General features: G+C 67.6%; 51 protein-coding genes (2 of these 51 only partly in view). 11 read left to right on the top strand and 40 right to left on the bottom strand.

Annotated elements, in window-relative coordinates:
- A protein-coding gene (gene glpK, locus F8O03_RS08065; protein ID WP_151423408.1) for a glycerol kinase GlpK crosses the window boundary here: on the top strand, window positions 1-507 show its final stretch. Its footprint begins 1,008 nt before the window's first position; 507 of the gene's 1,515 nt are visible here — the last part of the coding sequence; its start codon lies beyond the left edge, outside the window; the stop codon is at window positions 505-507.
- An 88-nt stretch (window positions 508-595) separates the two neighbouring features.
- Here the strand turns inward: glpK and trpD are convergent, their stop codons facing one another.
- On the bottom strand, window positions 596-1,654 hold the full coding sequence (trpD, locus tag F8O03_RS08060; RefSeq protein WP_104252853.1) for an anthranilate phosphoribosyltransferase: 1,059 nt from the start codon (window positions 1,652-1,654) through the stop codon (window positions 596-598).
- A 106-nt stretch (window positions 1,655-1,760) separates the two neighbouring features.
- Here trpD and ctaE point away from each other — a divergent pair, with 106 nt between their 5' ends.
- The 4 genes from ctaE to qcrB all read left to right on the top strand — a co-directional run bounded on the left by ctaE (window position 1,761) and on the right by qcrB (window position 5,989).
- Window positions 1,761-2,393, top strand: a complete 633-nt coding sequence (gene ctaE / locus F8O03_RS08055; RefSeq protein WP_211890514.1) for an aa3-type cytochrome oxidase subunit III — start codon at window positions 1,761-1,763, stop codon at window positions 2,391-2,393.
- 22 nt (window positions 2,394-2,415) lie between these two features.
- The gene (gene qcrC, locus F8O03_RS08050) at window positions 2,416-3,249 is read left to right on the top strand and encodes a cytochrome bc1 complex diheme cytochrome c subunit (protein WP_104252851.1); all 834 of its coding nucleotides are present in this window, start codon (window positions 2,416-2,418) and stop codon (window positions 3,247-3,249) included.
- 72 nt (window positions 3,250-3,321) lie between these two features.
- Window positions 3,322-4,401 (top strand): cytochrome bc1 complex Rieske iron-sulfur subunit, encoded by a 1,080-nt coding sequence (gene qcrA, locus F8O03_RS08045; protein WP_104252850.1) that lies wholly within the window; start codon window positions 3,322-3,324, stop codon window positions 4,399-4,401.
- Complete coding sequence (qcrB, locus tag F8O03_RS08040; RefSeq protein ID WP_151423407.1) at window positions 4,385-5,989, top strand: cytochrome bc1 complex cytochrome b subunit; 1,605 nt, start codon at window positions 4,385-4,387, stop codon at window positions 5,987-5,989. Before qcrA ends, qcrB begins: the two co-directional genes overlap by 17 nt.
- 791 nt (window positions 5,990-6,780) lie before the next feature.
- Here qcrB and F8O03_RS08035 read toward each other — a convergent pair.
- From F8O03_RS08035 to F8O03_RS08010, 6 genes are all read right to left on the bottom strand, one after another.
- Complete coding sequence (locus F8O03_RS08035) at window positions 6,781-7,116, bottom strand: hypothetical protein (protein ID WP_151423406.1); 336 nt, start codon at window positions 7,114-7,116, stop codon at window positions 6,781-6,783.
- A gap of 121 nt (window positions 7,117-7,237) precedes the next feature.
- The gene (locus F8O03_RS08030) at window positions 7,238-7,660 is read right to left on the bottom strand and encodes a cytochrome c oxidase subunit 4 (RefSeq protein WP_104252848.1); all 423 of its coding nucleotides are present in this window, start codon (window positions 7,658-7,660) and stop codon (window positions 7,238-7,240) included.
- Complete coding sequence (ctaD, locus tag F8O03_RS08025; RefSeq protein WP_104252847.1) at window positions 7,657-9,378, bottom strand: aa3-type cytochrome oxidase subunit I; 1,722 nt, start codon at window positions 9,376-9,378, stop codon at window positions 7,657-7,659. Before ctaD ends, F8O03_RS08030 begins: the two co-directional genes overlap by 4 nt.
- Window positions 9,379-9,389: 11 nt before the next feature.
- On the bottom strand, window positions 9,390-10,343 hold the full coding sequence (ctaC, locus tag F8O03_RS08020) for an aa3-type cytochrome oxidase subunit II (protein ID WP_104252846.1): 954 nt from the start codon (window positions 10,341-10,343) through the stop codon (window positions 9,390-9,392).
- A gap of 128 nt (window positions 10,344-10,471) precedes the next feature.
- Window positions 10,472-10,837 (bottom strand): HesB/IscA family protein, encoded by a 366-nt coding sequence (locus F8O03_RS08015; RefSeq protein WP_068476349.1) that lies wholly within the window; start codon window positions 10,835-10,837, stop codon window positions 10,472-10,474.
- 100 nt (window positions 10,838-10,937) lie between these two features.
- Complete coding sequence (locus tag F8O03_RS08010) at window positions 10,938-12,356, bottom strand: dipeptidase (RefSeq protein WP_151423405.1); 1,419 nt, start codon at window positions 12,354-12,356, stop codon at window positions 10,938-10,940.
- Window positions 12,357-12,397: 41 nt separating this feature from the next.
- On the opposite strand from F8O03_RS08010, the gene F8O03_RS08005 reads away from it, so the two are divergent.
- On the top strand, window positions 12,398-12,982 hold the full coding sequence (locus tag F8O03_RS08005) for a DUF3043 domain-containing protein (RefSeq protein WP_104252844.1): 585 nt from the start codon (window positions 12,398-12,400) through the stop codon (window positions 12,980-12,982).
- Between the two features lie 171 nt (window positions 12,983-13,153).
- Here the strand turns inward: F8O03_RS08005 and F8O03_RS08000 are convergent, their stop codons facing one another.
- From F8O03_RS08000 to F8O03_RS07885, 24 genes are all read right to left on the bottom strand, one after another.
- Complete coding sequence (locus F8O03_RS08000; RefSeq protein WP_151423404.1) at window positions 13,154-14,185, bottom strand: quinone-dependent dihydroorotate dehydrogenase; 1,032 nt, start codon at window positions 14,183-14,185, stop codon at window positions 13,154-13,156.
- Window positions 14,182-14,691: a transcriptional regulator NrdR gene (gene nrdR, locus F8O03_RS07995; RefSeq protein ID WP_104252842.1), complete on the bottom strand. Its 510-nt coding sequence runs from the start codon at window positions 14,689-14,691 to the stop codon at window positions 14,182-14,184. The genes F8O03_RS08000 and nrdR overlap by 4 nt, the downstream gene beginning before the upstream one ends.
- Window positions 14,691-15,995 carry a histidinol dehydrogenase gene (gene hisD / locus F8O03_RS07990; RefSeq protein WP_151423403.1) on the bottom strand — a complete coding sequence of 435 codons (1,305 nt, stop codon included), beginning with the start codon at window positions 15,993-15,995 and terminating at the stop codon, window positions 14,691-14,693. The genes nrdR and hisD overlap by 1 nt, the downstream gene beginning before the upstream one ends.
- 69 nt (window positions 15,996-16,064) lie before the next feature.
- Window positions 16,065-19,574 carry a DNA polymerase III subunit alpha gene (gene dnaE / locus F8O03_RS07985; RefSeq protein ID WP_151423402.1) on the bottom strand — a complete coding sequence of 1,170 codons (3,510 nt, stop codon included), beginning with the start codon at window positions 19,572-19,574 and terminating at the stop codon, window positions 16,065-16,067.
- 76 nt (window positions 19,575-19,650) lie between these two features.
- Complete coding sequence (locus F8O03_RS07980) at window positions 19,651-20,577, bottom strand: RluA family pseudouridine synthase (RefSeq protein WP_151423401.1); 927 nt, start codon at window positions 20,575-20,577, stop codon at window positions 19,651-19,653.
- A complete protein-coding gene (lspA, locus tag F8O03_RS07975; RefSeq protein ID WP_244296056.1) occupies window positions 20,577-21,128 on the bottom strand; it encodes a signal peptidase II in 552 nt (183 codons plus the stop codon). Before lspA ends, F8O03_RS07980 begins: the two co-directional genes overlap by 1 nt.
- A 10-nt stretch (window positions 21,129-21,138) precedes the next feature.
- A complete protein-coding gene (locus F8O03_RS07970) occupies window positions 21,139-21,885 on the bottom strand; it encodes a DivIVA domain-containing protein (RefSeq protein WP_104252838.1) in 747 nt (248 codons plus the stop codon).
- A 224-nt stretch (window positions 21,886-22,109) separates the two neighbouring features.
- The gene (locus tag F8O03_RS07965) at window positions 22,110-22,394 is read right to left on the bottom strand and encodes a YggT family protein (RefSeq protein WP_104252837.1); all 285 of its coding nucleotides are present in this window, start codon (window positions 22,392-22,394) and stop codon (window positions 22,110-22,112) included.
- Between the two features lie 120 nt (window positions 22,395-22,514).
- Window positions 22,515-23,018: a cell division protein SepF gene (locus tag F8O03_RS07960; RefSeq protein WP_104252836.1), complete on the bottom strand. Its 504-nt coding sequence runs from the start codon at window positions 23,016-23,018 to the stop codon at window positions 22,515-22,517.
- A gap of 33 nt (window positions 23,019-23,051) precedes the next feature.
- Window positions 23,052-23,768 carry a YggS family pyridoxal phosphate-dependent enzyme gene (locus tag F8O03_RS07955; RefSeq protein WP_151423400.1) on the bottom strand — a complete coding sequence of 239 codons (717 nt, stop codon included), beginning with the start codon at window positions 23,766-23,768 and terminating at the stop codon, window positions 23,052-23,054.
- A 7-nt stretch (window positions 23,769-23,775) separates the two neighbouring features.
- Window positions 23,776-25,002 (bottom strand): cell division protein FtsZ, encoded by a 1,227-nt coding sequence (gene ftsZ, locus F8O03_RS07950; RefSeq protein WP_104252834.1) that lies wholly within the window; start codon window positions 25,000-25,002, stop codon window positions 23,776-23,778.
- Between the two features lie 263 nt (window positions 25,003-25,265).
- Window positions 25,266-25,988, bottom strand: a complete 723-nt coding sequence (locus F8O03_RS07945; RefSeq protein ID WP_151423399.1) for a cell division protein FtsQ/DivIB — start codon at window positions 25,986-25,988, stop codon at window positions 25,266-25,268.
- A complete protein-coding gene (gene murC, locus F8O03_RS07940; RefSeq protein WP_151423398.1) occupies window positions 25,985-27,394 on the bottom strand; it encodes a UDP-N-acetylmuramate--L-alanine ligase in 1,410 nt (469 codons plus the stop codon). Before murC ends, F8O03_RS07945 begins: the two co-directional genes overlap by 4 nt.
- 89 nt (window positions 27,395-27,483) lie before the next feature.
- Complete coding sequence (gene murG / locus F8O03_RS07935; RefSeq protein ID WP_151423397.1) at window positions 27,484-28,569, bottom strand: undecaprenyldiphospho-muramoylpentapeptide beta-N-acetylglucosaminyltransferase; 1,086 nt, start codon at window positions 28,567-28,569, stop codon at window positions 27,484-27,486.
- Window positions 28,566-29,813, bottom strand: a complete 1,248-nt coding sequence (gene ftsW, locus F8O03_RS07930; RefSeq protein ID WP_151423396.1) for a putative lipid II flippase FtsW — start codon at window positions 29,811-29,813, stop codon at window positions 28,566-28,568. Before ftsW ends, murG begins: the two co-directional genes overlap by 4 nt.
- On the bottom strand, window positions 29,755-31,299 hold the full coding sequence (gene murD / locus F8O03_RS07925; protein ID WP_151423395.1) for a UDP-N-acetylmuramoyl-L-alanine--D-glutamate ligase: 1,545 nt from the start codon (window positions 31,297-31,299) through the stop codon (window positions 29,755-29,757). Before murD ends, ftsW begins: the two co-directional genes overlap by 59 nt.
- Complete coding sequence (gene mraY, locus F8O03_RS07920) at window positions 31,296-32,393, bottom strand: phospho-N-acetylmuramoyl-pentapeptide-transferase (protein ID WP_104311842.1); 1,098 nt, start codon at window positions 32,391-32,393, stop codon at window positions 31,296-31,298. Before mraY ends, murD begins: the two co-directional genes overlap by 4 nt.
- Window positions 32,390-33,808 (bottom strand): UDP-N-acetylmuramoyl-tripeptide--D-alanyl-D-alanine ligase, encoded by a 1,419-nt coding sequence (locus F8O03_RS07915; protein ID WP_151423394.1) that lies wholly within the window; start codon window positions 33,806-33,808, stop codon window positions 32,390-32,392. The genes mraY and F8O03_RS07915 overlap by 4 nt, the downstream gene beginning before the upstream one ends.
- Window positions 33,809-33,812: 4 nt before the next feature.
- Window positions 33,813-35,345 (bottom strand): Mur ligase family protein, encoded by a 1,533-nt coding sequence (locus F8O03_RS07910; RefSeq protein ID WP_151423393.1) that lies wholly within the window; start codon window positions 35,343-35,345, stop codon window positions 33,813-33,815.
- Window positions 35,346-35,368: 23 nt separating this feature from the next.
- The gene (locus F8O03_RS07905) at window positions 35,369-37,138 is read right to left on the bottom strand and encodes a peptidoglycan D,D-transpeptidase FtsI family protein (RefSeq protein ID WP_151423392.1); all 1,770 of its coding nucleotides are present in this window, start codon (window positions 37,136-37,138) and stop codon (window positions 35,369-35,371) included.
- 72 nt (window positions 37,139-37,210) lie between these two features.
- On the bottom strand, window positions 37,211-37,771 hold the full coding sequence (gene ftsL, locus F8O03_RS07900; protein ID WP_151423391.1) for a cell division protein FtsL: 561 nt from the start codon (window positions 37,769-37,771) through the stop codon (window positions 37,211-37,213).
- Window positions 37,768-38,769: a 16S rRNA (cytosine(1402)-N(4))-methyltransferase RsmH gene (rsmH, locus tag F8O03_RS07895; protein ID WP_151423390.1), complete on the bottom strand. Its 1,002-nt coding sequence runs from the start codon at window positions 38,767-38,769 to the stop codon at window positions 37,768-37,770. Before rsmH ends, ftsL begins: the two co-directional genes overlap by 4 nt.
- A 193-nt stretch (window positions 38,770-38,962) precedes the next feature.
- On the bottom strand, window positions 38,963-39,394 hold the full coding sequence (gene mraZ / locus F8O03_RS07890; RefSeq protein ID WP_104252823.1) for a division/cell wall cluster transcriptional repressor MraZ: 432 nt from the start codon (window positions 39,392-39,394) through the stop codon (window positions 38,963-38,965).
- Window positions 39,395-39,661: 267 nt separating this feature from the next.
- Window positions 39,662-40,042, bottom strand: a complete 381-nt coding sequence (locus F8O03_RS07885; RefSeq protein WP_151423389.1) for a DUF3040 domain-containing protein — start codon at window positions 40,040-40,042, stop codon at window positions 39,662-39,664.
- Between the two features lie 88 nt (window positions 40,043-40,130).
- Between F8O03_RS07885 and F8O03_RS07880 the strand changes: the two genes are divergently transcribed.
- A complete protein-coding gene (locus F8O03_RS07880; RefSeq protein WP_151423388.1) occupies window positions 40,131-41,213 on the top strand; it encodes a polyprenyl synthetase family protein in 1,083 nt (360 codons plus the stop codon).
- A gap of 97 nt (window positions 41,214-41,310) precedes the next feature.
- On the opposite strand, the gene F8O03_RS07875 is transcribed toward F8O03_RS07880, so the two are convergent.
- A complete protein-coding gene (locus F8O03_RS07875) occupies window positions 41,311-41,655 on the bottom strand; it encodes an Rv2175c family DNA-binding protein (RefSeq protein WP_151423387.1) in 345 nt (114 codons plus the stop codon).
- Window positions 41,656-41,789: 134 nt separating this feature from the next.
- On the opposite strand from F8O03_RS07875, the gene pknB reads away from it, so the two are divergent.
- Entirely contained in the window at window positions 41,790-43,805 is a 2,016-nt protein-coding gene (gene pknB, locus F8O03_RS07870; protein WP_151423634.1) for a Stk1 family PASTA domain-containing Ser/Thr kinase, read from the top strand.
- A gap of 265 nt (window positions 43,806-44,070) precedes the next feature.
- Here pknB and F8O03_RS07865 read toward each other — a convergent pair whose 3' ends face one another.
- Entirely contained in the window at window positions 44,071-45,456 is a 1,386-nt protein-coding gene (locus tag F8O03_RS07865; protein ID WP_151423386.1) for a class II 3-deoxy-7-phosphoheptulonate synthase, read from the bottom strand.
- Between the two features lie 158 nt (window positions 45,457-45,614).
- Window positions 45,615-46,334 carry a lysophospholipid acyltransferase family protein gene (locus F8O03_RS07860; protein WP_104252817.1) on the bottom strand — a complete coding sequence of 240 codons (720 nt, stop codon included), beginning with the start codon at window positions 46,332-46,334 and terminating at the stop codon, window positions 45,615-45,617.
- Between the two features lie 175 nt (window positions 46,335-46,509).
- Here F8O03_RS07860 and F8O03_RS07855 point away from each other — a divergent pair, with 175 nt between their 5' ends.
- Window positions 46,510-48,330, top strand: coding sequence for an AMP-dependent synthetase/ligase (locus tag F8O03_RS07855; protein ID WP_151423385.1), 1,821 nt, complete (start codon window positions 46,510-46,512; stop codon window positions 48,328-48,330).
- 39 nt (window positions 48,331-48,369) lie between these two features.
- Here the strand turns inward: F8O03_RS07855 and def are convergent, their stop codons facing one another.
- From def to F8O03_RS07840, 3 genes are read right to left on the bottom strand one after another with little or no spacing between them, the layout of a single operon-like run.
- Window positions 48,370-48,933: a peptide deformylase gene (gene def / locus F8O03_RS07850; protein ID WP_151423384.1), complete on the bottom strand. Its 564-nt coding sequence runs from the start codon at window positions 48,931-48,933 to the stop codon at window positions 48,370-48,372.
- The gene (locus tag F8O03_RS07845; RefSeq protein WP_151423383.1) at window positions 48,930-50,336 is read right to left on the bottom strand and encodes a mycothione reductase; all 1,407 of its coding nucleotides are present in this window, start codon (window positions 50,334-50,336) and stop codon (window positions 48,930-48,932) included. The genes def and F8O03_RS07845 overlap by 4 nt, the downstream gene beginning before the upstream one ends.
- A complete protein-coding gene (locus F8O03_RS07840) occupies window positions 50,329-53,751 on the bottom strand; it encodes a pyruvate carboxylase (protein ID WP_151423382.1) in 3,423 nt (1,140 codons plus the stop codon). The genes F8O03_RS07845 and F8O03_RS07840 overlap by 8 nt, the downstream gene beginning before the upstream one ends.
- A 77-nt stretch (window positions 53,752-53,828) precedes the next feature.
- Between F8O03_RS07840 and F8O03_RS07835 the strand changes: the two genes are divergently transcribed.
- On the top strand, window positions 53,829-54,713 hold the full coding sequence (locus tag F8O03_RS07835) for a ParA family protein (protein WP_151423381.1): 885 nt from the start codon (window positions 53,829-53,831) through the stop codon (window positions 54,711-54,713).
- On the opposite strand, the gene F8O03_RS07830 is transcribed toward F8O03_RS07835, so the two are convergent.
- The 3 genes from F8O03_RS07830 to F8O03_RS07820 all read right to left on the bottom strand — a co-directional run bounded on the left by F8O03_RS07830 (window position 54,710) and on the right by F8O03_RS07820 (window position 56,716).
- Window positions 54,710-55,252, bottom strand: coding sequence for a MerR family transcriptional regulator (locus tag F8O03_RS07830; protein WP_104252811.1), 543 nt, complete (start codon window positions 55,250-55,252; stop codon window positions 54,710-54,712). The genes F8O03_RS07835 and F8O03_RS07830 overlap by 4 nt on opposite strands.
- 271 nt (window positions 55,253-55,523) lie before the next feature.
- Complete coding sequence (ftsR, locus tag F8O03_RS07825) at window positions 55,524-56,171, bottom strand: transcriptional regulator FtsR (RefSeq protein ID WP_151423380.1); 648 nt, start codon at window positions 56,169-56,171, stop codon at window positions 55,524-55,526.
- 44 nt (window positions 56,172-56,215) lie between these two features.
- Window positions 56,216-56,716 (bottom strand): FHA domain-containing protein, encoded by a 501-nt coding sequence (locus tag F8O03_RS07820; RefSeq protein ID WP_104252809.1) that lies wholly within the window; start codon window positions 56,714-56,716, stop codon window positions 56,216-56,218.
- 236 nt (window positions 56,717-56,952) lie between these two features.
- Between F8O03_RS07820 and F8O03_RS07815 the strand changes: the two genes are divergently transcribed.
- Window positions 56,953-57,296, top strand: the start of a protein-coding gene (locus F8O03_RS07815) for a DUF3097 family protein (RefSeq protein WP_104252968.1). Its footprint extends 472 nt past the window's final position; the window shows 344 of its 816 coding nt (coding positions 1-344); the start codon lies at window positions 56,953-56,955; its stop codon lies beyond the right edge, outside the window.

The raw sequence follows: 57,296 nt of genomic DNA, 5'->3' as shown, positions 1-57,296 counted from the left end.
AAGGTCGAGGACAACGGCGGAACGTACATCGTCCCCGCGTTCTCGGGCCTCTTCGCGCCGTACTGGCGACCGGATGCACGCGGCGCCATCGTCGGCCTGACGCGCTTCGTGAACAAGAACCACATCGCGCGAGCGGCTCTCGAGTCCACGGCATACCAGACGCGCGACGTCCTCGAGGCGTCGAACGCCGACTCCGGTGTGCCACTCGCCGAGCTCAAGGTCGACGGCGGCATGGTCGCCAACGACACGCTCATGCAGTTCCAGGCCGACATCCTCAACACCGACGTCGTTCGCCCTGTCGTCACGGAGACCACGGCGCTCGGCGCCGCCTACGCGGCCGGTCTCGCAGTCGGGTTCTGGAAGGACCTCGACGAGGTCTCCGCCAACTGGCAGGAGGACAAGCGCTGGACCCCGCAGATGCCGGAAGAAGAGCGCGAGCGTCTCTACCGCAACTGGAAGAAGGCCGTCTCGAAGACCCTCGACTGGGTCGATGAGGACGTCTCGTAGTCCACGAGGCACAGACGACACGGCCGAGGCCCTCAGCAGCATCTGCTGAGGGCCTCGGCCGTTCTCAGTGGTCCTGAGCCTCGTCGGGTCAGGCGGAGCGTGTCGCGGCGACCCATGCGTCGAGCGTCTCGATCGCCCGCCCGCTGTCGATGCTCGCCGCTGCGTCCACGATCCTGGCCGACAGCCGCTCCCGAAGGGGCCGCTCCGCCGCCTCGGGATTCTGGGCGAGGTCGTAGGCGACGAGGCCAGCGGCGGCGTTGAGCAGCACGATGTCACGGACGGCACCGTGCCGCTTCCCGGACAGGACGTCGCGGGCGATCCCAGCGTTCTCCTCTGGCATGCCGCCGAGGAGCTCGTGCATGTCGTACGTGCCGAGGCCGACATCGCGCGGGTGGAGGTCGTGCTCCGTGATCGCGCCGTTCGAGACCTCCCAGATGTGGCTGTATCCCGTGACGCTCAGCTCGTCGAGCCCGTCGTCGCCTCGGAACACGAGTGCCGTCGCACCACGCGTGCGGAACACGCCCGTGATGAGAGGGATGGCCGCCTGGCGCGCCACGCCGACCGCCGACGCCTCCGGTCGTGCGGGATTCGTGAGCGGGCCGAGAAGGTTGAACACGGTGGGGACCCCGAGCTCGCCGCGCACCTTGCGCGCGTGCCCGAATCCGGGATGGAACTGCGCCGCGTACACGAACGTCAGGCCGACCTCCTCGAAGATCCGCTTCACGCGGACCGGGTCGGCCGTGTGCACGGCGCCGAGCGCCGAGAGGACGTCGCTCGAACCCGACTTCGCGCTGGACGCACCGCCACCGTGCTTCACGACCGGCACCCCGGCACCGGCGCAGACCATGGACGACATGGTCGACACGTTGACGGTTCCGACCATGTCTCCACCGGTGCCGACGATGTCGAGCGCCATCGGAGGCACATCGAGGGGCACCGCGTGCTCGAGGATCGCATCCCGGAAGCCGACGACCTCCTCGACCGTCTCCCCCTTCGCACGGAGCGCCACGAGGAACGCCGCGAGCCGAGCCTCGCTCACCTCACCCGCCATCACCTGGCGCATCGCCCACGTCGCCTGCGCGACGCTCAGGTCCTCACCGCCAAGCAGCTTCTCGAGCAGTCCGGGCCAGGTCTCGGTCGAAGTCATGCAGGAAACGATAGTCGTCCACCACCCAGGCACACCTAATCGGACGCGACCCGCCGGTCGGGGCCGCCTTGTCTCGGGAGCCTGGGAAATCGGTCATAATGGTCAGGTGACTGCTGCAACCTCCGCTCAGGCCGTGCACACGGTCCATCGCCCCAATACGACTGCCATCGGCGTCATCGTTTGGCTCGGTAGCGAAGTGATGTTCTTCGCTGGGCTCTTCGCGATCTTCTTCACCCTGCGCTCGATGGCGCCGGAGCAGTTCGCCGAAGGCCACAGCGTGCTGAACGTCCCCTTCGCGACCATCAACACGCTCATCCTCGTGAGCTCGTCGTTCACGTGCCAGTTCGGCACGTTCGCGGCCGAGCGCGAGCAGGCGCGTGCGACCGGCAAGAGCCCCAAGCACTGGGGTGCCATCGAATGGTTCTACCTCACGGTCCTCCTCGGCGGCATCTTCGTCGCGGGCCAGGTCTGGGAGTACGCCACGCTCGTCAGCGAGGGCTACGTCCTCAACCTCAACGCGTACACGAGCGCCTTCTACATGACGACCGGCTTCCACGGCCTGCACGTGACCGGCGGACTCGTCACGTTCCTCCTCGTCATCGGCCGCATGTACTCGGCCAGGCGCATGGGCACCCGTGAGGTCAGCAGCGCGCTGGGCATCTCCTACTACTGGCACTTCGTCGACGTGGTCTGGGTTGCGCTCTTCTTCGTCATCTACCTGCTGCCCTACTTCTCGTAGCCCGATCCTGGAGAACACCCAAATGTTCCGAACGACCAAACCACGGACTGCGAAGACGGCGACCCGCAAGACGGCACGCCGCCGCACCCCCCTCGCCACCGCCGCACTCCTCGGAGCCGGCCTCCTCCTCACCGGAGGCGCGTACACGGCGATCGACTCCGCCACGACGGCAGCCGCAGCACAGGGTGCCGCCCCCGCCGCGGCGAGCGACATCGAGAACGGCGCTGCGCTCTTCGGCGCGAACTGCGCTACCTGCCACGGCATGAACGCCGCCGGCACCGAGAACGGGCCGAGCCTCATCGGCGTCGGAGCGGCCGCCGTCGACTTCCAGGTCGGCACCGGACGCATGCCGATGCAGGCGAACGCCGCCCAGGCGCCCGCGAAGCCCGTCCAGTTCGACGAGCAGGGCATCAGCGACCTCGCCGACTACGTGGCATCGCTGGCCCCGGGCCCCGCTGTCCCCGACGAGCAGTACCTGCAGGCCGACGGCGACGCGGCACGAGGAGCGGAGCTCTTCCGCATCAACTGCGCCATGTGCCACAACGTGGCCGGCGCGGGCGGTGCCCTGACCGAGGGCAAGTTCGCTCCCGAGCTCATGACCGTCGAGCCGGTGCACCTCTACGAGGCCATGATCACCGGTCCGCAGAACATGCCCGTGTTCAACGACGCGAACCTCACCCCCCAGGACAAGGCCGACATCATCACGGCCATCCGCTGGCAGACCGAGGTCACCGGCACGATCGGCGGCAACAGCCTCGGCTCGCTCGGACCCGTCTCCGAAGGCCTCTTCATCTGGATCTTCGGCATCGGTGCCGGCGTCGCCATGGCGGTCTGGATCGCCACTCGACCGAACTAGTGCCGGCTGAGGCCTGGCACAGGCATCCAAGACATACTGCAGCTGAACAGACACACCCAGAAAGGGATCACCATGGCTGATGGCGAACACGGCGGAGAGCTTCGCACTGCTCCTTCGTCGGAGCGGGCGCCTCACATCGGGACCGCGATCCTTCCCAAGGACGGCTTCGAGAACCCTGGCATGCCGGCGCACCGCGACCGGATCACCGACGTAGACCCCGCACAGGCGAAGCGCACCGAGCGCCTCCTCGTCGCGCTCTTCGTCTTTTCGGCGCTCGCCAGCATCTTCGCTGTCGTCGCCTACTTCGTGTGGCCGATCAGCCGCGAGGACATCTCCACGGTACGTGCGAACAACATGTTCCTCGGCATCGGCATCGCCCTCGCAATGCTCGCCATCGGCATCGGCACGGTCGCCTGGTCGAAGTACCTCATGGCCGACCACGAGATGGCAGAAGCACGCCACCCGGGCAAGGGCTCGCCCGCGACGCGCTCGCGTGCAGTCGAAATCTTCGCGCAGGCCAACGAGGAATCCGGCTTCAGCCGCCGCAAGCTGTTCCGCAACTCGCTCATCGGTGCGCTCGTCGCCATGCCGCTTCCAGGCATCGTCCTCTTCCGTGACCTCTACAACGGAAACAACCCGGACCCGGTCGAGTCCCTCTCGCACACCATGTGGGAAGAAGGAACGCGTCTCGTCCGCGACCCTACGGGCACCCCGATCCGCGCGGCCGACGTCACGTACGGCTCCGCGTTCCACGTGATCCCGGACGGCCTCATCGACCTCGAGCACCACCTGCTCGAGGAGAAGGCCAAGGCCGTCGTCCTTCTGATGCGTCTCCCCGCAGACCAGCTCAACGAGCGCGAAGACCGTGCAGGCTGGTCGTACGACGGCATCGTCGCCTACTCCAAGGTCTGCACGCACGTCGGCTGCCCTGTTGCTCTGTACGAGCAGCAGACGCACCACCTGCTCTGCCCCTGCCACCAGTCGCAGTTCGACGTCAAGAACCACTGCGAGGTCATCTTCGGACCCGCTGGTCGTCCGCTCCCGCAGCTGCCGATCGCCGTCGACGACGAGGGCTACCTGATCGCGCAGAGCGACTTCACCGAACCTGTCGGACCGAGCTTCTGGGAGCGACGCCATGACTACAACGTATAAAGCTCCGGTCCGCGAAGGCGGCTTCATCGCCGGCGCCGCCAACTACCTCGACGAGCGCACCACGATCTCGGGTGCGGTCAAGGAGTTCGGCCGCAAGATCTTCCCGGACCACTGGTCCTTCATGCTCGGCGAGATCGCGCTCTACAGCTTCGTCGTCATCCTGCTCTCCGGCACGTTCCTGACGTTCTTCTTCGACCCGTCGATGGCGCACGTCGAATATGAAGGCTCCTACCTGCCGCTCAAGGGCATGGGCATGTCGGCCGCGATGGCCTCCACGCTCGACATCTCGTTCGACATCCGCGGTGGCCTCCTCATGCGCCAGGTGCACCACTGGGCGGCCCTGCTGTTCGTGGCCTCAATCGGCCTGCACATGCTGCGCGTCTTCTTCACCGGCGCGTTCCGCAAGCCCCGTGAGCTCAACTGGGTCGTCGGCTTCGTGCTCTTCATCCTCGCGATGGCTGAGGGCTTCACGGGCTACTCGCTTCCCGACGACCTGCTCTCCGGCAACGGCCTGCGCATCATCGACGGCATCATGAAGGGCATCCCGCTCGTCGGAACGTGGGTCTCGTTCCTGTTCTTCGGCGGCGAGTTCCCCGGCACCGAGATCGTCGGCCGTCTCTACTCGCTGCACATCATGATCCTGCCCGCGATGGTCATCCTGTTCATCGCGCTGCACCTTGCCCTCATGGTGATCAACAAGCACACCCAGTGGCCTGGACCCGGCCGCACGAACGGCAACGTCGTCGGAAACCCGGTCCTCCCGGTCTTCGCGGGGAAGGCTGGAGGGTTCTTCTTCCTCATCTTCGGCCTCATCTTCCTCATCGCGTCGTTCTTCTCGATCAACCCGGTGTGGAACTACGGCCCGTACGACCCGTCCCCCGTGTCAGCTGGAACTCAGCCTGACTGGTACATCGGGTTCGCCGACGGAATGCTCCGCCTCATCCCACCGGGCTGGGAGGTGTACTGGTTCAACCACACGTGGTCGTTCGCGATCCTCACACCGCTGATCGTCATCGGCATCTTCATCGTGCTGGTCATCGTGTACCCCTTCATCGAGGCCTGGATCACGGGTGACAAGCGCGAGCACCACCTGCTCGACCGTCCGCGCAACGCGCCGACCCGCACCGCTATCGGTGCCGCCGGCGTCACGTTCTACGCGGTCATGTGGGCGGCAGCCAGCTCGGACCTCATGGCGACGCACTTCCACCTCGCCATGGAACACGTCATCCACTTCCTCCAGGTGATGCTCATCCTCGGACCGATCATCGCGTACATCGCGACGAAGCGAATCTGCATTGGCCTGCAGAAGCGCGACCGTTCGCTCGCACTCCACGGTGTCGAGTCGGGCCGCGTGCTCCGACTTCCCCACGGCGAGTTCGTGGAAGTCGAAGTTCCCCTCGACAAGTACGACCGCTGGGAGCTGGTCTCCTACAACGAGCAGGCACCGATCATGCTCCGTCCGAACGCGGATGGGAAGATCACGGCGCCCATGCGAGTGCGTGCCGCTCTGTCGCGGTGGTTCTTCGAGGACCGTGTCGAGCCCGTCGCCAAGGGCGAGCTCGAGCAGGCACACCACGGCCACCACTAGGTCGTAGGCAGGTCGCGGCGGCCCTCCTGGGTTGCAGATGGGGCTGTCAGATCCGCGCAAGCGGTCTGGCAGCCCCATTCTCGTCCCGGCCGTCGAGCAGCCTCAGGATCGCGAACGATGGGTGGATGGGTGCGATCAGCGAGGCGCTGCAGTGCGCCCGTTGCAGGTCCCACCCTGCGGGCGGAAACGACCGGGGACGATGGTTCAGCGTCCCCGGGCCCACTTGTGGTCGTCTCTCCGAGCAGATGAGAACCGCAACTGCTCCCCCGGTTGCCGGGCCGGCGCTGCGCCGGGTTGGGCTGCGTCTCGACCGCGCCACGCGCGGGGAGGAGCCGTGGTCCTGGGGTGTGCGTTGGGCCCCGACTCGCGGCGGTCCACACGGAGTGTGCGCTGTCGTCCCCCGCCGGTGTCGCGTGACGAGACCCGCTCGTCTGGGCGGTCGACTGCGACGCCGGCAGGTATCAGACCTCTCAAGTCTTCACACTGTCGAGCAGGCGCGTGTCATCGACGCGCACGCAGCCGCTGAGGACTACTGGATCTCGAACACCCGGGCTCGCGCAGCAGTGGTGTCGACAAGCCATACAGGCGCCACAGCGTGCAGAGCGGGACAGTGCTTGTTCTCGCCACGTGGTCCAGCGCTCGGCCCCTGCAGGGAGCGAATACGACGTTCTTCGTACGGCGTCGGTGGGGTCCAGGACTACGCATCATCACTAGCGAGGAGTTCAGCTCGTCTGAACCCGCGCGTCCGCGCCGATCCTCCGCGCCGATCCTCCAGGCCGAGACGCGCGTGGTCACACTGAGCGAAGTCTGCGGCCCTCGGACGATGAGCGACTGTCTCCCTCCTCCTCGTGCCTCGGGTCGCGGAGACCCCAGCGCACGTGCGTGTGGCCCGCCGATGACTCGTGATGGGCCGAGCCGACGCCATGCACGCGTACACTGCCGATCGTCATCGTCTCGCGCAGCCCCTTCTGCGCAGCGAGATGACCGGCGCCCGCGGGGATGTGCCGCCTGCCGAGCGACTCACGAAGCGAGGAGCCTCCGGCGTACAAGGCCCACACCAGGCCCATGTCGCCCCGGCCCCGCCCTGGGGCCAGCACCAGCAGCAGCACCAGCACGTGATCACGCATCCCCGGCCTTGAGGGACCACCCGGCCGGCCGCGCACGCACCGAGCGCAGCACGCACCGATCCGCCGCATGCAAATGGCCCGCCCCTCGTGAGAGGGGCGGGCCAGAAGCCTTCGGACGTGCCTAGTGGGCGTAGCGTCCGCGGTAGTACTCGAACACCCAGCCGACGATCGCGATGATGAACAGCGGCGCCGCGAAGTACGCGAACCACCATCCGCCGATCGACAGGCCGAGGAAGATCAGTCCCACGGCGAGCGCCAGCACGAACGGCCACCAGCTCTGCGGCGGGAAGAACCCGAGCTCGGGGTCGGCGTCGGCGATCTCTCCGTCGAGACGGTCCTCAGGGAGGACGTGCACACGGAACGGCTTCGCTGAGCTGCCCAGGTAGAACGCGACGAACGCCACGAACAGACCAGAGAGCGCCAGTGCGACGATGCCGACCCACTCGTAGTGCCCGAGGGCCGCACGAGTCCAGAGGACGTAGATGACGGTCACAACCGCGTAGAAGACGGCGAGGACCCAGAGGAGGCGGGCTGAGGTCTTCACTCTCGTTCTCCGATCTTGTCGTTGACGGGCGTCAGGTCACGGTATCCGTGTGGTGCGACCTCGGGGTGGTTGAGGTCGAACGCGGGGCGCTCCGAGCGGATGCGCGGGATGGACGTGAAGTTGTGTCGCGGCGGCGGGCAGCTGGTCGCCCACTCGAGCGAGGAGCCGTAGCCCCACGGGTCGTCGACCGTGACCTTCGGCGCGTTGCGCGCCGTGATGAAGATGTTCAGGAAGAACGGCAGCAGCGAGATGGCGAGCACGAACGCGCCGATCGTGGACAGCTGGTTCATCCACGTGAAGTTGTCCTCGGGCTGGTACGTGGCGTACCTGCGCGGCATGCCCATCACGCCGAGCCAGTGCTGGATGAGGAACGTCATGTGGAAGCCGATGAACAGCAACCAGAACTGGATCTTGCCGAGGCGCTCGTTGAGCATCTTGCCGGTCCACTTCGGCCACCAGAAGAAGGCGCCGGCGAACATCGCGAACACGATCGTTCCGAAGACCACGTAGTGGAAGTGCGCCACGACGAAGTAGGTGTCGGACACGTGGAAGTCGAGCATCGGCGAGGCCAGGATGACACCGGTCAGACCGCCGAAGACGAACGTGACGAGGAAGCCCAGCGAGAACAGCATGGGGGTCTCGAACGTCACGGATCCCCGCCAGAGGGTGCCGATCCAGTTGAAGATCTTCACTCCGGTCGGCACGGCGATCAGCATCGTCATGAGCGCGAAGAACGGCAGCAGCACGGTACCGGTCACGTACATGTGGTGCGCCCACACGGACGCTGACAGGGCGGCGATCGCGATCGTCGCGTACACGAGGGTCTTGTAGCCGAAGATCGGCTTCCTGCTGAAGGCCGGGAAGATCTCGGAGACGATGCCGAAGAACGGCAGGGCGAGCACGTAGACCTCTGGATGGCCGAAGAACCAGAACAGGTGCTGATAGAGGATCGCACCACCGGCCTCGACGTCGTAGATGTGCGTGAGGAATACGCGGTCCATGAGGAGGCCGAACCACGCAGCCGCGAGGACGGGGAAGGCGAACAGCACGAGGATGGACGTGATCATCGCGTTCCAGGTGAAGATCGGCATGCGCCACATCGTCATGCCAGGCGCGCGCATCGTGATGATCGTCGTGATGAAGTTGACTGCACCGAAGATCGTCGCGAAGCCGGTCGCCGCGAGCCCCGCCACCCAGAGATTGCCTCCGACGCCAGGGGAATAGGTGGTCGTCGACAAGGGGACGTAGGCCGTCCAGCCGAAGGATGCCGCACCTCCCGGCGTGAGGAAGCCGCCGACGGCGATGAGCGCGCCGAAGGTGAAGAGCCAGAAGGCGAAGGCGTTGAGTCGCGGGAAGGCGACGTCGGCCGTGCCGATCTGAAGGGGCACGAGCACGTTCGCGAATCCGGAGAACAGCGGCGTCCCGAACATGAGCAGCATGATCGTGCCGTGCATGGTGAAGAGCTGGTTGTACTGCTCTTTGGTGTCGATGATCTCCATGCCCGGCTCGAAGAGCTGGGTGCGGATGACCAGCGCCATCACACCACCGATGCAGAACCAGACGAAGCTGGAGATCAGGTACATGTACCCGATGGTCTTGTGGTCCGTCGAGGTGATCCAGGAAACGAGGACATTGCCCTTGCGCTCGACTGAGCTGCTGGGGGCGGTGGTCGCCTCAGAGACCGGGGTGATGCCTGGACGGTTCAGCGTTGACGTCATATTCGTCGCCCCTATTCCGACTCGTGGTTGAACTCGGGAACATCAGTGCCCGGAAGGTTCTGGTTGCGGTTGTAGTCGTCTCCGTGGGAGCCGACGTTGCCCGCCGCGCGAAGCTCGGCGATGTAGGCGTTGTACTCGGCCTGCGAGACGACCTCGACCTGGAAGAGCATCATCGAGTGGTACTCGCCGCAGAGCTCGGCGCACTTGCCCATGTACGTGCCTTCACGTTCTGGCACGAACGACATGGTGTTGGTGTGGCCAGGGATGTTGTCGATCTTGTAGTGGAAGTCGACGATCCAGAAGGAGTGGATGACGTCGCGCGACTTGATGTCGAGCGTGACGTTCGCGCCGACCGGGAGGACGAGCTTCGGCAGTGCAGCCTCGTCGATCTCCCCGGTGGCGGCGCCACGCTCGCCGCCCTCGGACGGCTCGCGGATCTCCTGCGCCTGGATGCCCTCGTAGTAGACACCGGAGTCGTACTCGGTGTTGCTCGTGGGCAGGTAGTTGAAGTCCCAGGCCCACTGCTTGCCGTAGACCTCGATCTTGACGTCCTGCTCTTCTTCGGCGAAGTTGGAGACGACCGGGGCCTCCTCGCGCACGGTGAAGGCGAAGAAGCCGGCGACGAGGATGACCGGGACCACGGTGAAGAGGATCTCGATGGGCATGTGGTAGCGCAGCTGCGCCGGCAGGCCCTTCTCGCCCTTGCGGCGGCGGAACAGAACTGACGCCCAGATGATGAGACCCCAGGTGATCCCTCCCACGACGAGGAGGATGATCCAGGAGTTCACCCAGAAGTTCGTGAAGGCGTCGGAATGGTTGGTGACACCGGGGTCACCGGGCATGTAGCCCCGTAGTTCTTGCGACGTGCAGCCAGCCAGGATCAGAATCAGGGCTGCTGCAATCGGAGCGGCGAACCACTTCACGCGGCGGGTGTCTCGCACGGCAAACCTTTCGAGGTGACGCATACAGGTTGCTGTCAGTCTAGTGCGAATCGGAAGGGTCGATGACCCGGGGCGCGCGGGGACGACAAAACGGCGCGGTCGGAGACCGCGCCGTTTCGGGTGTGTCGCGAGGGTGGGCCCCGCGTGTCGAGTCAGTGGAAGGAGTCGCCACAAGCACAGGAACCCTGCGCACTCGGGTTGTCGATCGTGAAGCCCTGCTTCTGGATCGTGTCCTCGAAGTCGATCTTCGCGTTGTCAAGGTAGGGAACGCTCATCGGATCGACGATGACTTCCACGCCATCGAAGTCGACCGTCGCGTCGCCGTCGAGGATGCGCTCGTCGAAGAACAGCTGGTAGATCAGGCCGGAGCATCCCCCTGGCTGGACGGCGATGCGCAGCCGCAGGCCGCCCTCGCTCTCCTGGCCGATCAGGTTCTTGATCTTGTCAAGGGCCGCCTGGGTCAGGGTCACGGAGTGCGTGGCCTCGCTCACGGTGATGCCTTCAAGAACTGCGCTCATGGATTCTCCTCGTGCTGCTGGGCGGGACGACCTGCTCCCGCGCTCTTCACCTCAGTAACGGCGTATGGCTCCAGGGTATTCCTCCTCAGCCGGAATCGCATCAGCTGATGTCGGTATCCGGCCGCGCGAAGCGCAGGAGGAAGAGCCCCTCTGCCGAGATCGCGCGACGCAGCACGCCGAGGTCCTGCGACTCATTGGGGCTGTGCGCCATCGTGGCCGGGTCCTCCACTCCGGTCACGAGGATCTCGGCGTCCGGGTACACCTCGGCGAGCGCGGCGATGAATGGGATCGACCCGCCGATGCCCGTCTCGGCGGGGTCCGCACCCCACCCATCGCGCATCGCGGACTTCATGAGGCCGACCGCGGGTCCCGCGGTGTCGACGAGGAACGGCTGCCCGACGTCTGGCTGGGTGATCTCGATGTGCGCTCCGAAGGGGGCGTGCTCGGTCAGGTGGCGCTCGAGTGCCGCGTACGCCTCGACTGCGTCGTCGCCTGGGGCGATGCGGGCCGAGAGGCGGACCGACACGACGGGCAGGAGCGTGTTGGACGCTTCAGCGACGCTCGGCGCGTCGATGCCGGTGATCGTGATGGCGGGCTGGTTCCAGAGGCGGTCGTGAACACTCCCCCGACCGATCGTCGTGACCCCGTCGAGGAGTTCCGCGTCGCGCCGGATGTCCGCCTCGTCCCCGCCTGCGAGTCCCCCGCTGCGCGTGCCGAGGCCTGCGACGGCGACCGCGCCGTCCGCATCCCAGAGCGTGTCGAGCAGACGGACGGCCGCGAGCATCGCATCCGGCACGGCACCCCCGAGCATTCCGGAGTGGGAGGCGTGCCCGAGCGTTCGAACGGTGACCTTCATGGTCACGTTGCCGCGGAGGGAGACGGTCAGTCCGGGAGTCGTCGTCGAGGGGTTGTCGCTGTCGGCGACGATGATCGCGTCGGCGCCGAGCGCTGCCCTGTGCTTGGCGAGGAAGTCCGAGAAGCTGCGGGAACCGTTCTCCTCCTCGCCCTCGATGAACACGGAGAGCCCGATCCTGGGCCTCCCGGACGTGGCCGTGCCGAGCGCCTCGAGAGCCGCGATATGCGTCATGACTCCCGCCTTGTCGTCACTCGCACCGCGTCCGTAGAGGCGACCGTCGCGGAGGGTCGGCTCGAACGGCGGGGTCCGCCAGTCGTCGGCACTCCCCTGGGGTTGCACGTCGTGGTGCGCGTAGAGGAGGACGGTGGGCTGCCCAGGCTCGGCCTGTCTCGTCGCGATCACGGCAGGCTGGCCCGCGTAGCCGTCGGACGTCTCGACGCCCTCGATCTCGACGGCATCGAACAGCTCGAGCTCGCGCAGCAGCTCTGCCGTGCGTTCGGCGCTGCGCTGCACGTGCACTCGGTCGAAGGCGTCCCAGGAGACGGACGGGATGCGGACGAGGCCGGAAAGTCGGGCGATCGTGGCGGGAAAGCGGTCCTCGACCGCGTCGAGGAGTCGCTGTTCCTGATCGTGTGCATCGAGTGGGGCTTCGGGGAGAGTCATAGCGGTTAGGCTAAATCACACCAGAGTTCTTGAGAGGCATCATGTCGAAGCACGAGTCCAAGAGCGCCGAGACAGCATCGCTTCCCGCGAAGTCTCCGGCGAAGAAGCAGCAGCCGACCCCCACGAGGCGCGAGCGCGAAGCGCAGAACCTGCGTCCCCTCGTCCCTGAGGACCGCAAGCAGGCCAAGCGCGAGATGCAGGCGAAGGTCCGAATCGAGCAGGCCAAGGCACGTGAGGGGCTCGCCAAGGGCGACGACCGCTACCTCCGTCCGACCGAGCGCGGTCCGCAGAAGCGCTTCATGCGCAACTACATCGACGCGAGGTACTCGATCGGCGAGCTCCTCCTGCCGATGATGTTCCTCGTGATCTTCGCGACGTTCATCCCGAGCCAGTCCGTCGGCATCTGGGCGATGAGCTTCATCTGGGCGTTCCTCGCCGTGTGTATCCTCGAGGCCGTGATGGTCGCCAACATGATCAAGCGTCGCATCGCCGCGGTCGTCGGCAAGGACAAGGTCGAGAAGGGCATCATGATCGGTACGATCGCCCGCTGCCTGCAGCTGCGAGTCATGCGCATGCCCAAGTCGCAGGTCAAGCGCGGCGCGAAGATCGAGTTCACCGGCAAGTAGTCATCCCCCGGAGCACGACTGGCTCGCGTCAGAGAAACTCGAAGGCCCGAACGGTATTCCGCTCGGGCCTTCGCTGTTTCACAATGTAGACCCGCGGGGTGGCCAGAAGGTGTCAGGCGGCTGGGAATCCGAGATGGTGCCCAAAATGAGACCTTCGCGCGGAAGCGTCGATCAGCGCGCGAGGCGGGCGAGTCCCCGATTGATGCTGGCCGCCCATGTGGGACCCGAGTAGAGGAACTCGGTGTAGCCCTGGACGAGCGTTGCGCCTGCGTCGAGGCGTCGGCGAGCCTCGGCCGCGTCCGTGACCCCTCCGACGGAGATGATGCACAGCCTGTCCCCGGACGTCTCCTTGACGACCCGCAGGACCTCGCGTGAGCGCTCGGTGAGCGGACGACCGGAGAGGCCTCCAGCGCCGAACGCCTCCACGACGCGGGCGGACGTGCGCAAGCCCGTGCGCGAGATCGTCGTGTTGGCCGCGATGATGCCGGCCAGACCCTCGTCGATGGCGAGCTGCGTGACCTCTCTGATCTCGTCATCGTCGAGATCAGGGGCGATCTTGACGAGCAGAGGAACGCCTGGTGCGGCGTCTCGGGCCGCGCGCAGGATCGGCGTCAGGGACTCGAGGGACTGCAGACTGCGTAGCCCCGGGGTGTTCGGCGAGGAGACGTTCACGACGAGATAGTCTGCGACATCCTTGACGGCCGTGGCGGCGGCCGCGTAGTCGAGGTGCGCGTCGTCGGCCTCGGTCGTCTTGTTCTTGCCGATGTTGACGCCGACGATGACGGAGCGGTTGCGACGAGCCGCGATGTTGGCGGCTGCGAGCTCGGCACCGCGGTTGTTGAAGCCCATGCGGTTGATGAGCGCGCCGTCGGCGACGAGTCGGAAGAGCCGCGGCCCTGGGTTGCCTGGCTGCGGGCGGGGCGTGACGGTGCCGACCTCGACGTGGCCGAAGCCCAGCGCAGCGAGGCCGTCGATGTCCTCGGCGTTCTTGTCGAAGCCAGCCGCGAGGCCGAACGGCGACGCGAAGCGGAGGCCCATCGCCTCGACGGCAAGCGATTCGGCAGGCGCACCGAACGGAGAGATCAGCGCAGCCGGGCCGCGTCGACCAAGCGCCCTGATGACCCCGGACGCGAAGGCGTGCGCGCGTTCCGGATCCATCTTCGACAGGACGTGACGGAACAGCAGACGGTAGGCGGCGCTCATCGGGTCTCCCCCTTGACGGTCGACTCGCCGTCGGCGGTCTCGGTGGCGTACTGCGCTCTGATGCCGTCCTCGTGCATCCGATCGATGGCGGCCCGGAAGTCATCGAGGCCGGCGAAGCCCTGGTAGACGCTCGCGAACCGGAGGTAGGCGACGTCGTCCAGCTCACGCAGCGGTGGCAGGATGGCCAGGCCGATGTCGTTGGCTTCGATCTGCGAGGCCCCGGTCGCGCGGATGCTCTCTTCCACGCGCTGCGCGAGGAGCGCCAGGTCGGTGTCGGTCACGGGTCGCCCCTGGCAGGCTTTGCGGACACCGGCCACGACCTTGTCGCGTGAGAACGACTCGACAACGCCGTTGCGCTTGATGACCGTGAGGCTCGCCGTCTCGGTCGTGGAGAATCGGCGCCCGCATTCCGGGCACTGCCTCCTTCGACGGATCGCGAAACCGTCGTCGCTGGTTCGCGAGTCGATGACCCGTGAGTCCGGGTGGCGGCAGAACGGGCAGTGCATCAGCTGAACCTCGCCGTCACTGCTTCACCGTGCGCCGGCAGGTCCTCGGCGTCTGCGAGCGCCACGACGTGCTCGCTCACGGCGCGCAGGGCTTCCCGGTCGTATCGGATGATCTGCTGCGGGCGGAGGAACGTGTGCGCGCCGAGACCGGGCGTGTGCGCCGCCTGGCCGCCCGTCGGCAGCACGTGGTTGGAGCCGGCGAGGTAGTCGCCGAGGCTCACGGGCGAGTTGGCGCCCATGAAGATGGCTCCAGCATTGTGGAGCATCGCGAGCACCGCCTCTGGCTCACGAGTCTGCACCTCGAGGTGCTCGGGCGCGTAGGCGTTCGACACCCTGGCTGCCGCGGCGAGGTCGTCGACGAGGATGACGGCGGACTGGCGTCCGCCGAGGGAGACGCGCACGCGCTCGGCGTGCTTGGTCGCTGCCGCTCTGACCTCGACGCGCTCGAGCACACGCCTCGCCCAGTCCGCGTCGGGGGTGACGAGGAGCGCCGACGCGAGCTCGTCGTGCTCGGCCTGACTCACGAGGTCCGCGGCGACGTGGTCAGCGTCTGCGGAGTCGTCTGCGATCACGAGGATCTCCGTCGGGCCCGCCTCGGAGTCGATGCCGACGAACGACTGCACGATGCGCTTCGCTGCGGCGACGTACACGTTGCCCGGGCCGGTGATGACCTCGACCGGTTCGAGGCCGATGTCGGAGACGCCGTGCGCCAGCGCGCCGATGGCGCCCGCCCCGCCCATGGCGTAGACCTCTGTGACGCCGAGGAGCCCAGCTGCACCCAGGATCGTGGGGTGCACGCCCCCACCGAAGTCCCGCTGCGGCGGCGAGGCGATCGCGATCGAGGAGACGCCCGCCGCCATCGCGGCGCAGACGTTCATGACGACGCTCGATGGGTAGACGGCTTTCCCACCAGGCACGTAGAGGCCGACACGCGCCACGGGGTGCCACCGGAGCTCGACGACGGCGCCGTCACCGAGCGTCGTGACCCTTGGGTCGGGGACCTGGGCGGCCGAACCAGCACGAACACGCGCGATCATGGCCTCCAGGCCAGCACGCACCCGGGGTTCGAGACGCGCCGTCGCTTCGTCGATCGCTTCCTGCGGGACCCGCAGGTGCGGTGGATCGACACCGTCGAGGCGCACCGCCTGCTCACGGAGCGCGGTGGCTCCATCGTCGCGGACGGCCGAGATGAGCTCGGCAGCCGTGCCAAGGGCACGCCCGACGTCCAGCTCGGCACGAGGGAGGATGTTCCGAAGCTCGGAGGCGCTGAGCGCAGAACCACGCAGATCGATGAGTTGCATCATGGTGTCTCCATCGTAGTCAAGCGGCGAGCGAGCACCGTCGCCTCGTGAGCGGAGCGGCCCTGCCGCCCGCTACTCGAGGCAGCTCGGGCCGAGCAGCGCCTTCAGCTCCCCGTACAGGTCCTGCGTGATGCGCACCCGGTGAGGGAGCTCGAAGCGGCGCACGACCCCGGGGGTGCGCAGCCTGAGCCGGACCTCGCTCTCGCCCGAATGCCGGCGGAGCACCTTGCCGAGTGCATCCACCACCGGCTCCGTCGCCCGAGTGTCCGGGATGGTGAGCGTGAGCGTGCCCGCGTCCTCGGCCGCTGCGATCTTCGGCAGCGTGAGGCCCTGCGCGTGCAGGTTCATGCCGTCGTCTCGCTTCGACACGCGACCCTTGACGGCCACGATGACATCGCCTTGGAGCTGCGTCTGGAACTCCTGGTACGTCTTGCCCATGAACATGACGGTCATGGTGCCGCCGAAGTCCTCGACCTCGATCATCCCGTAGGGATTGCCCGAGTTCCGGGCCACCCGATGCTGCACGCTCGTGATGAGACCGGCGATCGTGACCTGCTGCCCGTCCTCCAGGTGCTCGGCCTGGGTCAGATCGAGGATGCTCGTGGTGGCGAGCTTCGCGAGCTCTCGCTCGAGCCCCGCAAGCGGGTGGTCGGAGACGTAGAGCCCGAGCATGTCCCGTTCGAAGGCGAGCTTGTCGCGGCGATTGAACTCGGGGCGGACGGGAACGTCGTCCTCCTCGGCTTCGAACTCGTCGAGACCCGCGAAGAGGTCGACCTGCCCGTGCGCTTCGTTCCGCTTGCGCGAGACCGCGACGTCGATGGCGTTCTCGTGCACCTCGACGAGGGCGCGGCGAGTGTTGCCGAGGGAGTCGAAGGCCCCGGCCTTGATGAGCGACTCCACGGTGCGCTTGTTGGCGACCGTCGTCGGCACCTTCTTCAGGAAGTCATGGAACGAGACGAACGCGGTCTTCGACTCGCGCGCCTTCTGGATCTCCTCGACGACGTTCGCTCCCACGTTCCTCACGGCGCCGAGACCGAAGCGGATGTCCTCCCCCACCGCGGTGAAGTTGACGAAGGACTCGTTGACGTCGGGGGCGAGCACCGTGATGCCCATGCGGCGGCACTCGTTGAGGTACATCGCCAGCTTGTCGCGCGAGTCGCCGACGCTCGTGAGCAGCGCCGCCATGTACTCGGCGGGGAAGTGGGCCTTCAGATACGCGGTCCAGTAGGAGACGACGCCGTAGGCGGCCGAGTGTGCCTTGTTGAAGGCGTAGTCGGAGAACGGCAGCAGGATGTCCCAGAGCATCTTCACGGCTTCGTCGGAGTACCCGTTGGCGTGCATTCCGCCCTGGAAGCCGGCGAACTGCTTGTCCAGCTCCGACTTCTTCTTCTTGCCCATGGCGCGGCGAAGGATGTCGGCCTGGCCGAGCGAGAATCCGGCGACCTTCTGCGCGATGGCCATGACCTGCTCCTGATAGATGATCAGGCCGTAGCTGGTCGAGAGGATCTCCTGGAGCGGCTCCTCGAGTTGCGGGTGAATCGGGGTGATCTCCTGCTCGCCGTTCTTGCGCAGCGCGTAGTTGATGTGGGAGTTGGCACCCATCGGCCCGGGACGGTACAGCGCGATGACCGCGGAGATGTCCTCGAAGTTGTCGGGCTTGAGGAGGCGCAGCAGGGAGCGCATGGGCCCACCGTCGAGCTGGAAGACCCCGAGCGTGTCACCCCGAGTCAGCAGCTCGTAGGCGCCGACGTCGTCCAGTTCGAGGTCCTCGAGGACGAGATCGATGCCGCGGTTCGCCTTGATGTTGACCACCGCGTCGCTCACGATGGTGAGGTTGCGCAGTCCGAGGAAGTCCATCTTGATGAGCCCGAGGGACTCGCTCGCCGGATAGTCGAACTGGGTGACGATCTGGCCGTCCTGCTCCCGCTTCATGATCGGGATGATGTCGATGAGCGGGTCGCTCGACATGATGACGCCGGCCGCGTGCACGCCCCACTGGCGCTTCAGGTTCTCGAGGCCGCTCGCGGTGTCGAACACCTTCTTCGCGTCCGGGTTGCTCTCGATGAAGGCGCGCATCTCGGCGGCCTCCGAGTAGCGCTTGTGCTCCTTGTCGAAGATCCCGCTGAGGGGGATGTCCTTGCCCATGACGGCTGGAGGCATGGCCTTCGTGAGCTGGTCGCCCATCGAGAACGGGTATCCGAGCACGCGCGAGGCATCCTTGAGCGCCTGCTTGGCCTTGATCGTGCCGTAGGTGACGATCTGGGCGACGCGCTCCGAGCCGTACTTCTCGGTGACGTACCGGATGACCTCCGACCTGCGGCGATCATCGAAGTCGACGTCGAAGTCGGGCATCGAGACTCGGTCCGGGTTGAGGAAGCGCTCGAAGATGAGGCCGTGCCGCAGCGGGTCGAGGTCGGTGATGCCCATGGCGTACGCCACCATGGACCCTGCACCGGAACCGCGACCTGGCCCGACGCGGATGCCGTTGTCCTTCGCCCAGTTGATGAAGTCGGCGACGACCAGGAAGTACCCCGGGAAGCCCATCTGGTTGATGACGCCGATCTCGTAGTCCGCCTGCTTGCGGACGTCGCTCGGGACCCCGGCCGGGTACCGCTTGTCGAGACCCGCGTCGATCTCCTTGATGAACCAGGTGCTCTCCGTCTCCCCCTCCGGCACGGGGAAGCGGGGCATGTAGTTCGCGTTCTCGTCGAACTCGGCTGAGCAGCGTTCGGCGATCAGCAGCGTGTTGTCGCACGCCTCAGGGTGATCGCGGAAGATGGCTCGCATCTCGGCTGCCGACTTCAGGTAGTAGCCGGTGCCGGAGAACTGGAACCGGTTCGGGTCGTCCATCGTCGACCCGGATTGCACGCACAGGAGCGCGGAGTGGCTGTCCGCGTCGTGGGAGTGCGTGTAGTGCAGGTCGTTGGTCGCGACCAGGGGAAGGCCGAGGTCCTTGGCAAGCTTCAGCAGGTCCGGCATGACGCGGCGCTCGATGTCGATGCCGTGGTCCATGATCTCGCAGAAGTAGTTCTCCGCCCCGAAGATGTCGCGGAACTCGGCGGCTGCCGCACGCGCCTCGTTGTACTGCCCGAGCCGAAGCCGCGTCTGCACCTCCCCTGAGGGGCATCCGGTCGTCGCGATGAGCCCCTTCGAGTACGTGTTGAGCAGCTCGCGGTCCATGCGCGGCTTGAAGTAGTACCCCTCCATGGAGGCCCGGCTGGAGAGGCGGAAGAGGTTGTGCATGCCCTGCGTCGTCTCGCTGAGCATCGTGATGTGCGTGTAGGCACCGGAGCCGGAGACGTCGTCTCCCCCGCCGTTGCCCCACTTCACGCGAGTGCGGTCGCCGCGGTGCGTTCCCGGAGTCAGGTACGCCTCGGTACCGATGATCGGCTTGATGCCGTGCTCTTTCGCGGCCTTCGCGAACTCGTACGCCCCGAACACATTCCCGTGGTCGGTCATCGCCACGGCCGGCATGCCCTGCTCGACGGCGGCCTTCATGAGTTCGCCGATCCGGGCCGCTCCATCGAGCATCGAGTACTCGCTGTGGACGTGAAGGTGGGCGAACGAGTCTGCTGAAGGCAATGTCTCTCCGAGAAGATGGGTGGATCGGCGCACCCATCTTAGGTCGCCGGAGCGCCTTCGCGGACGAGGCTGTGGACTACAGCTCGCCGTCGCGCAGCAGCTCGAGCGAGTGCGCCAGGTCGTCTGGGTACTCGGTGGTGAAGCGGACGGGCTCCCCCGTACGGGGATGGGCGAAGCCGAGCTCCTTGGCGTGCAGCCACTGTCGCTTGAGGCCGAGCTTGGCGGCCACGACCGGGTCGGAGCCGTACAGCGGATCCCCGATGCATGGGTGCCGTTGAGCGGCCATGTGCACGCGGATCTGGTGGGTGCGCCCGGTTTCGAGATGGACCTCGAGCAGTGCTCCGCGGCGGAACGCCTCGACGGTCTCGTAGTGGGTGACCGACGGCTTGCCGTCGCTCGTGACAGCGAACTTCCACGACGATCCGGGGTGCCGGCCGATGGGGGCGTCGATCGTGCCGGACAGTGGGTCAGGGTGCCCCTGGACGACCGCGTGGTAGACCTTCTCGACCTGGCGGTCGTGGAAGGCCTTCTTGAGCTGCGCGTACGCGAGCTCGCTCTTCGCCACGACCATGAGTCCGCTCGTGCCTGCATCCAGTCGGTGCACGATTCCCTGGCGCTCCGACTGCCCGGAGGTCGAGATGGTGAATCCTGCCGCGGCGAGCGCGCCGAGCACCGTGGGGCCGTCCCAGCCGATCGACGGGTGCGCGGCGACGCCGACGGGCTTGTCGATGACGACGAAGTCATCCTCGTCGTGCACGATCTTGAGGTCGGGCACGGCGATCGGGATGACCTTCACCGGCCCGGCCTGCTCCCACTCGATGGAGATGACGGCACCGGCTGTCATCCGGTCGGATTTGCCGACTGGCTTTCCGTCGATCGTGATCCCGCCCGCCGCCGCGATATCGGCGACCTGCGTCCTGCTGAGACCGAGGAGCTTCGAGACGCCCGCGTCGACGCGGGTGCCCTCGAGGCCGTCAGGGATCGGGATCGTCCTGGATTGCATTACGCGTCCTTCTTCGCCTTGGGGCGGCGCTTGCCGTCGAAACCGATGTCGAACAGGGTGAGCAGCACGAACGCCGACATCCCCACGACGATGCACATGTCGGCGACGTTGTAGATCGCCGGGAGCATCCACGGCGTGTAGATGAAGTCGATGACGTGGCCGACGCCGAAGCCGGGCTCGCGGAAGAGCCGGTCGAAGAGGTTGCCGAGAGCACCACCGAGCACGAGTCCGAACACTGCGGCCCAGCGCTTCGACGCGAGCCGGCGAGCAACGACCATGATGACGATGACCATGATCGTCGACACGCCCGTGAAGATCCACGTGGAGCCTGCGGCGAACGAGAACGCAGCGCCCGGGTTCCGGACGAAGTGCCACTGCAGGAAGCCACCGAGCGCCTCGATCGTCTGCCCCTCGGTCATCGAGGAGACGACAAGCGCCTTGGATATCTGGTCAAGCGCAAACGCGCCGACGGCGACCGCGGCGAGCAGCGCAAGAATGCGGATGCTCGGACGCGATCGCCGTTCGGTGGTCTGCAGAGGTGTGTCCTCCACGTTCCGAGTGCTACTGGCCCGCTGGTGCGGAGCCTTCGAGGACGTCGCTGGCCTGACGGTTCAGGTCGTTGAGCTGGCCTTCGATGTAGGAGCGGAGGTTGTTGCGGTACTCGCGCTCGAAGATGCGGAGCTCCTCGATACGGGCCTCGAGCTTGGTCTTGGCCTCCTCGAGTCGACCGATCGTCTCGCGTTCCTTGGCCTCGGCCTCGGTGACGATCGTGCGGGCACGACCCTCGGACTCGACCGTGATCTCGCGGGCGCGCTTCTCGCTGTCGCCCTCGATCTGACGTGCGCGGGTCTCGGACTCGGCGATGATCTCGCGAGCACGGGTCTCGCCCGTGGCGATGATCTCGTCGCGCTTGCGCGTTCCCTCTTCGACGTGCTCGTCGTGAAGACGGCGGGCGAGGGCGATGAGCGAGCTGCTCGTCTCGGCCTCGTCTGCACCCTCTACGGCGACGGGAGCGGGAGCTGCAGGCTGTGCGAGCGGCGCGATGGGCTCAGGCTCGGGCTCGGGAGCTGCCTCGACCTCGACGCTGGGCTCCTCGACCGGGGCGGGAGCTGCGGCTGCCGGCGCGCTGCTGGCGCGCGCCTCTGCCTCTTCGAGCTGCTGACGAAGCTGCTCGTTCTCCCCCACGAGGCGGCGCATTTCTGCAACGACCTCGTCGAGGAAGTCGTCGACCTCGTCCTGGTCGTACCCCTCGCGGAACTTGGTCTGCTGGAAGCGTTTGTTGATGACGTCCTCAGGAGTGAGTGCCATGTCGGCCACCTTTCGACTCTCTCTGCGATTGGTCTGTATCTGGAAAAGACTCTGGGTCTGATGAGCAGACTCTGGGTCTGGCGTGACAACACTAGCGTTGCCCAGATGTGCACGCAGAACGTTGCTGTGCTGCGCAGCACATAGGTCACATTACGGCACTTGGGTCCCGCGCGTCACATTCTGTCGGGAAAGTCGCCATTCACCTAATGGAGAGAGCTCACGGCTTAGAGCAGGCGCACGAGATTCGACGTGATGACCAGCGCGAACATGACGATGATCCAGGCGAGGTCGAGGGCGATGTTGCCGATGCGAAGCGGAGGCACGACTTTGCGGACCGCGCGAAGGGGCGGGTCGGTCAGCGAGTAGACGCCCTCGCACAGGACGAGCACGAATCCCTTCGGCTTCCACCGAGGCGCGAACATGCGCGCGTAATCGAGGATCAGCCGACCCCACATCACCATGATGTAGAGGCCGATGACGAAGCCGAGGATCGCGCCGAGGATATTCATTCGTTTCCTGAGATGTTGTCGTGCAGACACGGCGACGGTGCACCCTCAGGATGCACCGTCTCACCGTTCGCGCGAAAGCGGGCCGCTCTGCCGCTCGGCAGAGTCAGGCTGGTTGGGGGTCTACTGGAAGAACGAGGCTTCCTTCTCCGCCTCCAGCTTGCTCGACTCGCCGTGGACGGCGATGTGCTGAGGCGAGAGCAGGAACACCCGGCTCGTCACGCGCTCGATCTTGCCATAGAGGCCCTGGGAGAGCCCACTCGCGAAGTCGATGAGGCGACGCGCCTCGGCCTCGTCCATCTCGGAGAGGTTCATGATGACGGGGACGCCATCGCGGAAGTTCTCGGCGATGACCTGAGCGTCTTTGTTGTAGGCCTTCGGGTGGACCGTGAGGATCTCGTTCATTTCCGCCATCGCCGGGGTTGAAGTGTGCTTGGGAGCTTTGGTGATCGGGGTCACAGGCGCCGGCTTCGGGCGCTCCGTGACGACCGGAGAGAGCTGCGGCGAAGGTGCCGCGGCTGGCGACTGCCTCTGCTGCTGCGCCTGTGGCGTCTCGTCGTGCAGATTCTGCTCGTCTTCGTCAGCAAGGCCCAGGTAGACCATGGCATTGCGCAGCGGGTTGGCCATTGTGCTCCTCCGTGTGTTCGGCGTGCCCCCACGCTACGTCCGTTCGGGTCGCTTTCCCGTGATTGCCGCGCCGATTCTGAGGTGTGTCGCACCGTTTTCGATGGCTTCTGCGAAGTCGTTGGACATGCCCATCGACAGTGCGGTCGCCGACGGAGCAAGCGGTCGGATGCGCTGCCCGAGCGCCCGGAGTTCGGCGAAGGCCGCGCGTGGCTCCTCCCCCAGTGGCGCGACGCACATGAGGCCCTGGAGGTCGAGCGATTCGGTACGCAGGACCTGCTCGACGAGCGCCTCCAGCTCCGCGGGCTGGACGCCGCCCCTGGCGGGATCCGGGGTCATGTTGACCTGCACGAACACGCGAAGCGGGTGTGCCCGCTCGATGCTCGACAGCGCGTCGACGAGCCCACCCCTGTCGATCGAATGCACGGCATCCACGTACTGGGCGATCTGGCGCGCCTTCTTCGTCTGGATCTGACCGACGAAGTGCCATTCGAGGTCGGCGCGATCTGCGAGCGCCGCGGCCTTGTCTCTGGCCTCCGGGTGCCTGCTCTCCGCGAAGCGACGGACGCCGAGGTCGACGAGGTCGGCGACGAGTTCTGGGCCGTGGAACTTCGTGACGGGGATGAGGGTGACCTCGGAGGGGTCGCGTCCCGCGCTGAGACAGCTCTCACGAATGGCCGTCTGGACGGCCGAGAGGCGCTCGGCCAGCGTCTGATGACCCTGGCCGAGCGCCTCTGCAGCTTGCTCTGGCATGCGCGCTCTACTTGAGGAAGTCCGGAACGTCGAGGATGTCCTCGGCGTCGTCGTAGGCCGCCTCCGGCTCGCGACGAGGCGCGATGGTCGGCGCCTCGGCCGTCGACCAGGCGGGAGCCTGCGAGACCGGTGCTGGCGCCTGCACGGGCTCGCGCTCGACGGGCACGGAGGGTGCGGAGGCGACAGCGGCCGCGGCCGCACCGAGACCGATGGCGCCGGTGTTCGCCTGCTGGACAGGCGCGGCCGCGGGCGCCGGCACGGACTGCTGCTCCTGCAGCGTCTTGGGCTCACCCCCGGCGAAGCCCGCCGCGATGACGGTGACGCGCACCTCGTCGCCGAGCGTGTCGTCGATGACCGCACCGAAGATGATGTTGGCCTCCTGGTGGACGGCCTCCTGCACGAGCTTCGCTGCGTCGTTGATCTCGAAGATGCCGAGGTTCGAACCGCCCTGGATGGAGAGCAGGACGCCGTGGGCACCTTCGATGCTCGCCTCGAGGAGCGGCGACGCGACCGCGAGTTCCGCTGCCTTGATCGCCCGGTCGGCACCCCTGGACGAGCCGATGCCCATGAGCGCGGAGCCCGCACCCTGCATGACAGATTTGACGTCGGCGAAGTCGAGGTTGATGAGACCCGGGGTCGTGATCAGGTCGGTGATGCCCTGCACACCGGCAAGGAGCACCTGGTCGGCCGTCGAGAACGCCTCGATCATGGAGATGCCGCGGTCGCTGATCTCGAGGAGGCGGTCGTTCGGGACGACGATGAGGGTGTCGACCTCTTCCTTCAGAGTGGCGACGCCCTGCTCGGCCTGCTGCATGCGGCGGCGGCCCTCGAAGCTGAACGGCTTCGTGACGACACCGATGGTGAGCGCACCGATCGACTTCGCGATGCGCGCGACGACGGGAGCGCCCCCTGTTCCGGTTCCGCCACCCTCGCCAGCCGTGACGAAGACCATGTCGGCGCCGGCGAGCGCCTGCTCGATCTCCTCGGCGTGGTCCTCGGCTGCCCGGCGGCCGACCTCGGGGTCGGCGCCTGCACCGAGACCGCGGGTCAGTTCGCGTCCGACGTCGAGCTTGACGTCGGCGTCGCTCATGAGCAGCGCCTGGGCGTCGGTGTTGATCGCGATGAACTCGACACCGCGGAGGCCGAGCTCGATCATTCGGTTGACTGCATTGACGCCGCCGCCGCCGATGCCGACGACCTTGATGACGGCGAGGTAGTTGTTGGTGTTCGACACGTGTCCGGCCCCTCGTTGGCGTGTGGTGTGGTGGAAGAACGGATGCACACCTCGACACGTCGCCGCTGGCGAATGTCTACGAGCTTCAACCTCTACTTGAAGCTCAGAGATATGCTGTTTCCTGGTTGCTTGCTTCGACGCTAGGTCGCGAACGTCGCACGATCCGTGCAGTCAGCAGGTGTGTTGCGTTTTGCGCGCCGAATGTCGGCGAGTCGCTTCAACCGGAGCTTGAAGGTTGCCGCACTCGCCGGCCGAGGAACTCCTCAGCGGGTCACGGGGGTCTCGGGACTCGAGACGTCGTAGCTGGAGATGGACTGGTCGGCGGTGGCCGTGACGAGCGCGGCGAGCACCTCCGCCTTGCGGTCGGACTCCTCCGCGCTCCCCCATACGACCTCGGCACCGCTGCGCATCGTCAGACGCACATCGTCGATGCTCTTGGCCGTCACTGCAGCGACGCCAGCCCTGAAGTCGACCGGCAGGGCGAGCGACACGGCCGCCGCAGAGGCGAACGCCTCGGAGTCGACCCCCTCGCCGCCCAGTTCGAGAGTCGGGATGTCCCCTGCGGGCTCCGATTGCGTCCAGAGCACCACGCCGGCCGCATCCATGACGTCGTACCCGGATGGCACCGCGACCGCGCCGATCGGCGACCGCTCGACGATCGTGACGACAAGACGGCTCGGCGGCTCGACGCGGATCGAGTAGCTCTGCACCATCACGTAGGACTGGAGTCGACTCTCGACGTCGTCGTTCGTGACGAGCGCAAGCGGCTGTCCGTGCAGGTCGGCGAGCGATTCGTCGACCTGTGTCGCATCGACACGCTGGGTGCCGGCGACGACGATCTCACGCACGGACATGATCGGACTGTAGACGGCGACCGCGACGAACGCGACAAGTGCGGCCAACGCCGCCGCGACCCCGATCAGGATGCGGCGGCGTCGTCTGGCGCGCCAGGTGAATCGGCGCGCATCGTCGCCGAGCACGCTCACGGCTTGCCTGGCTCCTTCGCGCCGAGCGCCTCGAGGAGCTGGGGCACGATGAGGTTGACGTCGCCGCAGCCGAAGGTGATGACGAAATCGCCGTCCTGTGAGATCTCGGCGACCGTGTCGGCCGCATCCTGCCAGTCGGGGCGGTAGGCGACCTTGCTGCGGTCGGCGAACGCCTCCTCGACCAGCGCTCCCGTGACACCGGGGATGGGGTCCTCACGTGCGCCGCACACGTCGAGCACGACGGTCTCGTCGGCGAGACGCTCGTACACCGCCGCGAAGACGTCGCTCATGTCGCGCGTCCGCGAGTAGAGGTGCGGCTGGTGGACGGCGATGAGGCGGCCGGAGCCGACGACGGTGCGCGCAGCCGTGAGCGCCGCTTCGACCTCGGCAGGGTGATGGGCGTAGTCGTCGTAGACGCTGACGCCGCTCACCGTGCCGTGGAGCTCGAAGCGTCGCTTCGTGCCCCCGAACGTCGAGAGCGCGTCAAGGACGGCGGCGGGCTCGAAGCCGAGCTGGACGAGGACGACGAACGCGCCGGTCGCGTTGAGCGCGTTGTGGACGCCGGGCACGTGCAGGAGCGCCGGGTAGTCGACACCCTGCCAGGTGACGGTAAAGCGGGTCTCTCCTCCCTCCGACGCGATGTCGGAGATGCGCGCGTCGGCCGTCGGAGCCTGGCCGAAGGTCAGCACCCGCTTGTGGGTGAGCTTCCCGGTCAGCTCGACGGCAAGCGGGTCGTCGCTGGAGATGACCACGGCCTCACTGGCCGCATCCGCGAACTGGACGAACGCGGCTTCGAAGGCCTCGACGCTGCCGTAGTGGTCGAGGTGGTCGTTGTCGACGTTCGTGATGAGGGCGATCGCCGTGTCGTAGAACAGGAAGGACCCGTCGGACTCGTCGGCCTCGACGACGAAGGCCTCGCCGCTTCCGACGGCGGAGCTCGTCCCCAGGGCCGAGATGATGCCGCCGTTGACGAAGCTCGGCGACGCGTCGAGGGCGTCGAGGGCCGTCACGACCATGCCGGTCGAGGTCGTCTTGCCGTGCGCTCCGGCGACGGAGACGAGGCGGCTCCCGCGCGTGAGCCAGACGAGCGCCTGCGAGCGGTGCAGGATGTTGAGCCCACGCTCCTTCGCCAGGACGAGTTCGGGGTTGTCGGGCCAGAGCGCGCTGGTGACGACGATGGTGTCCGCGTCGCCGAGGTGCTCTGCCGCGTGGCCGATCTCGACGCGGGCGCCGCGATCGCGCAGCTCTCGTGTCGCGTAGTTCTCTGTCCGGTCGCTTCCGGAGATCGTGAGGCCGCGGTCGAGCATCATGCGCGCGATGCCGCTCATGCCTGAGCCGCCGATGCCGATGAAGTGCACGTTCCCGATCTCGTCGGGAATCTGCGCGGTGGCGTCTGGATTGATCATTGCTGCTCCTGAGTTCGCTCGATCTGCGAGCTGCGCGGTCTCTTCCGCGTCGATGGTCGAGGGTACTCCGCCTTCACGTCCGAAGGCGCCTAGCCGGTCCGAGCGTCCTCGACCGCCTGGTCCAGCAGTGCAACGACCCGAGAGGCCCCGTCGCGCTGGGCTGATGCGCGAGTCGCCTGCTCCATGCGGGCTCGGCGGTCATCGTCGCGGGCGAGGGCGAGGAGCTCCTTCGACGCCCACTCGGGCGAGAAGTCCGCGTCGGCCACCCGTATGGCACCACCTGCGGACAGGACGGAGCGGATGTTGGTGGTCTGGTGGTCGCCGGTGGCGGCAGGGTACGGGATGTAGACGGCCGGGAGGCCGACGACACCGAGCTCGCTGACGGTGGATGCGCCCGCACGCGCGACGACCAGGTCGGCGGCGGCGAACGCGAGGTCCATGCGGTCGCAGTACTCGAGCACGTGGTAGCCCTCGACGTGGTCGTGCTCGAACTTCGAGAGCCCCCCGACGAGGTGAAGAACCTGCCAGCCCTCGGAGATGAGTTCGGGGACGACGGCTCGGACGGTCTCGTTGACGCGCCTCGCGCCGAGCGAGCCGCCGGTGACCAGCAGCGTGCGACGGTCGGGGGCCAGCCCGAAGAACTCGACAGCCTCGTCGCGCTTCGCGGCGCGGTCGAGGTGCTCGATCTCAGCCCGGAGCGGCATCCCGACGGTCACGGCGCCGCGGAGGGGCGTGCCGTCGAAGGCGACGCCCACGCGCTTCGCCCAGCGCGCCCCGAGCTTGTTGGCCATGCCGGGATGGGCGTTGGCCTCGTGGACGACGGTCGGCACGCGCCCCCTCGCGGCCAGGTAGGCGGGGGCTGCGGCATAGCCGCCGAAGCCGGCGACCGCGTCGATGCTGTGCTCGTCGAGCATGCGGCGCACGGAGGCAACCGTCTCACGGAGTCGAGGCAGGAAGGTCAGCACCTGCATGCCCGGGCGGCGCGGGAAGGGCAGCTTCGGAATCGTGAGGAGCTCGTAGCCGCGCGCGGGAACAAGCCGGGCCTCAAGGCCCTCCTTCGTGCCGAGCACGAGGATCTTCGAGTCGGGGTCGCGCTCGCGCAACGCATCCGCGACCGCGAGCAGCGGGTTGACGTGGCCGGCCGTGCCGCCTCCGGCGAGCAGGTAGTTGGTCACGTGCGGGACTCCGATCGCTTCGGGTTGCGGGCGATCGACAAGACTATGCCGATTGCGAAGAGGGTCGTGATGAGCGCCGATCCGCCGGAGGAGACGAGCGGCAATGGCACACCGAGGACCGGCAGGAAGCCGATGACGACGGCGATGTTCACGAACGCCTGGAAGATCAGCCAGGTGGTCACTGCACCGACGATGGTCTTCGCCGTCCAGTCTTCCGCCTCGTGGTAGATGCGGACGAGGACGACCGCGAGCAGGACGAAGACGCCGATGACGATGATCGCCCCGACGAGCCCGAGCTCCTCCCCGATGATCGCGAAGATGAAGTCGTTGTCGGCCTCCGGCAGCCAGGACCACTTGGCCTTCGAGTTGCCGAGCCCCGAGCCGAACAGGCCGCCAGCGGCGAGGGCGTAGAGCCCGTGCGCGCTCTGCCAGCCCCAGGTCTCGTAGTCGACGTCTCCGCCGAAGAAGTTCGTGATGCGGGCCATGCGGTTGTCGCTGAAGATCGACAGCAGGAGCGCGGCAGCCACCGCGATGAACCCGGCGAGCCACAGGAACTTGGATGCGACGCCGCCGAAGTAGAGCGCTCCGAGAACGAGCGCGCCGACGACGATCATCGTTCCCAGGTCCTTGCTGAGCGCCATGACGCCGAAGCTCAGGGCGAGGACGGGCAGGATCGGAACCGCGACCTCCTTGGCGACGTGCAGCTTGCCCTGCTTGCGCCCGAGGATGAGGCCGAGCCACAGCACGAGCGCAACCTTGAGCGCCTCCGCGGGCTGCATCGTCGTGAAGCCGAGGTCGATCCAGGCCCGGTTGCCGTTGACGTCGACACCGATGGGGGTGAAGACCAGCGCTTGGAGGATGACGGCGACGAAGAGGGCTGGCCAGGCGATCCGCTTCCAGAACCGCAGCGGCATCCGGGAAGCGAACAGCATGAGCGGGATGCCCAGCGCCGCGAACGTGGCTTGGCTGACGAACCGCGCCGAGACGGCGTTGCCACCCGCGAACTCCTCGACCGAGGAGCTCGAGAGCACCATCACGATGCCGAAGGCGACCAGGAAGAGCGTGATCGAGAGCAGGAGCACGAAGTTGCGGTTGACGCCGCGGATGCGCTTCCCGAGCGAGACGACGACGGCGCTCGAGGAGCTCTTGCGTGCGGAACCGCCAGCCGTCGGCCCCGTGCTTGGCCTATTCGGCGCTGGCGTCCGGCTCGGAGGTGCGGTCCTGGGAGCCTTCTGTCTCGGCATGCCGGCCCCCTTCAAGGTGCGACGCGACGGCGAGCGCGAAACGCTGGCCGCGGTCGCTGTAACTCACGAACTGATCCATGGAGGCGGCCGCCGGAGCGAGCAGCACGGTGTCGCCGTCCTGCGCGAGCCGCGCGGCTTCCGCCACGGCGCGTCCCATGATGGAGTCAGTGTCGCTCACGTCGATCTCGATGAACGCGACCTCCGGGGCGTGTTGCGCGAACGCGTCGGCCACTTCGGATCGGGATGTTCCAAGGGCCACCGCACCGCGGAGGCGCCCGGCGTGCTTGGCGACGAGCGGCGCGATGTCGACTCCCTTGAGGAGCCCTCCCACCAGCCAGACGACGCTGCGGTGCGCGGCCAGCGAGGCGTCGGCGGCGTGGACGTTCGTCGCCTTCGAGTCGTCGACCCAGAGGACCCCGGCGGCCTCAGCGACGATCTCGTGGCGGTGCCGATCGACCGAGAAGGTAGAAAGCGCCTCGGAGATCGCGGCGACGGGGACACCGACGGCCCGCACGAGGGCGGCCGCGGCGAGCACGTCCTCCACGAGGTGCTTCGAGGAGAGACCGCGCGGGCGCAGCTCCTCGAGCGTCGTCAGCTCGAGGGCGGTGCGGGCTCGGTCGTCGAGGAACGCACGGTCGACCAGGATTCCGTCGACCACGCCGAAGTCGCTCGGCCCCGGCACATCGGTCCCGAACCCGATAGCGCGGCATCCTTCGACGACGTCGGCCGCCTCGACGAGGTCGAGTGTCGCCTCGTCGCCCTTGTTGTAGACGCACGCGATCTGGGCTCGCTCGTAGACGCGGCCCTTCGCTGCGCGGTAGGCCTCAGCGCCGCCGTGCCAGTCGAGGTGGTCGTCGGCGATGTTGAGGACGACCGCGGCGTGCGCCGACATGGAGTGCAGGGAGTGGAGCTGGAAGCTCGAGAGCTCGACCACGAGCAGTTGGAACTCGGCGGGGTCGCGGAGCACATCGAGGACGGGGACGCCGATGTTGCCGCAGGGGGCCGTGCGGATACCCGCGGCCAGTCCCATGTGCGCTGCGAGCTGGGTTGTCGTCGTCTTGCCGTTCGTCCCCGTGACGGCCAGCCAGGGGGCGGGGTCGCCGAACTTGTCGCGGAGCCGCCAGGCCAGCTCGACGTCACCCCACACCGGCGCGTCGAGGGCGTCGGCGGCGACGATGAGCGGGTGGCTCGGGGCGAAACCAGGAGACGCGACGATGAGGTCGGCCTCCAGGGCCCTGAGCGCGTCGACGGCGGACTCGTCGCTGTCGGCGATCGTCACGGGAACGTCGAGCACCTCGAGGATGCGCTCACGCTCGTCATCGTGCGACTGCGCGATGACGTGCGGCTTGGCGCCGAGCTCAGCGAGGGTGTCCGCGACGGAGAACCCCGTCTTGCCCAGGCCGAGCACTGCGACCGACAGGCCGGTCCAGTCGTCGTGCCAGCTCCGGAGACCGTCGACCTCGCGGCCTGTTCCCTCGCGGGTCACGTCGTGACTCCCCACTCGGCGTAGAAGAGTCCGATGCCGAGCGCGGCGCAGAGTCCGGCGATGATCCAGAACCGGACGACGACCGTAGTCTCGGCCCAGCCCTTGAGCTCGAAGTGGTGGTGGATGGGGCTCATGAGGAAGATGCGCTTGCCCTTGGTGAGCTTGAAGTAGATGCGCTGCACGATCACGGAGCCGGTCGTCATGACGAAGAGGCCGCCGATGAGGACGAGCAGCAGCTCGGTGCGGGTGATGATGGCGAAGGCGGCGATCGCGCCACCGAGACCGAGCGAACCCGTGTCTCCCATGAAGATCTGCGCAGGCGAGGTGTTCCACCAGAGGAACCCGATGAGCGCACCGGCGATGCCTGCCGCCACGATGGCGACGTCGAGGGGCGCGTAGGCCGTGTAGCAGGCCGACTCGAGCGACTCGGCCAGGCGCTCCGTGCCGCAGGCCTGGTTGAACTGCCAGTAGGCGATGATGCCGTAGGAACCGATCGAGATGATCGACGCACCGGTCGCGAGGCCGTCGAGGCCGTCCGTCACGTTCACCGCGTTCGACGTCGCCGTCGTGATGACGACGATCCAGACGATGAGGGCGATCGTTCCCGCGATCGCGCCGAGCGCCATGAAGTCGATCGGCAGGTCTCGGATGAACGAGATGTGCGTCGAGAGGACCGGGACGCCGTCGGGGTTGCGGTACTGCAGGCCGATGACGGCGAACAGCCCGGCGACGATCACCTGCCCGACGATCTTCGACCAGCCACCGAGGCCGAGGGACTGCTGCTTGCGGACCTTCAGGAAGTCGTCGATGAAGCCGATGACACCGAGACCGACCATCATGCCGAGGATGAGGAGTCCGGCGGCCGTGACCTGGTCGCCCGTGGCCAGCGTCGCGATGAAGTACGCCAGCACGGAGCCGACGATGAAGACGATGCCGCCCATGGTCGCGGTTCCGCGCTTCGAGTGGTGGGCTTCCGGCCCATCCTCGCGGATGAACTGGCCCCACTCGAGCTTGTGGAACAGGCGGATGAAGAGCGGCGTCATGAACAGCGTGAACGCCAGCCCGACACCTCCGGCAATAAGGATCGCAATCACGCGAAGTGCCCCCTGAGGTGCTCGGCGAAACGGTCTCCGAGGTGTCGGAGGCCCGCTGAGTTCGAAGACTTGACGAGGACCAGGTCACCCGGGCGCGTCTCACGGACCAGCAGCTCGTACGCCTCGTCCATGGACTCGACGAAGATCGACTCCCCATCCCAGGAGCCCTGGGCGATCGCTCCGAGGTGCAGCGCGCGGGCGTCGAGGCCGACGACGATGAGCTGGTCGATGCCGAGGCGGACGGCGAGGAGTCCGAGGCGGTCGTGCTCCTCGATGGAGGCATCCCCGAGCTCGCTCATGGCGCCGAGCACCGCGACCGTGCGGGCGCCGTTCGGCGCGATCTGAGCGATCGTCTTGAGGGCGGCGGCCATGGAGTCTGGGCTCGCGTTGTAGGCATCGTTGATGAGGTGCACGGAGCCGGCGTGCTGGAGCTCCATGCGCCACTGCTCGGCGCGTGTCACGCGCTGGAGGGCGTCACGGATCTCCGTGGCCGGCACCGCCTGCGTGTGGGCGGCCGCCGCCGCGGCGAGCGCGTTGGTGACGTGGTGCTCCCCGATCACGTTGAAGCGGACGACGACGGGTTCCTGCTCGGGAAGGTGCAGCGTGAACTCCGTCCCGTCGAGGCTCGTCGAGACCTCGCTCGCGCGAATGTCCGCTCGCTCGCCTCGACCGAACCACAGCACGTTCGCGTCGGTCTTGTCGGCCATCGAGGCGACGCGCGCGTCGTCGGCGTTGAGCACGGCGGTGTCCCCCGCCACGAGCCCTTGCACCATCTCGGTCTTCGAGGTGAGCGTGACCTCGATGCCGCCGAACTCGCCCGCGTGCGCGAGGCCGACCGTCAGCACGATGCCGACGTCCGGCTTCGCCATCGAGATGAGCCTGCGGATCTCGCCTGGAGCGCTCGCGCCCATCTCGGCGATGAGGGTCTGCGTCTCCTCTGTGAGCTTCAGGAACGTCAGCGGGGCGCCCACCTCGTTGTTGAAGCTGGCGATGGGCGCGACCGTCTCGCCTCGCGCCGAGAAGATCTCGTTGAGGAGGTTCTTCGTCGTCGTCTTCCCGTTCGACCCGGTGACCGCGATCGTGACGAGCTGTCCGCGGGACTTCACGCGCGTCACGACCTCGGTTGCGAGGCGTCCGAGGGCGAGGACGGCGTCGTCGACGACGACCTGCGTGACGGGAAGGTCGAGGGCGCGCTCGACGATGAGGAGCGAGGCGCCGTTCTCGACAGCCTTCGGGGCGAAGAGGTGCCCGTCGGTGACCTCGCCCGGCTTGGCGACGAAGATGTCGCCCGGACGGATGAGTCGGGAATCGGTGTCGACGGTGCCGCTGAACACGCTCTCGAGCGTGTCGTCACCCACGGGACGTGCCTCTCCCCCGGTGATCTCAGCGATCTCGCGAAGTCGGAGTTCGATCATCCGCTCACCACCCTGCTTCCCTGAGCGCCGCTCTGGCCTCGTCTCGTGCCGAATACTGGATCTTGCTGCCCGCGACCTCGGTGTAGCTCTCGTGGCCTGGGCCGGCAACGAGGATAGTGTCCTCTGGCCCTGCGAGCGAAACCGCCTTGCGCAGCCCGAGGCTCGCATCGGCGATCTCGTGCAGCTCCCGCTCCGGGTGGCTCGCCTTCACGCTCTCGACGAGCACCCTCCTGATCTCGTCCGGGTCCTCGGTGCGCGGGTTGTAGTCGGTGATGATGACGACGTCGCTGCCAGCCGCGGCGACGCGCGCCATCTCCGGGCGCTTGGTTCGGTCGCGGTCGCCGTCGGCGCCGAAGACCATGAACAGGCGGCCCGTGGTCATCTCTCTCAGCGCACCGAGCGTCTGCTCGAAGGCGTCCGGGGTGTGCCCGTAGTCCACATAGAGGCGCGGCCCCTTGTCTCCGGAGACCAGCTCGAGACGTCCGGGCACGAACGCGTCGATGCCGCCGTCGCGTTCGAGCACCTCCGCGATCTCGCCGAGGTCGTAGCCGGACTCGACGAGCATCGCGATCGCGAGCCCGGCGTTCGCCGCCGAGAACCAGCCGGGCATGGGGATGCTCGAGTGCAGCACCCGGTCATCTGGGCTCGTGAGCGTGAAGCTCGTGCTGCCGCCTTCTGCGCCCGTGACGACGAGGTTCCAGTCGGCGTCGGTTCCGGGCTTCGAGGAGATGGTCGTGACGGGGATGCGGGAGTCCTCGACGACCCGCGCGCCCCACTCGGAGTCGAGCGACACCACGCCGCGCCGAGCGCGCTCCGGGGTGAAGAGCTTGAGCTTCTCGCCGAAGTACTCCTCGAAGTCGACGTAGTCGTCGAGGTGGTCGTGCGAGAGGTTGATGAAGCCGACCACGTCGAACTCGATGCCGTCGACACGGTGGCGGGTGACGGCCTGCGCCGACACCTCGATGCTGGCCGCGTGCACCCCGACCTCGCGCATGCGGGCGAGCAGGGCGTGCAGCTCGCTCGCCTCAGGGGTGGTCAGGCTCGCCTCGATGCGCTCCTCGCCGATGCGACGCTCGACGGTGGTCGTGAGGCCGGTGACGACGCCGAGCTGCAGCAGGAGCCCGTCGAGGATGTACACGACGGACGTCTTCCCGTTGGTCCCCGTGACGCCGAAGAGCTTCGGCTGGTCGGGGTCGGTCCGGTAGATCCAGGCCGAGACGTCGCCGAGTGCGAGGCGCGGCTCCTCGGTGACGAGCACGGGAATGCCCAGCTCTCCGGCGAGTTCGGCGCCGGCCGCGTCGGTGAGGACTGCGACGGCGCCGGCTTCCTCGGCCTTCGCGGCGTAGCTGGCGCCGTGCACTCGCGCGCCTGGCAGACCCACGTAGAGGTCGCCGGACTCGACATCCATCGAGGAGATGGAGACGCCGGTCACCTCGACCTGGTCGACGCCTTCTGGGGCGTCGAGTCCGAAGTGCGCGCACAGCTCGGAGAGCGAGCGCGGCACTGGATGGGATGGACGGATGCTTGCTGCGGGCATGACTTCCTGTGCAGTAGTGCGGATCAGAACGTGGTCGGGATGGTCGGCCACGGACTCGGCGATGGTGCCACCCGGTTGGATTGGAGTACGTACGCCATGACATCGTGCCATGCGGGCGCGGTGGCGGCGCTTCCAGTCATCGTAGTTGGGTTCATGATCGAGACCGTCACGACGTACTTCGGGTCGTCGATGGGGGCGACTCCGGCCATGGAGGCCATGTACTGCCCCTGCAGGTAGGTGCCGTCGCCGGCGGAGACCTCGGCGGTGCCCGTCTTGATGCCGACGCGGTATCCGGGGATCGCGACCTCCTTGGCGAGGCTCCCGCTCTGGGCCGTCGCCTCGAGGAGGGTGAGCGTGTCGGCTGCCGCCTGCGCCGACACGACCTGGCGTGCCTCGCCCGGTTCCGTCTCGACGAAGCCGTCCTCGGTCTCGCAGCCCTCGACGAGCTGGACGGGGAGGCGCTGGCCGCCGTTCGCGATGGTTGCGTAGGCGCTCGCCATCTGGGGGGCGGTGACCTGCAGGCCCTGCCCGAACATCGTCGCGTAGTTCGTCTGCGGGTCCCAGTCCTCCCACGGGTGGACGGTGCCGGACTCCTCGCCGAGGAAGTCGGCCTCGGTGTCTGCGTTGAGCCCGAAGTCGAGCATGTAGTCGTAGCGTTCGCTCGCGCTGAGGCGTTCGCCCATCATGGCGATGCCGATGTTGGAGGAGCGCGTCATGATGCCAGCCGCGGTCCACCGCTCGTCGCCGTGTGCCCAGTCGTCGCCGAAGCTCACGTCGGTCTGCTCGAAGCGCCCGGGAACGGTGATCTGCTCGCCGGGAGTGGAGAGCCCCTTGTCGAACACCATGGCTGCGGTGAGGGCCTTCATCGTCGAACCGGGCTCGTAGGGCGCGGTGAACGCGCGCGAACCGCGAGCCTCGGTTGCCGTGGCTCCCGGGTCGTTGGGGTCGACGGACGGGTAGTCGGCGACCGCGAGGACCTTGCCGGTCTCGACTTCTACGACGGTCGCGTGCCCCCACTTCCCGCCCATCGCGGTCACCTGCTCGGCAAGCACCTGCAGGGCGTACCACTGCAGGTCGGCGTCGACGGTGAGCTTGAGCGTGCCGCCCTGCTTTGCCTCGGTGAGCGTGACCTCGGTGCCGGGGATGCGCACGTTGTCCGCGCTGCGCTCGTAGGTCTCCTCGCCGTCGACGCCGGCGAGGCACTGGTTCTCTGAGAGCTCGAGTCCGGCGAGCGGTTCCCCGTCCGCCCCGAGGAACCCAGTGAGGTTGCCAGCGACCTGCCCGTTCGGGTAGACACGAGCGGCTTCACGTTTCGGGTAGATCCAGGGGATCTCGAGGGCCCGGATCTTCTCGTAGGCGGCGAGCTCGAGGCCTCGGCTGAGGTAGGCGAAGTTGCTGTTCGGGTCGATCGCGAGGGCCGCATCCACGACGCCGATGAGCTCTGCCTCCTGCTGGCCGGTGATCGCGGCGATCTCACCGAGCGCCTGCTCGCGAGAGACCTCGCTGGTCTTGCCGTCGTCACCGGTGCGGTCGAACTCCTTGACGTTCACGGGAGCGACGGTGAGGTCGAAGCGGTCGGCGGAGTCGGCGAGGATCTCGCCGTTCTTGTCGACGATCGACCCGCGTTCGCTGAAGATCGTGCTGGAGACTCCGCGCTTCGATTCGGCGTCGGCGTTGATGGTCGATGCCGAGACGAGCTGCACGTCGATCAGGCGGACCCCGAAGGCGATGAGCACTGCGGTCACCAGGATGATGACGAGGCCAGCCCTGCGCCTGGACACTTTCGGTGACACGGTGGTCCTCCCCCTTGTTCGGCGATGCTCCCAGCTGATCAGCCTCTCGGCACATCAGCCTCGTTCGTGGTTCTACCTCGTCGAGGGAGAGCGCAGCTCGCTGACCGACGGTACTTCAGGGGCCGCCGCTGGCTGCGGTGAAACTCCGTCAGCAGCGGGAGCCGGTGCCGGCTGGGTCACCTCGTTGGTGACGAGCCCCGTGTTGATGGGAGCCGACGTGCCCGTGGCGTTCGCGTCCGTCGCGAGCGAGGCGCTCCCGACCTGCAGGAAGGCCTGCGAGTCGGTCGGGACCATGCCGAGCTTCGTCGCCTCGACGGCGAGGTTCTGCGCGGAGGACATGGCGCTCAGCTCCTCGAGCGCGGCCGACTCCTCGCGCTGGAGTTCCGTCTGCGTCTGCTCGAGGCCGCTGACCTCGTAAGCGCCCTGCGAGATCGCGATGCTCAGGGCGAGCTGCGTGACGAACACACCCGCGAGGATGCCGAGCGAGATCATGATCGAGCGCAGGCTCGGCAGACGCCGCGCGCTTGGCGCCTCGACGAGTCGCAGCCGAGGAGGCTGCGCCTGCTTCTTGGGGGCCGCCTTCGAGCGACGGGGGGCCGTGGATCCTCGGAGGATGCTCGTTGCTGCCGTCATGTCCGTGGGCTCCTCACTCGTTCAACCGCGCGCAGGCGCACGGGCAGTGCTCGTGGATTGTTCTCGCCTTCTGCGGCACCGGCGCGCTCGGCTCCGCGCACGAGGCGCGAGAACTCCGGCTTGTGCTCTGGAAGTTCGACCGGCAGGCCGCTTGGCGCCGTCGAGGTGGTCTTCGCCTCGAAGAGCCGCTTCACGAAGCGATCCTCGAGCGACTGGTAGGCCTCGACGACGACCCGGCCGCCGACCACGACGCGCTCGAGCGCCTGGGGAAGCGCGCGCTCCAGGGCGCCGAGCTCGGCGTTCACCTCGATGCGCAGCGCCTGGAAGACGCGCTTCGCCGGGTGACCCGCGTCGCGCTTCGCCGCCGGCGTCGCGCGCTGGAGCACATCGACGAGCTGCCCCGTCGTCTCGATCGGCGCCTGCGCGCGCTCTCGCACGATCCAGCTCGCGTAGCGAGGCGCCAGCTTCTCGTCGCCGTAGCGGTAGAAGAGCTCCTTGAGCTCCTCCTCGCCGTAGGACGCGACGATCTCGGCGGCCGTGACACCCGCCGTCGCATCCATGCGCATGTCGAGGGGCGCGTCCTGGATGTAGGAGAAGCCGCGGCTCGCCTCGTCGAGCTGCAGCGAGGACACCCCGAGATCGAACAAGACGGCGTCGACCGTGTCGATGCCGAGCTCGTCGAGCGACGACTCGAACTCGTCGTAGACGGCGTGCACCAGCGTGACACGGTCGCCGAAGCGAGCGAGTCGACGGCCGGCGAGGCCAAGTGCCTCGGAGTCGCGGTCGAAGCCGACGAGGCGGGCATTCGGGCACCGGTCGAGGACGGCCTCGCTGTGCCCGCCCATGCCGAGCGTCGCGTCGACGTAGATGCTGCCCGGGTTCTGGAGGGCAGGCGCGAGGAGCTCGACGCAGCGCTCGAGGAGGACCGGCGTGTGCAGCGTCGCGGGGTCGCGCTCGCTGCCCCCACTGTCCTGCGCGTTCTGGTTGTTCTCTGTCATGACGTTCCGGGGTCCTCCCTGATCACTGATTCCCATCCGTTCTCTCTCCCCGCCGGGGAGGGCGAGGGGAGCGAAGTGGAGATTCCGTCTGCCGCCGGGGAAGTGGCTTCAGATGGGGCTCCTGCGGTGCTGCTGTGCTCTGCTGCGAGGGAAGGCGCTTCAGAGCGGAACGGCTGAGAATCGGCGGTCAGGGTCAGAAGAGTCCCGGGATCACCTCCTCAGCGGTCTCGGAGAAGGCGGCCTCGTTGGCCTCGACGTAGGTGTTCCATGCCTCGGCGTCCCAGATCTCGGCGCGGGTTCCGGCCCCGATGACGGCCAGCTCGCGGTCGAGTCCGGCGTACTGCCTGAGCTGCTGCGGGATGGTGACGCGGTTCTGGCGGTCTGGCGTCTCCGCGTGCGCACCGGAGAGCAGGAGGCGCAGGTAGTCGCGCGCCTGCTTGCTCGTGACGGGAGCCTGGCGGATGCGGTTGTGGAGCTCCTCGAACTCGCTGGTGGAGAAGACGTAGACGCAGCGGTCCTGCCCACGGGTCAGCACGACGCCCTCCGCGAGCTCGTCCCGGAACTTGGCCGGCAGGATGAGCCGCCCCTTCTCGTCGAGCTTGGGCGAGTACGTGCCAAGGAACATGCACGCCTCCCTCCCCGTCGCTGAATCCCCACATGCTCCACTTTACTCCACAACCAACCACCCGGCTACGCAAACACCCGATCTGCTCCCTGTGAATGCGAAAAGAGGCCAGTAATTTACTGGCCTCAGCATGGTGGAGGGAAGTGGAGCTATCTGGCGCGATCGAGGGCGCAAAAAACGGGACCGGCCAGATGGCCGGTCCCGATGGTGGTGCGAAGTGGTGGTTGGTGGTGGGGCGAGGCGGGGGCCGCTCGGCGACCGCTCCCTCTACTCCCCCTGCTGCCGCTTGTCCCAGCGATTGCCGAGCTTGTCCATGAACGAGCCATCTGCGGACTCGCCCCGTTTCGGCGACGGGCGCCCCGTCGGCAGCGGGTCGGATTCCGAAGCCCCCTTCGGAACCGCGAACGCGTAGACCACGCCGGCGAGCATCAGGACGAACCCGACGACCCCCAGGACAGGAATGTTCGTGGCGACGCCGGCGACGACGACGCCGATGCCGACTGCGACAGAAAGAAACGCGACGACGACGGCTCGCGTGGTGACCGCAGCACCGCTTCTCGGCGATGTGGAGACGACGTCCGCATCGTTCTGGTAGAAGCTGCGCTCCATCTCATCAAGCAACCGCTGCTCTTGCTCAGATAGTGCCATGTTGACCTCGTGCTCAAGGGGGCGATCGGAGCCCCGCTCCGAAGTATTGCGCCCATTGTAGGCGCGCGCACCTGGGTAGAGTGGTGTCGTGTCTGAGAGTTCTTCGCTGTCCTCCAAAGTCCAGCGTCGTCTGGACGCAACAATCGACGAGAACCTGCGAGTTCTCGGCCCGATCGGCGTCGACGTGCCCGCTTTCCTCGAGCAGGCCGCGACCTTCACGACGGGCGGAAAACGACTGCGCGCCTCCTTCTGCGCCGCAGGCTTCGGCAGCGCGACCGGCACGAGCGAGCACACCGAGGCCGTCGTCCGCGCAGCGGCCTCTATCGAGTTCTTCCACGCCGCCGCCCTCGTCCACGACGACATCATCGATCGCTCCGACACGCGGCGAGGCGCGCCCTCCACGCATCGGGCGTTCGCGCGCCACCACCGCGCGTCCGCCTGGGCGGGCGACGAGACGCACTTCGGCCTGAGCGCCGCGATCCTGCTCGGTGATCTCCTGCTCGTCTGGAGCGACCAGCTCTTCGTCGAGGCCTGCGCGCTCGTCTCCCCCGAGAACGCGGTGCGCGCGAGGGCGGAGTTCAGCAGGATGCGCAGCGAGGTGACCGTCGGACAGTACCTCGACCTCGTGGAGGAGGTCGCGTGGCCGGTTGTCCCCATCGACGCGCGCTCCTCTCGAGCGAAGACCATCGCGATCTCGAAATCCGCGAGGTACAGCGTCGAGGAGCCGCTCGTGCTCGGCGCGCTCCTCGGAGGGGCATCGGACTCGCACGTCGAGCAGATCCGGTCGTTCGGGCTGCCCCTCGGGCTCGCCTTCCAGCTCAGGGACGACGTCCTCGGCGTCTTCGGCGACGAGGCCGTGACCGGGAAGCCGAGCGGTGACGACCTGCGGGAAGGGAAGCGCACGCTCATGATCGCCGCCGCGCAGGAGCTGGCGGCGCCCGCCGACTCCGCACGACTCGACGAGCTGCTCGGCGACCCGGATCTGAGCGACGCCGACATCGCGTGGATGCAGTCCCTCATCGCCGAGTCAGGCGGACTGCAGCGCACCGAGGATGTCATCAGCACATCGTTGCGCGAGGCGCTCGCCGGCCTGGCTGCGCTTGAACTCGACACCGAGTCGCGGCAGCTGCTCGAGGACCTCGCGGAGCGCACCGCGCACCGCGCGCACTGACACAGCCGCAGAGCCACGGCGCAGCAGTCACGGCGCAGCGGTCACGAGCACCCAGAGGCGTCCGGGGCCCGGGATCCAGACTGGAAGCGCGGACGCCTCAGATGGCGAGCAGCTGCACCGCGTGACGGACCTGCGTCTTGCGTCCCTCGACGAGCGCATCCACGGGTGCGACGCCGAGCGTCTCGTCGACGCTCAGGAGCCAGACCATCTGCTCGTGCGCGCTCAGCCCCGCGTCCGCGAGCAGGAAGAGCGTGCCGCGGAGGCCGACGAGCGGCTCCCCGTCCTTGATGAACTCTCGCGGGATGCGTGGCTCGCGTTCGATGCGGAACGAAAGCAGCTGCTTGTCCTCGATCAGGGTCGACACGCGCCCCGTCGAGACGCCGAGCTCGGCAGCGGCCTGGGGAATCGTGTACCACTGGCGGGTACTGAAGACGTCACTCACGTCTCACATCGTCGCAGACGCCGCCCGTGGATGCGAGCCGACGCGATTGATCGGCGTCGTCCGGTGTTTCATCCGGGGGCTGACCGCCTGCTCGGGCTATCCTGCACGACGTGAGTCCCGTTGGTCCCGACGACATGATCGGCCGTCTGATCGACGGCCGGTATCAAGTGCGCTCTCTGATCGCCAAGGGCGGCATGGCTACGGTCTATGTCGCCACTGACCTGCGCCTGGAACGCCGCGTCGCGATCAAGGTGATGCACGATCACCTCGCGGCCGACGAGCGCTTCCGCGAGCGTTTCATCCGCGAGGCCCGCTCCGCGGCGAAGATCACGCACCCGAACGTCGTGAACGTCTACGACCAGGGGGACGACGAGGTCTTCGCCTACATGGTGATGGAGTACATCCCGGGCATCACGCTGCGCGACCTGCTCCACGACCACCACAAGCTCACCCCTGAGCAGTCCATCGATGTCATGGATGCTGTCCTGGCCGGCCTGCAGGCGGCGCACAAGCTCGGCATCGTGCACCGCGACCTCAAGCCGGAGAACGTCCTGCTCGCCGACGACGGCCGCATCAAGCTCAGTGACTTCGGGCTGGCCAGGGCGGCGAGCGCGAACACGGCGACAGGCCAGGTGCTGCTCGGCACGATCGCGTACCTGAGCCCGGAGCTCGTGACCAAGGGCACGGCAGATGTGCGCAGCGACATCTACTCGCTCGGCATCATGCTCTTCGAGATGCTCACCGGTGAGCAGCCGTACCGCGGCGACCAGCCCGTGAACATCGCGTACCGCCACGCGAACGAGACGGTGCCCGCGCCCAGCGAGGTGAACCCGAACGTCCCCCACGAGCTCGACGAGCTCGTGGCGTGGTCGACGGAACGCGACCCGGAGCTGCGCCCCGCCGATGCTGGCGTCATGCTCGAGGCCCTTCGTCGTGCCGAGGCCGAGCTCGGGCAGTCCGCACGTCCGCTCCCGGCGACGGCCGTGATCGCCCAGGCAGGCGACGAGGACATCGAGGACACCGACCCGACCGAGCTGGCGGCCATCACCAGCCAGCTCTCCTCCGCGTCTTCACCTCCCGACGCATTCGACGGGCACGTCGAGCCCTTCACGCCGGGCTCGCCGCCCGTGATGACCGGCCCTCCCCTCTTCCCAGAGGACACTGCGACCGATCTCTCCCCCCAGCTCCCTCCGGCAACCACGACGGCGGAGTCAGGCGCGCGAAAGCGTCGCCGCTTCGGCGCCGTGCTCGCCGTGCTCGTCATCGCCCTGATCGCCGCCGCCGGTGGCGTCGGCTGGTGGTTCGGTCTCGGCCCGGGGTCGTACGACACGGTTCCGGAGGCGGTCTCCTTGACGCAGGCGGATGCAGAGGCCGCCATCACGGGCGCTGGCTTCACCGTCGGCGACGTGACGCAGGAGTTCTCGCTCGACGTCGCGGCGGGCACCGTCATGGACATGGACCCGCAGGCGGGCACATCCCTCGCGCCGGAGACCCCGATCTCGCTCGTGGTGTCCGCTGGACCTGAGATGCTCGACGTGCCCGATCTCGAAGGGCTCACGCTCGAGGACGCCGAGAGCGCGATCACCGAGGCGGGGTTCACCTACGACCCGGCGACGACGCTGCGCCAGTTCTCCGACCAGGAGGCGGACATCGTCCTCTCCGCAACCGACAACAACGGTGCGCCGCTGCCCGCGACCCTCGCTGAAGGCCAGCCGATTCGACTGGTCGCCTCAGCTGGCATCGTTCCTGACGTCGCAGGCGAGACGGAAGCCAACGCGACCCAGCTCATCGAAGACGCGGGCCTCGTGGTGAACGTCTCCAGCCGCGAGTACTCGGCGTCGGTGGCGAGCGGCGTCGTCATCGCGTTCTCCACCACGACGGACCCGGTTGTCCCCGGAGACACGATCAACATCTCCGTCTCACGCGGCCCGGCACCCGTCACACTCCCGGACGTCGTCGGGAAGCCGATCGCCGAGGCGATCTCGCAGTTGGAGGGACTCGGCCTGACCGTCGGCCACAACGTGCCCCCTGGGATCGTCAACGACCCGAACCCGGTCATCAAGTTCGTGGTGTCGACGCAGTCTCCAGCGGCGGGGGTCGAGGTGCCTGCGGGCTCGAACGTGACGCTGACCGCGACAGCGACGCTCTAGCGCCTGGTCGGTCAAGGGCGGCAGCAGAGGCACGCGTGAACGCGACGGTGCTCGATGCCCGGTGCTCAATGCTCACTGCTCACTGCTCACTGCTCACTGCTCACTGCTCACTGCTCACTGCCCGATGCTCAATGCTCAATGCTCAATGCTCAATGCTCGCATCACGTCTTCGTGTCGAACCGCCCCGTGGCGCGCCGATCTCGCCGCGCGCGCAGGAGAGGCGCATCCCGTTTCCGGGATGCGCCTCTCCTGTCGTACGGCCGGCTCAGCGCTTCGCGGCGCGGAGCTCCTCTGCCACCAGGAACGCGAGTTCGAGGGACTGCATGTGGTTGAGGCGCGGGTCGCAGAGCGACTCGTAGCGGGTCTCGAGCGTCTTCTCGTCGATCTGCTCGGAGCCGCCGAGGCACTCCGTCACGTCGTCACCCGTGAGCTCCACGTGGATGCCGCCCGGGTGCGTCCCCGCGGCGCGGTGCGCCTCGAAGAAGCCCTTGACCTCGTCGACGACGTCATCGAAGCGACGCGTCTTGTAGCCGTTCGGGGTGGTGATGCCGTTGCCGTGCATCGGATCGGTGATCCACAGCGGCTTCGCGTCTGCGCCCTTGATGGCCTCGAGCAGGGGCGGGAGGGCGTCGCGGATCTTGCCGGCACCCATGCGCGTGATGAACGTCAAGCGCCCAGGCTCACGGTTCGGGTCGATCTTGTCGATGAGCCGCAGCATGGTGTCCGGCGTCGTCGAGGGCCCGAGCTTCACGCCGATCGGGTTCTTGACGCGGCTGAAGAAGTCGACGTGCGCCTCGTCGAGGTCACGTGTTCGCTCGCCGATCCAGATGAAGTGGCCTGAGGTGTCGTAGGGCTGGCCGGTCCGCGAGTCGATGCGGGTCATGGGGCGCTCGTAGTCCATGAGGAGTCCCTCGTGGCCCACGAAGAACTCGACGTCGCGCAGCGCGTAGAAGTCGGCACCAGCGGCCGCCATGAAGCGGACCGCGCGATCGATCTCCGCGGCGAGCTGCTCGTAGCGCGCGTTCGCCGGGTTCGCGGCGAAGCCCTGGTTCCAGGAGTGCACCTCGCGGAGGTCGGCGAAGCCGCCAGTCGTGAACGCGCGGACGAGGTTCAGCGTGGATGCAGCCGTGTGGTAGCCGCGGAGCATGCGCTCGGGGTCCGGCGTGCGACCCTCCGTCGTGAAGTCGAAGTCGTTGACGATGTCGCCGCGGTAGGCGGGCAGCGTCACGTCGCCGCGCGTCTCGTTGTCGCTCGAGCGGGGCTTCGCGAACTGCCCGGCCATCCGGCCCATCTTGACGACGGGCATCGAGGCACCGTAGGTCAGCACGACAGCCATCTGCAGGATCGTGCGCACGCGCGCTCGGATCTTGTCGGCGGTCGCCCCCGCGAAGGTCTCGGCGCAGTCGCCACCCTGGAGGACGAACGCCTGGCCTGCCGCGGCAGTGGCGATGCGATCGCGCAGCCTGTCGACCTCGCCCGCGAAGACGAGCGGCGGCAGGGACGCGAGCTCACCGGAGACGCTCGCGACCTTCGTCGCGTCGCCCCACTGCGGCTGCTGCCTGATCGGCAGCTCGCGCCAGGCGTCGAGGCCCTCGAGCACGCCGGGGGGCGTCGGGATCGACTCTGTGCGGGTGGAGGTGAATTGGCTCATGCTCGCTTCTCTGATCTCATGTCTCGGATCTCACGCTGACAGCTCACGCGCTGCAGCACTGGTTGTTCTGAATCTCACGCCGGACGGCCCGACACTACCCGGGGCAGCGCGCGCTGTGCTCGTCTGATCGCTGACAGCAATCACCGGCTCTCGCGCGTTCAGGGCTTCTGCGCGGCGGCGAGCGCCTTTGCCTCTGCATCCATCTTGGTTCGGATGGACGAGGCGTAGATGTCGCGATAGTCCTGGTTGCTGAGGGCGTGCAGCTCGCTCATGATCTCGTCCGTGATGGAGCGGAGCACGAACCGGTCAGCCGCCATGCCCTCATAGCGTGTGAAGGTGAGCGGCTCGCCGAACACCATGCCGACTTTGCGCAGCCGCGGCACCTTCGCACCGATCGGCAGGACACGTTCGGTGTCGACCATCACGACCGGCACGACGGTCACCGGCTTGTCCGCCTGCATGATCATCCGGGCGATGCCCGTCCGGCCGCGGAACATGCGCGCGTCCGGGCTGCGCGTGCCCTCCGGATAGATACCGAGGACACGGCCCTCGCTGAGGACGCGGAGCCCAGTCTGGAGCGACGCCTCGCTCGCGGCTCCGCCGCCTCGATCGATAGGGAGCATCCCGGTCGACTTGAAGAACTGCGCGGTCAGCCAGCCCTTGATGCCCGTGCCAGTGAAGTACTCCTTCTTCGCGAGGAAGTAGACGCGACGGTCGATCGAGAGCGGCATGAAGAACGAGTCGACGACCGAGAGATGGTTCGACGCCAGGATGACCGGCCCCTTCGCGGGGATGTTCTCGATTCCCCGCACCCACGGACGGAACGTCGCGCGCACCAAGGGCCCTGCGAAGAGATGCTTGAGCACCCAATACAACATGCGTGGCCTCCCGATAGGCGATGGCACATCAGTGTACTCGGGACATGCCACGCACCGGTGCGCCGCTCGCCGTGTCCGAAACGGTAGTGTTGGAGGCCACTGGACGTGAAGCCGGACGACACTGGCCGATGGACGTTCAGGCGGCTCACGACCAGGACCACACTCAGGAGTTGCAATGAAGCTATCCGAGACCCCCGCCGTAGTCAGCCCGGAGCCGAGCTGGAACACCACCGACCTGCTCCAGTACCGACTTCGAGAATCGCCGGATCTCGCCCTCTTCGGACTTCCGGACGGCGATCGCTGGCGCGATGTCTCCGTCAAGGAGTTCCACGCCAAGGTGAACGACCTCGCGAAGGGCTTCGTCGCCGCGGGCGTCGAGGTCGGCGAGCGCATCGCGTTCGTCGCGAAGACCAACTACGAGTGGACGCTCGTCGATTTCGCGCTCTGGTACGCGGGCGCCGTCATGGTCCCCGTCTACGAGACGAGCTCCTCTGCCCAGATCGAATGGATCCTCGAGGACTCGGAGGCCGTCGGCATCATCTCCGAGCTCCCCGAGCACGACGACAAGCTCGACGAGATCGCCGACACCGTCTCGACGCTGCGCGTGCGCTACGCCCTGCACGCCGGTGCCATCGAGGAGCTCATCCGCCTCGGAGCTGGCGTCGACGATGCGGAGATCGAGCGCAGGCGCGCCATCGCGAACGGCGACGACATCGCGACGCTCATCTACACGTCAGGGTCCACGGGACGACCCAAGGGCTGCGTCATCACGCACTCGAACTTCGTCGAGCTCTGCCGGAACGTCAAGGACCCGCTCGGCGCGCTCATCTACCCTGGCGCATCCACCGTGCTGTTCATCACGCTCGCCCACATCTTCGCCCGCTTCATCTCCGTGCTCTGCATCTACGGCGGCGTGAAGGTGGGGCACCAGCACGACACCACGAAGCTCGTGGAGTCCCTCGGCACGTTCCACCCGACCTTCCTGCTCGCGGTGCCCCGCGTGTTCGAGAAGGTCTACAACTCGGCGGAGCAGAAGGCAGAGGCCGGCGGCCGCGGCAAGATCTTCCGGAAGGCGGCCGATGTCGCCGTGCGCTACTCGGAGTCGCAGGACGCCGGGCGCACGCCCCTCGTGCTCGGGCTCCAGTACAAGCTCTTCGACAAGCTCGTCTACTCGAAGCTGCGGGAGGTGATGGGCGGGCGCGTCAAGCACGCCGTTTCCGGCTCGGCCCCGCTCGGCTCGCGCCTCGGCCACTTCTACCGCGCCATCGGCGTGAACATCCTCGAGGGCTACGGCCTCACCGAGACGACGGCCCCCGCGTCCGTGAACCTCGCCGAGAAGTCCAAGATCGGGACCGTCGGCCCCGCGCTGCCCGGCGTCGCAGTGCGCACGGACGAGCACGGCGAGCTGCAGGTCAAGGGCATCAACGTCTTCCGCGAGTACTGGAAGAACCCCGAGGCGACCGCCGCGGCGTTCGACGGCGAGTGGTTCAAGACCGGGGACCTCGGCTCGATCGACGACGACGGCTACATCACGGTGACCGGTCGCATCAAGGAGATCATCGTCACCTCCGGCGGGAAGAACGTCTCCCCCGCGGCGCTCGAGGACCCGATTCGCGCCGACCCCCTCGTCGGGCAGATCGTGGTCGTCGGCGACCAGCGTCCGTTCATCTCCGCGCTCGTGACGCTCGACCCGGAGATGCTGAAGACCTGGCTGAGCAACAACGGCGAGAACCCGGAGCTCACGGTCGCCCAGGCGGCCGAGCACCCCAAGGTGCTCGCCGAGATCCAGCACGCGGTCGATCGCGCGAACACGCGCGTCTCGCGGGCCGAGTCGATCCGCAAGTTCGTCGTGCTCGACGGGGAGTTCACGGAAGCCAACGGAACGCTCACGCCGAAGATGTCCATCAAGCGCCACGTGATCCTCGAGAAGTATCGAGGCATCATCGAGGGCATCTACAACGCAGCCCCCGCGACGCAGGGCATCACGCTCAAGTAGATCGTCAGAGCAGCGATCCTGCGCCTTCGGCCATGCCCCTCAGCGAGTCGGGCGGCCGAAGGCGCTTGCTGTACTCGTGCCCGCCTTGGACGCACTGGCCGCCGTCGCCGGCGCGAACCACTCGCTGCCGCGGATCTCGCGCATCGCGGCCTTCCGGTGTTCCGGAGCCAGCGTGTCGATGTAGACCACGCCCTTGAGGTGGTCGGTCTCGTGCTGCAGCATCTGCGCCATGAGCCCGGACCCCTCGAGCACCACGGGCTCGCCGTCCAGGTCGATGCCGGTCACTCGCGCGTGCTCGTACCGCGATGTCTTGTTCCAGAGCCCAGGAACCGACAAGCAGCCTTCGTCGATCTCGTCGAGCTCGCCCCAGGCGCTCTCGAGCACCGGGTTGAGCACGTAGCCGGTCGCACCGTCGATGTTGTACGAGAAGGCCGCGAGTCCCACGCCGATCTGCGGCGCGGCGACGCCGGCCCTCCCCTCGAGCGATGTCGTGTCCAGCAGATCGGTGACGAGGCTGCGGATGCGGTCATCGATGACGGTGATCTGCTCGGCGGGCGTGCGGAGCACCGGGTCACCGTAGTAGCGGATGGGGCGAACGGTCACAGTTCCTCCTCGGCGCGCAGCAGCGCGTTCTCGACCACCTCGCTCGCTGCGGGGTGAGGCCAGTACTGGCCACGCGCGAGGCCCCTGATGGAATGCCCGAAGCTCGCCGCGAGGACGAGGGGCTGGAGCAGGACCGCCGCATCAGGACCCACGATGTGTGCCCCGAGGATGGTCGCGCTGCCCCGCGCGATGACGAGTTTACAGAAGCTCCGCTGGTCTTCGAGCGCCCAGCCCCACGCGGTGGAACCGTAGTGGTGCATGACCTCGAATGCGTCGTAGCCCAGCTGCTCGGCGCGCTCGAGCGTCACTCCGAAGCTCGCGATCTGGGGGTCGGTGAAGACCACGTCCGGCACGGGGCCCAGCGTGTTCTTCATAAGACGGCGCCCGGACTCGACGGCGATGTTGTGCGCGACGACTCTCGCCTCGTGGTTGGCGACGTGCTTGAGCTGGTGCTCCGAGTCGATGTCACCGAGCGCGAACACTCCGGGGACCGGGTGGCCGTCACGCAGCACACGCTGGTAGGCGTCCACTCGCAACCGGCCGTCATCGTGGTGGTCGAAGCCGACCTCGTAGGTGCCGAGCGTATCCGTGTTGGGGATGCGGCCGATCGCCACCAGCACGGCGTCGACCTCGATCCGCTCCCCCGCGTCGGTCGTGAGCGTCGCGACTCGACCGTCCTCGGAGAAGTCGACGACGGAGGTGCCGGTCTCGACACGCCAACGCTCGCGGGCGGCCTCCGTGAACGTCGCGGCGACGTCCGCGTCGAGCGAGGAGAGCACGCGCCCGCGCACGAGCTGCGTGACCTCGGAGCCGAAGGCGCTGAAGACGTGCGCGAACTCCGATGCGATCGACCCACCGCCGATGATGGCGAGGCGGCGCGGCGCATCGTCGATGCGCATGATCGTGTCCGACGTGTGCACGAGCGGCGAGCTGAGGGGCACCACATCGTGGTGGCGTGCCCGGCTGCCCGCAGCGATGACCAGCGTCTCCGCGCTCAGCCTCCGCCCGGAGGCGGTCAGCACCTCGCGGTCACCGAGCATCTCGACGCGCTCGCGCACGAGCGTCACCCGCGGGTTCCCGTGCTCCCGGTAGCTCTCCCCGCCCTCGCTGATCTGGTCGATCCGCCCGAAGACGCGGTCGCGCACCTCCGGCCATGAGGGACGCAGGCGGACGTCATGGACGCCCAGCCGCTGCGCGTCCCGTGCGTTCCGAACCACGTCGGCGACGTGCACGAACATCTTCGTTGGAATGCACCCGACGTTGAGGCACGTGCCGCCGAAGTGCGGACCGTCATCGACGATGGCCGTCTTCGGCCCGTCCTCGTCGCCTGGTGGGAGCGTGTTGCCGGAGCCTGCGCCGATGATGAGCAGGTCGAAGTGCTCGGCGGCAGGGCGCTCAGTCATCTGCACGCTCAGCGCCAGGGCGGACGACGACCAGCAGGTCGCCGTTGCCGACCTCGAGCGGCGAGGAGATGGCGAGGCGCTCGACGACGCCCGCGACAGGGGCCGTGATGCCGGCCTCCATCTTCATGGCCTCGATGGTCGCGACGGTCTGCCCCTGCGCCACACGTTCGCCGACCTCGACGCGGAGCGTCACGACTCCGGAGAACGGCGCGGCGACGTGACCGGGGTTGCCACTGTCGGCCTTCTCGCGTTCGATGGTGTCGACCTTGATGCTGCGGTCGCGGACGAAGACCGGACGCAGCTGCCCGTTGAGGGTCGCCATGACCGTGCGCATGCCATCCGCGTCGGGCTCGCCGATGGCTTCGAGCCCGACGAAGAGCTGCACGCCCTTGCCGATGTGGATGACGTGCTCCTCGCCCGGTTCGAGCCCGTAGAGGTAGTCGAGGGTGTCGAGCACGGAGAGGTCGCCGAAGAGCCGGACGGTGTCCTCGTAGCTCGCCGTCGGCTGCGGGAACAGGAGGCGGTTGAGGGTCCGTCTGCGCTCGAGGCTGTCCCCCGCCAGTCCTGCCTCGTCGGCGTCGGAGAGCGGTGTGACCTCGATCCTGACGTCGCGCCCCTCGAGCACCTTGCTGCGGAACGGCTCCGGCCATCCGGCCGGCAGCTCCCCGAGCTCACCGGCCATGAAGCCGATGACCGAATCCGGGATGTCGTACTTTCCGGGGTTCTCCGCGAAATCGGCCGGGTCTGCGCCCACGGCCACGAGGTGCAGGGCCAAGTCGCCCACGACCTTCGAGGACGGCGTGACCTTCGGGATGCGGCCGAGGATCTTGTCGGCTGCGTCGTACATGTCCTCGATGCGCTCGAACTGGTCCGCAAGGCCGAGCGCGATGGCCTGCTGCCTGAGGTTCGACAGCTGACCTCCCGGGATCTCGTGCTTGTAGACACGACCGGTCGGACCCGGGAGCCCGGATTCGAAGGGACGGTACACGAGCCTGACCGCTTCCCAGTAGGGCTCGAGGTCTGTGACGTTCGTGAGGCTGATGCCGGTGTCCCGCTCGGTGTGCTCGAGGGAGGCGACGAGCGCGGAGAGGCTGGCCTGGCTGGTCGTGCCCGACATGGGCGCACTCGCGACGTCGACGGCGTCGACGCCGGCCTCGCTGGCGGCGAGGAGTGTGGCGAGCTGTCCGCCAGCCGTGTCGTGCGTGTGCAGATGCACGGGCAGATCGAAGCGGTCGCGGAGCGCGGTGACCAGCTTCGAGGCTGCCTGCGGACGGAGCAGCCCGGCCATGTCCTTGATGGCGATGATGTGGGCGCCCGCGTCGACGATCTGCTCCGCGAGGCGCAGGTAGTAGTCGAGCGTGTAGAACGGCTCGCCGGGGTCGGCGAGGTTGCCCGTGTAGCAGAGAGCAACCTCGGCGACAGCCGTTCCCGTCTCCAGGACCGCATCGACCGCTGGCCGCATCTGGGAGACGTCATTGAGGGCATCGAAGATGCGGAAGATGTCGACACCGGTGGCAGTCGCCTCGTGGACGAACGCCTTCGTCACGGCCTCCGGGTACGGCGTGTAGCCGACGGTGTTGCGGCCCCGCAGCAGCATCTGGAGCGGGATGTTCGGGACGGCTTCGCGGAGACTCGCGAGGCGCTCCCACGGCTCCTCGCCGAGGAAGCGGAGCGCGACATCGTAGGTCGCGCCGCCCCAGGCCTCGATAGAGAGCAGCTCGGGCGTGAGTCTCGCGAGGTAGGGCGCCGCTGTGACGAGGTCGCGGGTGCGGACGCGCGTCGCGAGCAGCGACTGGTGGGCGTCACGGAAGGTGGTGTCTGTGACCGCGAGGCGCTTCTCGGCGCGGAGCTGGGCTGCGAACCCCGTGGGGCCGAGGTCCAGGAGCTCCTGGCGCCGCCCGGCGGGAAGCGGGACGGAGTTGTCGAGCGCGGGCAGCTTCGTCCGCGGCTCGACGGAAGTCGGGCGCACGCCGTGTGGCGCGTTGACCGTGACGTCGGCCAGCCAGTTCACGATCTTCGTGCCGCGGTCGCCGGGGCGACGGTACTCGAGCAGACCCGGGCGCTTCTCGATGAAGTCGGTCGCGACGTCGCCGCGCTGGAAGTCGGGATCGTCGAGCACACCGAGGAGGAAGGGGATGTTCGTGGCGACGCCTCTGATGCGGAACTCGGACAGCGCGCGTCGTGCGCGCCGCACCGCGGCCGGGAAGTCGCGCCCGCGGGCCGTGAGCTTCATGAGCATCGAGTCGAAGTGCGGCAGCACCTCGGCTCCCGTCGCGATGGTGCCGCCGTCGATGCGGATGCCGGAACCTCCGGCTGAGCGGTAGGTCGTGATGACGCCCGTGTCCGGCCGGAACCCCTGGGACGGGTCCTCGGTCGTGATCCTGCACTGCAGCGCGAAGCCGTGCAGCTCCAGCTGGTGCTGCTCGAGCCCCATGTCGTCGAGGCGCTCGCCGGAGGCGACGCGCATCTGCGCCTGCACGAGGTCGACATCCGTCACCTCCTCGGTGACCGTGTGCTCGACCTGGATGCGCGGGTTCATCTCGATGAACACGTGCTGCCCGGCTCGTGGGCCGGCCGTGTCGAGCAGGAACTCGACGGTGCCGGCGTTCACGTAGTCGATGGACTTGGCGAAGGCGACCGCGTCGGCGTACAGCTGCGCCCGCACCTCCTGCGAGAGGTTGGGCGCAGGCGCGATCTCGACGACCTTCTGGTGGCGTCGCTGGACGCTGCAGTCGCGCTCGAAGAGGTGCACGACGTTGCCGTGCTCGTCGGCGAGGATCTGGACTTCGATGTGGCGCGGGCGGAGCACGGCCTGCTCGACGAACATGGTGGGGTCGCCGAAGGCGCTGTCCGCCTCCTTCATCGCGGACTCGAGCGCTTCGCGCAGGTCCTCCGGGCGTTCGACGCGGCGCATCCCCCGCCCGCCTCCGCCCGCGACCGCCTTGGCGAAGATCGGGAAGCCGATCTCGTCGGCGGCGGCGCACAGCGCGTCGAGGTCGGTGGAGGGCTGGCTTGAAGCGAGCACCGGCACCCCCGCGGCGATCGCCTGGTTCTTGGCCGTGACCTTGTTGCCGGCGGATTCGAGGACGCGAGGGGGCGGCCCGATGAAGGCGATTCCCGCCTCCTGGGCGGCCCGCGCGAGTTCTGGGTTCTCACTCAGGAAGCCGTAGCCGGGGTAGATCGCGTCTGCGCCGGATTCCTTCGCGACTCGCAGGATCTCCGCGACGTCGAGGTAGGCCCGGACCGGCTGTCCCACGGTGCCGATCTGGTAGGCCTCGTCAGCTTTCAGGCGGTGAAGCGAGTTGCGGTCCTCGTAGGGGTACACCGCCACCGTCCGGGCTCCGAGCTCCACAGCAGCACGGAATGCGCGAATGGCGATCTCGCCTCGATTGGCAACCAGGATCTTCTTGAACACCGGTGTTCCACCTTCCGACAACAACGACAGGGGCATGCAGCAACGTGACGCCAGCCTAGTGAATGTAGCCTGGGCTGGTGTTCGTCCTCAGCATCAGTTCCCTCAAGGGCGGCGTCGGCAAGACCACGGTGACCCTTGGCCTCGCTTCCGCCGCATGGGCCCGCGGGCTCAGAACCCTCGTCGTCGACCTCGATCCGCAGTCGGATGTCTCGACCGGGCTCGACGCGCGCGCACAGGATGGCGCCACGATCGCCGACGTCCTCCGCTCTCCCAAGCCGAGCACCGTGCGGGCCGCGATCGCCCGCTCGTCGTGGGGCGAGGGGGGCCACGGCGTCATCGACCTCATGGTCGGAAGCCCGGCAGCGCTGAGCTTCGACACCCCGAACCCGTCGATCCGCGAGATCTGGCGCCTCGAGGAGGCCCTGGCCATCGTCGAAGCCGACTACGACCTGGTCCTCATCGACTGCCCGCCATCCCTCAACGCCCTCACCAGGACAGCCTGGGCTGCCTCTGACCGCGTCGCCGTCGTGACGGAGCCGGGACTCTTCTCGGTGGCGGCCGCGGACCGCGCTCTGCGCGCCGTGGACGAGATCAGGCGCGAGCTCTCGCCGAGGCTGCAGCCGCTCGGCATCATCGTCAACCGAGCGAAGCATCAGTCGATCGAGCACCAGTTCAGGCTCGGCGAGCTGCGCGACATGTTCGGACCGCTTGTCCTCTCCCCCGCACTGCCAGAGCGGACGTCGCTGCAGCAGGCCACTGGCGCGGCGAAGCCCGTGCACCTGTGGCCCGGGAGCTCCGCCGAGGAGATGGCCGCGAGCTTCGACACGCTCCTCGAGCGCATCATGCGCGCGGGGCGTCTCGGCCCATACGCGAACGCGGCCGGCACCGACGACGAAGCCCCGGTGACGCGTGGGCGTCAGCGGGGCCGGTCGAAGAACGAGGGCGCGGCGTCCGGCGGCTAGCTGGCGCGACTTGCGCGGCGAGCGGCGAGCTCGTCAACAGGGTCGATGGTCTGCTGCTCGAAGTCCACGAGCGTCGATTCGACCTCGCGGAGCACCTGGCCGACGAAGATGCCGAAGACGCCCTGGCCGCGGTGCACGAGGTCGATGACCTGGTCGTTCGAGGTGCAGAGGTACACGCTCGCACCGTCGGACATGAGGGTCGTCTGCGCGAGGTCGACGACGCCGGTCTCGTGCAGCTGGTCGACTGCGGTGCGGATCTGCTGGAGCGAGATGCCGGTCTCGAGGAGTCGCTTCACGAGCTTGAGGACGAGGATGTCCCTGAACGAGTAGAGACGCTGGGAGCCAGACCCCTTCGCACCGCGCACGGTCGGCTCGACAAGGCCTGTCCGAGCCCAGTAGTCGAGCTGGCGGTAGGTGATGCCGGCGGCCCGCGCGGCAACGGCGCCGCGGTAGCCGGAACCCGGATCGAGGTCCGGAATGCCGTCGGTGAAGACCAACTCGCCGCCGGTTGGCGCGTCGCCCTGTCCCTGCTCGCTCATGCCTGCACCTTTCACACGTTTTCGACTGGCTCAGCTCCCAGTAGCACTGGGGCGGAAGCAGTGGGTCTTACCACAGGGGAACTTGAGGTAAGTCCCGAGCCGTCTGAGTTGATTCTATTGGAGCGCGTGCGACTCGGCTACTTCCGAACGACAACGATGTGATCCCGAGCCGTCTCGCCCTGAATCTCGGGCTTCAGGATGCGAGCAGCGGCGTGTCGCGACGAGAGCTCGCGCCGTTCGAATCCACCTGACGTTCAAGTGGAGGGTGAACCTACCTGCGACCGCGGACGGCCTGGCGGATGAGCGATCTCCGGACGGATTCGAGGTGCTCAGCCAGCTCGTGGGCCCGCTCGAGCGTCTCGCCACCCGAACGCGCCCGTCGAGTGCTTGTCGACAGGGCCTGCTCGATGAGACCGAACTCGTGGTGCGCTGCGGCGCGGAACGGTCGGAGGTGTCGCGGCTCGATACCGACCTTCTCCAGTTCGACGAGCGTGCTCAGCATCGTGAGCTCGTCGTCCTGGTACCGGCTGGCCGCCGGGATCAACCCAGCGCTCACGGCCTGCTCGAGGAGGGCGGGCTTCGCGCCGGAGCGCTCGAGGAGCTGTGCGCGGTCCAGCACGGTGCCGGCAGCGAGCATCGTCTGCCGCTGCGGTGCCCTCGAACCCGGGAGCTCCGGCTCGAGTCCACGGTCGAGCGCGTCGAAGTACTCAGCGATGACCTTGAGCGGCAGATAGAGGTCCCGCTGCATGGTGAGCACCTCGCGTAGCCGAGCGACGTCGGCGGCGGAGAACTTGCGGTAGCCCTTGGGCGTGCGCTCGGGATGCACGAGACCCTTGTCCTCGAGGAACCGCAGCTTCGACGGGCTCAGCTCGGGGAACTCGACGTTCAGCCGCTGGAGGACCTGTCCGATGCTGAGCATGCGGCCCTGTCCACTGGAAGAAGCCGCCGCGATAGCGGCCACCGTCAGTTCCCGGCAGACGCGGACGTGAGGCTCGTGTCGAGCGGCGAGCTGTAGAACGTGAGGCGGAACTTGCCGACCTGCACCTCTCCGCCGTTCGTGAGCACTGCAGAGTTGATGCGCTCGCCGTTGTAGTAGGTGCCGTTGAGCGACCCGAGGTCGCGCATGTGGAACTCGCGGCCGTGCCTCGTGAACTCAGCGTGACGACGAGAGACGGTGACGTCGTCGAGGAAGATCTCGGCGTTCGGGTGGCGACCGGCGACCTGGAGGTCGGTGTCGAGCAGGAACCTGGCCCCGACGTTGGAGCCCCTGCGCACGATCAGGAGCGCGGAGCCGGAGGGAAGGGCGCTGATCGACTCCATCTCCTCCTTCGAGACACCGCCGGCGATGAGCGCGGCGAGTTGCGCGCTGAAATCGCCAGTGAACGACATCGTCGACGATTGCGTCTGCTCATCGACGACGCCGTCGCCGTCAGGGGTTCGCGCCTCAGCGTCAGACCCAGCCATATTTGCCTCCTCGAGTCGGTGCTCAAGCGTAGCGGAATCGGGGGTGCCCGAATTCCGGTCGGTGAACTGCACAAGCACCGCCAGCCATTGTGCGTCAGACGACTGAGTGTTGTCGAAACGAGCGACCGAATCGTTGCCGGTTTTCACCCTCGGCGTACACTCCCTGGGTGGCACACCTGTCTTCTTCTGACGAGAACGCATCCGACGACCGCTACGGCGGTGATCCCGTCGCACAGATGCGGGCGCGCAAATCCGCCCCGTTGACGCGCAAGGTCCCCATGGCGAGCGGCATGTGGCTCGAGGACGCGGCTACGGGCTTCTACGGGCGCCTCGCCTCGGCCAACAAGCAGACCGTGACGCTGCTGGACTTCGACGGGCAGCGCAAGGCCTTCCCGGCCGATTCGATCTTCCTCCTCGAGGACGAGCCGGTCCTCCTCGGCCCTCCGGTCGCCAAGCAGCCGTCCGGGCGCGCGAGGAGCGCATCCGGGTCGTTCCACGTCGCCGACGCGAAGGCCCGCACCGCGAGAGCGGGTCGCATCTTCGTCGAGGGAAAGCACGACGCCGAGCTCGTCGAGAAGGT

Origin of the sequence: Pseudoclavibacter terrae (genome assembly GCF_008831075.1) — a bacterium.
GTDB classification, from domain to species: domain Bacteria; phylum Actinomycetota; class Actinomycetes; order Actinomycetales; family Microbacteriaceae; genus Pseudoclavibacter; species Pseudoclavibacter terrae.
Note: the sequence above shows the minus strand (reverse complement) of the source record. Positions and strands in the feature narration are given on the sequence as shown.

What these genes read in the sequence shown, in the direction of transcription:
- F8O03_RS07865 (WP_151423386.1), bottom strand. Translation starts at nt 45,456, where the DNA reads ATGAGCCAATTCACCTCCACCCGCACAGAGTCGATCCCGACGCCCCCC.
- rsmH (WP_151423390.1), bottom strand. Translation starts at nt 38,769, where the DNA reads ATGACAGAGAACAACCAGAACGCGCAGGACAGTGGGGGCAGCGAGCGC.
- F8O03_RS08000 (WP_151423404.1), bottom strand. Translation starts at nt 14,185, where the DNA reads ATGAGCGCCGCCTACCGTCTGCTGTTCCGTCACGTCCTGTCGAAGATG.
- nrdR (WP_104252842.1), bottom strand. Translation starts at nt 14,691, where the DNA reads ATGCACTGCCCGTTCTGCCGCCACCCGGACTCACGGGTCATCGACTCG.
- qcrB (WP_151423407.1), top strand. Translation starts at nt 4,385, where the DNA reads ATGACTACAACGTATAAAGCTCCGGTCCGCGAAGGCGGCTTCATCGCC.
- F8O03_RS07960 (WP_104252836.1), bottom strand. Translation starts at nt 23,018, where the DNA reads ATGGCCAACCCGCTGCGCAATGCCATGGTCTACCTGGGCCTTGCTGAC.
- qcrA (WP_104252850.1), top strand. Translation starts at nt 3,322, where the DNA reads ATGGCTGATGGCGAACACGGCGGAGAGCTTCGCACTGCTCCTTCGTCG.
- F8O03_RS07955 (WP_151423400.1), bottom strand. Translation starts at nt 23,768, where the DNA reads ATGCCAGAGCAAGCTGCAGAGGCGCTCGGCCAGGGTCATCAGACGCTG.
- qcrC (WP_104252851.1), top strand. Translation starts at nt 2,416, where the DNA reads ATGTTCCGAACGACCAAACCACGGACTGCGAAGACGGCGACCCGCAAG.
- F8O03_RS07855 (WP_151423385.1), top strand. Translation starts at nt 46,510, where the DNA reads ATGAAGCTATCCGAGACCCCCGCCGTAGTCAGCCCGGAGCCGAGCTGG.
- F8O03_RS08015 (WP_068476349.1), bottom strand. Translation starts at nt 10,837, where the DNA reads ATGAGCGCAGTTCTTGAAGGCATCACCGTGAGCGAGGCCACGCACTCC.
- F8O03_RS08035 (WP_151423406.1), bottom strand. Translation starts at nt 7,116, where the DNA reads ATGCGTGATCACGTGCTGGTGCTGCTGCTGGTGCTGGCCCCAGGGCGG.
- F8O03_RS07820 (WP_104252809.1), bottom strand. Translation starts at nt 56,716, where the DNA reads ATGGCTGGGTCTGACGCTGAGGCGCGAACCCCTGACGGCGACGGCGTC.
- F8O03_RS07910 (WP_151423393.1), bottom strand. Translation starts at nt 35,345, where the DNA reads ATGCCCGCAGCAAGCATCCGTCCATCCCATCCAGTGCCGCGCTCGCTC.
- F8O03_RS07860 (WP_104252817.1), bottom strand. Translation starts at nt 46,334, where the DNA reads ATGTTGTATTGGGTGCTCAAGCATCTCTTCGCAGGGCCCTTGGTGCGC.
- pknB (WP_151423634.1), top strand. Translation starts at nt 41,790, where the DNA reads ATGATCGGCCGTCTGATCGACGGCCGGTATCAAGTGCGCTCTCTGATC.
- ctaC (WP_104252846.1), bottom strand. Translation starts at nt 10,343, where the DNA reads ATGCGTCACCTCGAAAGGTTTGCCGTGCGAGACACCCGCCGCGTGAAG.
- F8O03_RS08005 (WP_104252844.1), top strand. Translation starts at nt 12,398, where the DNA reads ATGTCGAAGCACGAGTCCAAGAGCGCCGAGACAGCATCGCTTCCCGCG.
- ftsW (WP_151423396.1), bottom strand. Translation starts at nt 29,813, where the DNA reads ATGCCGAGACAGAAGGCTCCCAGGACCGCACCTCCGAGCCGGACGCCA.
- F8O03_RS07845 (WP_151423383.1), bottom strand. Translation starts at nt 50,336, where the DNA reads ATGACTGAGCGCCCTGCCGCCGAGCACTTCGACCTGCTCATCATCGGC.
- F8O03_RS07970 (WP_104252838.1), bottom strand. Translation starts at nt 21,885, where the DNA reads ATGGCACTCACTCCTGAGGACGTCATCAACAAACGCTTCCAGCAGACC.
- F8O03_RS07915 (WP_151423394.1), bottom strand. Translation starts at nt 33,808, where the DNA reads ATGATCGAACTCCGACTTCGCGAGATCGCTGAGATCACCGGGGGAGAG.
- F8O03_RS07830 (WP_104252811.1), bottom strand. Translation starts at nt 55,252, where the DNA reads ATGAGCGAGCAGGGACAGGGCGACGCGCCAACCGGCGGCGAGTTGGTC.
- ftsL (WP_151423391.1), bottom strand. Translation starts at nt 37,771, where the DNA reads ATGACGGCAGCAACGAGCATCCTCCGAGGATCCACGGCCCCCCGTCGC.
- murC (WP_151423398.1), bottom strand. Translation starts at nt 27,394, where the DNA reads ATGATCAATCCAGACGCCACCGCGCAGATTCCCGACGAGATCGGGAAC.
- ftsR (WP_151423380.1), bottom strand. Translation starts at nt 56,171, where the DNA reads ATGCTCAGCATCGGACAGGTCCTCCAGCGGCTGAACGTCGAGTTCCCC.
- mraZ (WP_104252823.1), bottom strand. Translation starts at nt 39,394, where the DNA reads ATGTTCCTTGGCACGTACTCGCCCAAGCTCGACGAGAAGGGGCGGCTC.
- ctaD (WP_104252847.1), bottom strand. Translation starts at nt 9,378, where the DNA reads ATGACGTCAACGCTGAACCGTCCAGGCATCACCCCGGTCTCTGAGGCG.
- F8O03_RS07980 (WP_151423401.1), bottom strand. Translation starts at nt 20,577, where the DNA reads ATGCAATCCAGGACGATCCCGATCCCTGACGGCCTCGAGGGCACCCGC.
- F8O03_RS08010 (WP_151423405.1), bottom strand. Translation starts at nt 12,356, where the DNA reads ATGACTCTCCCCGAAGCCCCACTCGATGCACACGATCAGGAACAGCGA.
- hisD (WP_151423403.1), bottom strand. Translation starts at nt 15,995, where the DNA reads ATGATGCAACTCATCGATCTGCGTGGTTCTGCGCTCAGCGCCTCCGAG.
- trpD (WP_104252853.1), bottom strand. Translation starts at nt 1,654, where the DNA reads ATGACTTCGACCGAGACCTGGCCCGGACTGCTCGAGAAGCTGCTTGGC.
- F8O03_RS07965 (WP_104252837.1), bottom strand. Translation starts at nt 22,394, where the DNA reads ATGAATATCCTCGGCGCGATCCTCGGCTTCGTCATCGGCCTCTACATC.
- F8O03_RS07885 (WP_151423389.1), bottom strand. Translation starts at nt 40,042, where the DNA reads ATGGCACTATCTGAGCAAGAGCAGCGGTTGCTTGATGAGATGGAGCGC.